Annotated in this window: 49 protein-coding genes and 1 riboswitch (1 of these 50 running past the window's edge); of the genes, 36 read left to right on the top strand and 13 right to left on the bottom strand. The window is 52.0% G+C overall.

Going from position 1 to position 57,671, the window contains the following annotated elements; translation table 11 throughout:
- From GON22_RS12830 to GON22_RS12780, 11 genes are all read left to right on the top strand, one after another.
- A protein-coding gene (locus tag GON22_RS12830) for a phosphopantetheine-binding protein (RefSeq protein ID WP_160396497.1) crosses the window boundary here: on the top strand, positions 1 to 157 show its 3' portion. It extends 92 nt beyond the left edge of the window; the window shows 157 of its 249 coding nt (coding positions 93–249); its start codon lies beyond the left edge, outside the window; its stop codon occupies positions 155 to 157.
- A gap of 29 nt (positions 158 to 186) precedes the next feature.
- Complete coding sequence (locus GON22_RS12825; protein ID WP_160396496.1) at positions 187 to 1,188, top strand: hypothetical protein; 1,002 nt, start codon at positions 187 to 189, stop codon at positions 1,186 to 1,188.
- A gap of 14 nt (positions 1,189 to 1,202) precedes the next feature.
- Positions 1,203 to 2,846, top strand: a complete 1,644-nt coding sequence (locus GON22_RS12820; protein ID WP_160396495.1) for an NAD(P)/FAD-dependent oxidoreductase — start codon at positions 1,203 to 1,205, stop codon at positions 2,844 to 2,846.
- 100 nt (positions 2,847 to 2,946) lie between these two features.
- On the top strand, positions 2,947 to 3,210 hold the full coding sequence (locus GON22_RS12815; protein ID WP_160396494.1) for a phosphopantetheine-binding protein: 264 nt from the start codon (positions 2,947 to 2,949) through the stop codon (positions 3,208 to 3,210).
- Positions 3,211 to 3,222: 12 nt separating this feature from the next.
- Entirely contained in the window at positions 3,223 to 3,951 is a 729-nt protein-coding gene (locus GON22_RS12810; RefSeq protein ID WP_160396493.1) for a class II aldolase/adducin family protein, read from the top strand.
- Positions 3,948 to 6,869 carry an AMP-binding protein gene (locus tag GON22_RS12805; RefSeq protein WP_336604303.1) on the top strand — a complete coding sequence of 974 codons (2,922 nt, stop codon included), beginning with the start codon at positions 3,948 to 3,950 and terminating at the stop codon, positions 6,867 to 6,869. Before GON22_RS12810 ends, GON22_RS12805 begins: the two co-directional genes overlap by 4 nt.
- 8 nt (positions 6,870 to 6,877) lie before the next feature.
- Positions 6,878 to 8,128 carry an LL-diaminopimelate aminotransferase gene (locus tag GON22_RS12800; protein ID WP_160396492.1) on the top strand — a complete coding sequence of 417 codons (1,251 nt, stop codon included), beginning with the start codon at positions 6,878 to 6,880 and terminating at the stop codon, positions 8,126 to 8,128.
- A gap of 12 nt (positions 8,129 to 8,140) precedes the next feature.
- A complete protein-coding gene (locus GON22_RS12795; RefSeq protein ID WP_160396491.1) occupies positions 8,141 to 9,133 on the top strand; it encodes a hypothetical protein in 993 nt (330 codons plus the stop codon).
- A 23-nt stretch (positions 9,134 to 9,156) separates the two neighbouring features.
- The gene (locus tag GON22_RS12790) at positions 9,157 to 10,950 is read left to right on the top strand and encodes a hypothetical protein (protein ID WP_160396490.1); all 1,794 of its coding nucleotides are present in this window, start codon (positions 9,157 to 9,159) and stop codon (positions 10,948 to 10,950) included.
- Positions 10,940 to 11,887, top strand: a complete 948-nt coding sequence (locus GON22_RS12785; RefSeq protein ID WP_160396489.1) for an MBL fold metallo-hydrolase — start codon at positions 10,940 to 10,942, stop codon at positions 11,885 to 11,887. The genes GON22_RS12790 and GON22_RS12785 overlap by 11 nt, the downstream gene beginning before the upstream one ends.
- 31 nt (positions 11,888 to 11,918) lie before the next feature.
- On the top strand, positions 11,919 to 12,926 hold the full coding sequence (locus GON22_RS12780; RefSeq protein ID WP_160396488.1) for a hypothetical protein: 1,008 nt from the start codon (positions 11,919 to 11,921) through the stop codon (positions 12,924 to 12,926).
- An 87-nt stretch (positions 12,927 to 13,013) separates the two neighbouring features.
- Here GON22_RS12780 and gap read toward each other — a convergent pair whose 3' ends face one another.
- Positions 13,014 to 14,024: a type I glyceraldehyde-3-phosphate dehydrogenase gene (gene gap, locus GON22_RS12775; protein ID WP_160396487.1), complete on the bottom strand. Its 1,011-nt coding sequence runs from the start codon at positions 14,022 to 14,024 to the stop codon at positions 13,014 to 13,016.
- 537 nt (positions 14,025 to 14,561) lie between these two features.
- Here gap and GON22_RS12770 point away from each other — a divergent pair.
- From GON22_RS12770 to GON22_RS12735, 8 genes are all read left to right on the top strand, one after another.
- A complete protein-coding gene (locus GON22_RS12770; protein WP_160396486.1) occupies positions 14,562 to 20,024 on the top strand; it encodes a type I polyketide synthase in 5,463 nt (1,820 codons plus the stop codon).
- 14 nt (positions 20,025 to 20,038) lie between these two features.
- Positions 20,039 to 20,803: a thioesterase II family protein gene (locus GON22_RS12765; RefSeq protein WP_160396485.1), complete on the top strand. Its 765-nt coding sequence runs from the start codon at positions 20,039 to 20,041 to the stop codon at positions 20,801 to 20,803.
- Positions 20,803 to 22,263 carry a CoA-acylating methylmalonate-semialdehyde dehydrogenase gene (locus tag GON22_RS12760; protein WP_160396484.1) on the top strand — a complete coding sequence of 487 codons (1,461 nt, stop codon included), beginning with the start codon at positions 20,803 to 20,805 and terminating at the stop codon, positions 22,261 to 22,263. Before GON22_RS12765 ends, GON22_RS12760 begins: the two co-directional genes overlap by 1 nt.
- 140 nt (positions 22,264 to 22,403) lie before the next feature.
- Positions 22,404 to 23,225 carry a helix-turn-helix transcriptional regulator gene (locus GON22_RS12755; RefSeq protein ID WP_160396483.1) on the top strand — a complete coding sequence of 274 codons (822 nt, stop codon included), beginning with the start codon at positions 22,404 to 22,406 and terminating at the stop codon, positions 23,223 to 23,225.
- Between the two features lie 74 nt (positions 23,226 to 23,299).
- Complete coding sequence (locus GON22_RS12750; RefSeq protein ID WP_160396482.1) at positions 23,300 to 24,556, top strand: cation:proton antiporter; 1,257 nt, start codon at positions 23,300 to 23,302, stop codon at positions 24,554 to 24,556.
- 595 nt (positions 24,557 to 25,151) lie between these two features.
- Positions 25,152 to 25,580 (top strand): NUDIX hydrolase, encoded by a 429-nt coding sequence (locus GON22_RS12745; protein WP_202113219.1) that lies wholly within the window; start codon positions 25,152 to 25,154, stop codon positions 25,578 to 25,580.
- A 46-nt stretch (positions 25,581 to 25,626) separates the two neighbouring features.
- Entirely contained in the window at positions 25,627 to 26,004 is a 378-nt protein-coding gene (locus GON22_RS12740; protein WP_160396480.1) for a DUF4362 domain-containing protein, read from the top strand.
- A 264-nt stretch (positions 26,005 to 26,268) separates the two neighbouring features.
- A complete protein-coding gene (locus tag GON22_RS12735) occupies positions 26,269 to 26,484 on the top strand; it encodes an excalibur calcium-binding domain-containing protein (protein ID WP_237179143.1) in 216 nt (71 codons plus the stop codon).
- 72 nt (positions 26,485 to 26,556) lie between these two features.
- On the opposite strand, the gene GON22_RS12730 is transcribed toward GON22_RS12735, so the two are convergent.
- A complete protein-coding gene (locus GON22_RS12730; RefSeq protein WP_160396478.1) occupies positions 26,557 to 28,059 on the bottom strand; it encodes a stalk domain-containing protein in 1,503 nt (500 codons plus the stop codon).
- A gap of 177 nt (positions 28,060 to 28,236) precedes the next feature.
- Here GON22_RS12730 and GON22_RS12725 point away from each other — a divergent pair, with 177 nt between their 5' ends.
- Positions 28,237 to 29,703, top strand: coding sequence for a phosphodiester glycosidase family protein (locus GON22_RS12725; RefSeq protein WP_160396477.1), 1,467 nt, complete (start codon positions 28,237 to 28,239; stop codon positions 29,701 to 29,703).
- A 464-nt stretch (positions 29,704 to 30,167) separates the two neighbouring features.
- On the top strand, positions 30,168 to 30,959 hold the full coding sequence (locus GON22_RS12720; protein ID WP_160396476.1) for a VOC family protein: 792 nt from the start codon (positions 30,168 to 30,170) through the stop codon (positions 30,957 to 30,959).
- An 83-nt stretch (positions 30,960 to 31,042) separates the two neighbouring features.
- Here the strand turns inward: GON22_RS12720 and GON22_RS12715 are convergent, their stop codons facing one another.
- Both GON22_RS12715 and GON22_RS12710 read right to left on the bottom strand, forming a co-directional pair.
- Positions 31,043 to 31,321 carry a hypothetical protein gene (locus GON22_RS12715; protein ID WP_160396475.1) on the bottom strand — a complete coding sequence of 93 codons (279 nt, stop codon included), beginning with the start codon at positions 31,319 to 31,321 and terminating at the stop codon, positions 31,043 to 31,045.
- A gap of 77 nt (positions 31,322 to 31,398) precedes the next feature.
- Positions 31,399 to 31,695: a DUF3055 domain-containing protein gene (locus GON22_RS12710; RefSeq protein ID WP_160396474.1), complete on the bottom strand. Its 297-nt coding sequence runs from the start codon at positions 31,693 to 31,695 to the stop codon at positions 31,399 to 31,401.
- A 244-nt stretch (positions 31,696 to 31,939) separates the two neighbouring features.
- Here GON22_RS12710 and GON22_RS12705 point away from each other — a divergent pair, with 244 nt between their 5' ends.
- Positions 31,940 to 32,944, top strand: coding sequence for an HRDC domain-containing protein (locus GON22_RS12705; protein ID WP_160396473.1), 1,005 nt, complete (start codon positions 31,940 to 31,942; stop codon positions 32,942 to 32,944).
- A 25-nt stretch (positions 32,945 to 32,969) separates the two neighbouring features.
- Here GON22_RS12705 and GON22_RS12700 read toward each other — a convergent pair whose 3' ends face one another.
- The gene (locus GON22_RS12700) at positions 32,970 to 34,019 is read right to left on the bottom strand and encodes a zinc dependent phospholipase C family protein (protein ID WP_160396472.1); all 1,050 of its coding nucleotides are present in this window, start codon (positions 34,017 to 34,019) and stop codon (positions 32,970 to 32,972) included.
- Between the two features lie 132 nt (positions 34,020 to 34,151).
- Between GON22_RS12700 and GON22_RS12695 the strand changes: the two genes are divergently transcribed.
- The 6 genes from GON22_RS12695 to GON22_RS12670 all read left to right on the top strand — a co-directional run bounded on the left by GON22_RS12695 (position 34,152) and on the right by GON22_RS12670 (position 40,781).
- Positions 34,152 to 34,610, top strand: coding sequence for a chemotaxis protein CheX (locus tag GON22_RS12695; protein WP_160396471.1), 459 nt, complete (start codon positions 34,152 to 34,154; stop codon positions 34,608 to 34,610).
- A 154-nt stretch (positions 34,611 to 34,764) separates the two neighbouring features.
- Positions 34,765 to 35,547, top strand: coding sequence for an SDR family NAD(P)-dependent oxidoreductase (locus tag GON22_RS12690; protein ID WP_160396470.1), 783 nt, complete (start codon positions 34,765 to 34,767; stop codon positions 35,545 to 35,547).
- Between the two features lie 48 nt (positions 35,548 to 35,595).
- Positions 35,596 to 37,227 carry a DEAD/DEAH box helicase gene (locus GON22_RS12685; protein ID WP_160396469.1) on the top strand — a complete coding sequence of 544 codons (1,632 nt, stop codon included), beginning with the start codon at positions 35,596 to 35,598 and terminating at the stop codon, positions 37,225 to 37,227.
- A 108-nt stretch (positions 37,228 to 37,335) separates the two neighbouring features.
- The gene (locus GON22_RS12680) at positions 37,336 to 38,559 is read left to right on the top strand and encodes an S-layer homology domain-containing protein (protein ID WP_160396468.1); all 1,224 of its coding nucleotides are present in this window, start codon (positions 37,336 to 37,338) and stop codon (positions 38,557 to 38,559) included.
- A 145-nt stretch (positions 38,560 to 38,704) separates the two neighbouring features.
- Positions 38,705 to 39,472: an ABC transporter ATP-binding protein gene (locus GON22_RS12675; protein WP_272898788.1), complete on the top strand. Its 768-nt coding sequence runs from the start codon at positions 38,705 to 38,707 to the stop codon at positions 39,470 to 39,472.
- Positions 39,411 to 40,781, top strand: a complete 1,371-nt coding sequence (locus tag GON22_RS12670; RefSeq protein ID WP_160396467.1) for an ABC transporter permease — start codon at positions 39,411 to 39,413, stop codon at positions 40,779 to 40,781. Before GON22_RS12675 ends, GON22_RS12670 begins: the two co-directional genes overlap by 62 nt.
- 13 nt (positions 40,782 to 40,794) lie before the next feature.
- Here the strand turns inward: GON22_RS12670 and GON22_RS12665 are convergent, their stop codons facing one another.
- The 5 genes from GON22_RS12665 to GON22_RS12645 form a co-directional block, all read right to left on the bottom strand.
- A complete protein-coding gene (locus GON22_RS12665) occupies positions 40,795 to 42,477 on the bottom strand; it encodes an ABC1 kinase family protein (RefSeq protein ID WP_160396466.1) in 1,683 nt (560 codons plus the stop codon).
- A complete protein-coding gene (locus GON22_RS12660) occupies positions 42,474 to 42,869 on the bottom strand; it encodes a phasin family protein (RefSeq protein WP_237179136.1) in 396 nt (131 codons plus the stop codon). Before GON22_RS12660 ends, GON22_RS12665 begins: the two co-directional genes overlap by 4 nt.
- Positions 42,870 to 42,920: 51 nt before the next feature.
- A complete protein-coding gene (locus tag GON22_RS12655; protein ID WP_160396465.1) occupies positions 42,921 to 43,703 on the bottom strand; it encodes a DUF817 domain-containing protein in 783 nt (260 codons plus the stop codon).
- Positions 43,704 to 43,720: 17 nt separating this feature from the next.
- Positions 43,721 to 44,554 carry an HAD hydrolase family protein gene (locus GON22_RS12650; protein WP_160396464.1) on the bottom strand — a complete coding sequence of 278 codons (834 nt, stop codon included), beginning with the start codon at positions 44,552 to 44,554 and terminating at the stop codon, positions 43,721 to 43,723.
- 80 nt (positions 44,555 to 44,634) lie between these two features.
- Entirely contained in the window at positions 44,635 to 45,945 is a 1,311-nt protein-coding gene (locus GON22_RS12645) for an aminotransferase class I/II-fold pyridoxal phosphate-dependent enzyme (protein ID WP_160396463.1), read from the bottom strand.
- Positions 45,946 to 46,119: 174 nt separating this feature from the next.
- On the opposite strand from GON22_RS12645, the gene GON22_RS12640 reads away from it, so the two are divergent.
- Positions 46,120 to 46,905: a helix-turn-helix domain-containing protein gene (locus tag GON22_RS12640; RefSeq protein ID WP_160396462.1), complete on the top strand. Its 786-nt coding sequence runs from the start codon at positions 46,120 to 46,122 to the stop codon at positions 46,903 to 46,905.
- A gap of 569 nt (positions 46,906 to 47,474) precedes the next feature.
- On the opposite strand, the gene asd is transcribed toward GON22_RS12640, so the two are convergent.
- Positions 47,475 to 48,263, bottom strand: coding sequence for an archaetidylserine decarboxylase (gene asd, locus GON22_RS12635; RefSeq protein WP_160396461.1), 789 nt, complete (start codon positions 48,261 to 48,263; stop codon positions 47,475 to 47,477).
- A gap of 92 nt (positions 48,264 to 48,355) precedes the next feature.
- The gene (locus tag GON22_RS12630; RefSeq protein WP_160396460.1) at positions 48,356 to 49,120 is read right to left on the bottom strand and encodes a tryptophan-rich sensory protein; all 765 of its coding nucleotides are present in this window, start codon (positions 49,118 to 49,120) and stop codon (positions 48,356 to 48,358) included.
- A gap of 172 nt (positions 49,121 to 49,292) precedes the next feature.
- Here GON22_RS12630 and GON22_RS12625 point away from each other — a divergent pair, with 172 nt between their 5' ends.
- The 7 genes from GON22_RS12625 (at position 49,293) to thiO (ending at position 57,046) form a co-directional block, all read left to right on the top strand.
- Positions 49,293 to 49,601: a hypothetical protein gene (locus tag GON22_RS12625; protein WP_160396459.1), complete on the top strand. Its 309-nt coding sequence runs from the start codon at positions 49,293 to 49,295 to the stop codon at positions 49,599 to 49,601.
- An 87-nt stretch (positions 49,602 to 49,688) separates the two neighbouring features.
- A complete protein-coding gene (locus tag GON22_RS12620) occupies positions 49,689 to 50,867 on the top strand; it encodes a glycosyltransferase family 4 protein (RefSeq protein ID WP_160396458.1) in 1,179 nt (392 codons plus the stop codon).
- A gap of 60 nt (positions 50,868 to 50,927) precedes the next feature.
- Positions 50,928 to 51,033: riboswitch (TPP riboswitch) on the top strand.
- 320 nt (positions 51,034 to 51,353) lie between these two features.
- The gene (gene thiC, locus GON22_RS12615; RefSeq protein WP_160396457.1) at positions 51,354 to 53,114 is read left to right on the top strand and encodes a phosphomethylpyrimidine synthase ThiC; all 1,761 of its coding nucleotides are present in this window, start codon (positions 51,354 to 51,356) and stop codon (positions 53,112 to 53,114) included.
- Positions 53,107 to 54,213 (top strand): ThiF family adenylyltransferase, encoded by a 1,107-nt coding sequence (locus GON22_RS12610; protein ID WP_160396456.1) that lies wholly within the window; start codon positions 53,107 to 53,109, stop codon positions 54,211 to 54,213. The genes thiC and GON22_RS12610 overlap by 8 nt, the downstream gene beginning before the upstream one ends.
- Positions 54,210 to 55,097, top strand: a complete 888-nt coding sequence (gene thiE, locus GON22_RS12605) for a thiamine phosphate synthase (protein WP_160396455.1) — start codon at positions 54,210 to 54,212, stop codon at positions 55,095 to 55,097. The genes GON22_RS12610 and thiE overlap by 4 nt, the downstream gene beginning before the upstream one ends.
- Positions 55,098 to 55,100: 3 nt before the next feature.
- Positions 55,101 to 55,931 carry a thiazole synthase gene (locus tag GON22_RS12600; protein ID WP_160396454.1) on the top strand — a complete coding sequence of 277 codons (831 nt, stop codon included), beginning with the start codon at positions 55,101 to 55,103 and terminating at the stop codon, positions 55,929 to 55,931.
- Positions 55,913 to 57,046 (top strand): glycine oxidase ThiO, encoded by a 1,134-nt coding sequence (gene thiO / locus GON22_RS12595; protein ID WP_160396453.1) that lies wholly within the window; start codon positions 55,913 to 55,915, stop codon positions 57,044 to 57,046. The genes GON22_RS12600 and thiO overlap by 19 nt, the downstream gene beginning before the upstream one ends.
- Positions 57,047 to 57,193: 147 nt before the next feature.
- On the opposite strand, the gene GON22_RS12590 is transcribed toward thiO, so the two are convergent.
- On the bottom strand, positions 57,194 to 57,415 hold the full coding sequence (locus tag GON22_RS12590) for a hypothetical protein (RefSeq protein ID WP_237179135.1): 222 nt from the start codon (positions 57,413 to 57,415) through the stop codon (positions 57,194 to 57,196).
- Positions 57,416 to 57,671 lie beyond the last annotated feature (256 nt).

Raw genomic sequence — 57,671 nt, 5'->3', positions numbered from 1 at the left:
TACCGAAATCAGCTTGGATTCGATCGCTATCGTAAAAACGATCGTGCTGTTGGAAGAAGAGTTTGGCTGTAGTTTCGATGAAGATGTTGTCCGCATTGAGCACTTCTCTAGCATCCGCAAAATCAGCCAGCTGATCAGTGAGCTGGAAGAAGAATAGGGCCCTAAAGCTCCTAAAGGAGTGTCGTTGTGATTACGATAACCAAGTATGACTTGAATGACCAGTATCTGAATTGCAGAAGAAACCAGTCACTAAGCTACTTGCACTCGAAGGGCATTCCGATTGACCTGTTATTCTACGGTGCGTACGAGCAGCCGAAGGAAATATTCCATTCCATCTATGATCAGGGGATGAACCGAAACCTTTATCTGGATAAGGTAGCCAATGAGAAGGAATTGGATTTGCTCGACATTAAGACGCACCGCATCCACACAGTCCAGTTCGATTCGATCCGCCATGAAATCGCTGAGGTTTTGGAAAGAAATGATGTAGCTTTATTGTTCGGGGATGGCTACAGGCTTCCCTACAAGCAAAATACGTATAACGTTCGCCATGAGCTGCATTCCATCGTCATTAACGGGATTAACCCGGCAACCGGCCTCTATTGCGTAAGGGATGATATTTACGATGCCGACGTCTATCGCAGCGGCAGAGACTACATCACCTATGAATGTGATGCAGAGACCATATCCTCCTTTTACGATAATGATTTCGACTTCGGTTCGCATGAGACGTTGGAGTCCAAATGGGATGCTATTTATTACGAGAGCCATTTCAACAGCGAGAAACCCTATTTGCAAGATGTTTTCTATCCCCGTTTTGAACAGATGCTAAGCCATTTAAGTATGGATTTTGAGTTGTATGCCGAAATTCCGGATCTTATTGCAAATGCGAGCATTGACCAGCCTCTACAGCAAGATGACCGTTTGCTTCAGTTTATTACCATTCTTATTGGCTCCAGAAAACATTTCATGCAGTTTCTGCAACGGATTGAGTCCGTTAATGTCGATACTATTGCCTTGTTTGATCAAATTACCGGATATTTGGAATCCATTCGTTATTCTTTCATTAAGAAAAACATGACGGGAAAGTTGGATATGGCAAAGTTAAAAAACAAATGCGATCTGCTAAAAAACGATGAAGAGTCAGCACTCTATTCCTTGCAAAGGTCTATTGCTGTCAATCGATGAGAGGGGATTATTTGATGGAAAAGCAAGTTTTTGATGTTGCAATAATTGGCTCCGGCGTTGCCGGAGCCACGCTCGCAGCGGTATTGGCAAGGCATAATGTCAAGACGCTGGTACTCGATGGCGGGATGCACCCGAAGTTCGCCATCGGTGAATCGATGATCCCAACAACCTCTTTCTATATGCGTTCGATTGCTGAACGTTATGACGTGCCCGAGATTATGAACTGCAGCACACTGCCGCTCCTTCGCGACAACATCTCGTCCATGTGCGGGATTAAGCGGAACTTTTCATTCGTTTATCACCGCCCGGGCGAAGCCCAAAATCCGAAAGAAATGACGCAGCTGCCAGTTCCGAATATTCCATACGGCGCAGAGGCTCACTTGTACCGCCAGGATACGGATGCTTACCTGCATGCGGTTTCGGTTCGCTACGGCGCTATCGTCAAGCAGAGAACGATGGTTAGCAATCTCACGTTCGAAGAGGATCAGGTCGTTATCGAAACGTCGCAAGGCACGTTCTATGCGAAGTTTTTGGTCGATGGCAGCGGCATGCAGTCCGTTCTGGCGAAGCAGAAGGGCCTTCGTGAAGAGCCGACACGGATGAAGGCGAACACGGGATCGATTTTCACCCATATGATCGACGTAGCGCCTATGGATGAGTTTTACAAAAAAGGTGAACTTGATGTGCCGAGCCCATTACATAAAGGGACGCTTCATCATATTTTTGATGGCGGCTGGCTGTGGGTCATTCCGTTCAACAACCATAAAGATGCGAAAAACCCGCTGGTGAGCGTAGGGCTCCAATTCGACCACAAACGGCTGGACAAACTGCCATTCGACATTAACCTGCCACCAGAAGAAATGTTCGCAGCGTTCTTGGACAAATTCCCGGATGTAAAAAAACAATTCGCGAATGCGAAGCCGGTTCGCGACTGGGTGAAGGTTAACCGGCTGCAATATTCGGCGCATTCGGTTATCGGGCATCGTTACTGCTTAATGGCGCATGCCGCTTGCTTCATCGATCCGCTGTTCTCGCGTGGCCTCGCGATCACGTCTGAGACGATCTTCTCGCTGGCGCAGCAATTGATTGACGCGACGAAAGAAAACGACTTTAACGTTGAGCGGTTCAGCCGCGTTGGCGACATCATTTCGAAATCGTTTGACACGAACGATCGCTTAGTTAACTGTTCCTACATTGCGTTCCGCGACTTCGAGCTGTGGAATGCATGGTACAGAGTGTGGACGCTGGGACAAGCTTACACGTCTTTGCGCTTCACGCAAGTATTGTCCAAATATTACAAAGGTGACAAGGAAGGCTTGCTGCAGCTGGAGCAGCATCCATTCGTCGGCTCTCTCTGCGGCGATCTTCCAGAGTTCCAAGAAACCTTCGATAAAGTGGCGACGATCTTGGAAGCCGTTGGCGACGATGAGCTGGATGTACAATCGGCTATTACGCGAATCTACCAAATCTATTCGGAAATTGATTATGTGCCAGAGCAATATGAGCTGACGAACCCGGACCGCCACTATATTTCCAAAATGGATGGCAAAGCGCTGCTCGATATCGTTGAGTGGGGCACAAAAATCGGGCCAGAACGCAATCGCAAGCTGTACTTTGACATGGATAATAGCACGAGCGGCAGCTTAACACTCGTTTAACTTAACGATACTTTAATGAAGCAACACTTCGTGGGCCCTTCCTTGGGGGGAGGGCCCGCGAAGAAGGCCGATAACGTTTAGAACAGATTGGAGGGATATTATGGATACCCGCAGCCTTCTAAAGGAGCTGATTATTGAAGCTTCAGATCACAACGTGACGATGGAAGACTTGGAACGAGTAGGCGATTCCATCAAGCAGCTGGGCCTTGATTCGCTGGTGAAAATTCGTCTCGTCGTATTAATAGAAGAGAATTTTGATTTGAACATCGATGTGGAAGAGGTTAGCTCGGAAGTGTTCGATCAATTATCTGCGCTGCAGCAATATGTTGAGAGCGGAAACGAAAATATGACTTTGTCGATATAGAGGTGGCCTGTGATGAACGAGGTGAAAGATAAAAGTGAGGTAGCCTTCATCGATGCAATGGTCTATGCGTCCAAAATTTTATATTTGGAAGGGCATAACGACATTAATAACGGGCAAATTTCGTTTCGGGACGGCCAATCGATTTGGATTAGGCGGGCGTTTATGGGCTGGGAAGAAACGGGCCATGACGATTTTATCAACATTGATCTAGATGGCAACCGGATTGCGGGCGAAGGCATCATTCCAGCAGAATGGCCGCTGCATACCGAAACCTATCGGGCAAGGGAGGATGTAAATTGCATCATTCATTCCCATCCCCCGTATGCCATGATTTTCAGTGCGACGGAGCTTGAATTAAAGGCGGTCACGCATGATGCTACGCCGGTCATTGATACAACCCGGTTTACGTTAACGACGAATACGGTGACGAACAAGGGGATCGCACAAGAGGTCGCCAAGGCGTTGCACAAAAGCAATACGATGCTGCTCAAAAACCACGGCATTGTAGCGGCTGGAAAATCGATCCCGGAGACGGTCTGCTGGGCGATCGCATTAGAAAATGCTTGCAAGCTGCAATTGTTAGCGGAGTCTACTGGCGTTCCTTACGGTTCGTCCGAACCCCATGAAGTGAAGATGAAGAAGAAGATTATTTTTGGAACGACAGCGCTTCGTGAGTACTGGGCGTATTGGTGCAGGAAAGTTGATTATCATTTTAATCAATCAAGGGGGACGAGCCTGTGATCAAATCTCCAATGATCGTAGATGATCTGCTCGCCATCTTCCAGAATTACAAAGGGTACGAGTACATTGGCAGCAGAGCAAGCAAAAGCCCGAAGCCAGAACGGTTCAAAAGCTATCAAACTCCGTATTTTCGCTTAAAAACAACCCTCTACAACGATGATCTGGAAAACATCAGTTTTACGAACGGGGCAAACCTGCTGGAAAAAATATTGCTGCCCTCGTTCGGGATGAGCTCGGTTAAGTTTTACGGGCACCAATCAGAGATCTTGTTATCCTATCCGTCGGCCGGCGGGTGTTATCCTATGGAGATTTACCTCGTTTCATCTCGATTAGATGGGGTAGACAAAGGCGTCTACTACTATTCCATTCCGAATCATTCATTCTATAAAGTGAATAATCAAGATTCGGTTTACTTATTGAACGAATCGTTGCTGGAAGAGCATCAGGATGCCGATTTTTACTTCATTATTACAGCCTACCACTGGCGCAGCTGCTGGAAATATTCCAATCGCGGCTACCGGTTTGGCATAATTGAGACCGGCCATGTACTGTCGAATTTCCAATATGTATTAAAGAGCCTAGGGTTAGATTTCTCCTCCTACACCGTATGCAAGGCGAATTACTTGCGGACGCTGCTGTCGATCGATAACTTCGAGGAACCGTTCGCTGTCATTGCAGTCAACATCCCGAATAAAGAAGAGCAAGGACAAGGCCGTAAACGGACGATGGATTTGAATACGAAGCTGGCTGCAACGGCTTCTGGAACAATCGATCAAGGGGCAATTGCGTTCGACTGGACTGCGATTCTGAATTATCAGGACAAAGTAAACCAGTCGATCAAGCGGCCCTCCGAGCAATGGCTGCAGCAGTATCAAGTGCCCGAGCAGTGGGGGTATAAAGATACGATCAAGCTCCTTTACCAAAGAAGGTCTAGTGCGCGCTATAGCAACACCGAGTTATCCTATGCTGATTTTATGAGCCTAACCCAATACGTTCAGACAGATCAGTTACAAATCAAAACGTATGCGATCGTTCATGCTGTACAAAATATGCAGCCGGGCGTTTACCACATAGATGGGGTTCCGAGCCTGATCAAAGCAGGCGAATTCAGGGACATCTCGACTAAGCTTTGTATCGATCAACAATTCGTATACGACTCTTCCGTCCTATTCTTCTTTGCCATTGACCGTTCCGCGATTGCGGATTCCGACTATTATCTGTACCAGAAGCAGCTGATCGAGTCGGGCATTTTGAGCCAAAACCTTTACTTAAAATCGCTCGAATATAAGATGAGCTATTCCGCGATTGGCGGCTATTATGATGACGATGCAAGGGTGTTTATGGAGCTGCCTGCGCATATGGAAGTGATCTATGCAGGAACTTTAGGCATGGAAAGCGACCAAATCAATTCGTTGAAGCGGGACCGTTATTATTTGAACCAATCAACGCCTGTGCAAGATGTGGTTGAATCGCATGCGAATGAAAACAGCATTTCGCAAAGCATGATTATTTCGAAGCTATATGGCGCTGTTCTCGAAAATGGCGATCGAATCGCGATCCGATACGATCAACAAGCTTACACCTACAAGGAAATGTGGAGCCGTATCGCCGCCCGGGGCGCATGGCTGAAAGAGCAACTGCCGCTGAAGGGGCTTGTCGGGCTAAGCATGAAAAACTGCGCGGACTATTTGTTCACCTATTATGGCCTGCTGCTTGAAGGGTATCTCCCGATGCTCATCGACCACACCTTCACTCGGGATGAAATGAACTCGCTATGCGACTATTATCACATACCGGCCGTCGTTAGCTTAACCGCTACTAACGAGCTTTGCGTCGAGCAAGTGCTGCCGGAAGAGCTGTTCCTCACATCGCCATTGCTAGAGCAGCTAACGGATGTGGCAACCTGCCGGTTTTCCTCCGGAACGACAGGCCGTCCCAAATGCCTGATGTTTACGGAAGAAGCAATCGTGAATGCCGGATTGAACTGGGCGAAAGCGACGAGCATCACACAGCAGGACAACGTATTATGCACGGCTTTATTCCATAATGGATTGGCTTTCAATACGTCTTTCCTTGCGGTATTCCTGTCGGGCGCTACCCTTCATATCCAGAAGCAAATTACACCGAAATCGATTTGGGAAATCGTCAGCAACCAAAATATTTCGATATTGGTCGCTTTCCCGGTCGTCTATGACCTGCTGAACCAATCGAAGTTTTGTAACAGCAATCATGGATTGAGGCTCTGCTTATCTTCGTCGGCGCCTTTGCATCACGCGATTAAAGAAGCATTCACCGCCAAGGTGGGGCTCGATATTTGCGACTATTACGGCATTGTCGAATGCGGCCCTTGTACGTTCAACGATGGCAGCAAACCTTTATCGCAGGGCATTCCGGTACCTGGCGTTTCGTTCCGAATCGTCGATGAGCAGGGCAAGGAGCTTGAAGAGGGGGCGACGGGCTTCGTTCACATTAAGTCCCAATCGATGTCTAAAGGCTACCTTAAAGGCGATGTCGAGTTCCAAGTGACGCCGGACGGTTATTACCAAACATCAGATCAAGGTTATCTAGATGGCGGCTACCTCTATATTAATGGGCGCACTTCGGACCTGATCAATGTCGCGGGCAAGAAAGTAGATCCCGTTGAGATCGAGAACGTGCTGCTCAAGCTGGAATTTATCCGTGACGCAGCCGTCGTCGGCGTAATGAATGAGCGGCAAACGACCGAGTTCCCCGTCGCTTACATCGTGACTGAAGCCAGCTTTGATCTGGATCTCATTATCGCGTACTGCCAACAATACCTCGCTCCATTCAAGCTGCCGCAAAAAATTATCGCGATTTCCGAGATTCCTCGCAGTGGCGTTGGCAAAATCAAACGGAAGCAGCTCGTTGAAGACTTCCTTAATTCGAATAGAAAATAGGTGCTAATATGTCGGTAATTACGCAGAACGCCATTCAGAACGCATTTGCCAATCGCATTGGCGGCAACACATTCGGGCTGGATACGAAGGTCTACAAATTCGAGAAGATTAAGCGGGCGAAAAATGAGGCAAAGGCGATGTATCCGGACCGCGAGCTGATCGATATGGGATTAGGCGAACCGGATTGGATGGCTGATCCGGCCGTCGTTCAAGTGCTGGCGCATGAGGCAGCGCAACGGGATAATCGATTTTATTCCGACAATGGGATGGCTGAATTCAAGCATGCGGCGGCGCATTATTTGAATGACGTATTCGGCATCGCTGGCATCAATGCGGACAGCGAGATTAACCATTGCATCGGCTCCAAATCGGCATTGTCCCAAATCCCGCTTATGTTCATCAACCCCGGAGACATTCTGTTAATGACGACACCCGGTTATCCCGTTATGGCTACCCATGCGCAATGGCTGGGCGGGGAGGTCGTCCATCTCCCATTAACGAAGGCGAATAGCTATTTGCCGGATCTGTCGGTGCTTTCGGCGGATGTGAGGAAGCGGGCAAAGCTGCTCTATATTAATTATCCGAACAATCCTACCGGCGCTACGGCGACACGGGAATTTTATGAGAGCGTGGTTGCCTTCTGCAAAGAGAACCAAATTATTGCCGTATCGGATGAAGCGTACGCGGCACTAACGTTTGATGGCGAGCCGCCCTTATCCTTCCTATCCATTCCAGGAGCGAAGGAGGTCGGGGTTTCGATTCATTCCTTGTCCAAATCGTTTAATATGACAGGCTGGCGGATCGGGTTTGTTGCAGGCAATGAGCTGATCGTCAAAGCATTCGCCCATGTGAAGGATAATTGCGATTCCGGCCAATTCATCCCGATTCAGAAAGCTGGCGTATACTGCTTGAACCATCCGGAACTGACCGTTCTAACAGGCGAGAAATATTCGCGGCGGCACGGCAAACTGGCCCAAGCGCTTAACCGGGCTGGCTTTAACGCCCAGAAGCCTAAGGCGGCGTTCTTCTTATATGTAGAGATTCCGAAGGGAATCGCAGGCGGCCCTGAATTTGACTCGGCTGAACAGTTCTCGGAGTATCTCATTCGGGAGCAGCTGATCTCGACGGTGCCATGGGATGAGGCAGGCGCGAATGTTCGGTTCTCCGTAACGTTTGTGGCCGATACCGAGGAGGAAGAAGACCGAATTATTCAAGAAATTGAAGGGCGATTAAGCAGCATTCCATTTATCTGGGAATAGAGGGGGGCTTTCGTGACAGCGAATATATTGCCTATATATGAACCTATTATTCATGGAAGAATGTATTACGCTTTTCCACTATGCCTCATCGATGCGAGTGACCGACATGCCCAGTCCTGGATCATGAGCCGGTTCGTCCAGCTTCAATCGCATACGCTGGCGCAAGTTGAGCAGACGGGAATCGCCGAGCTGAGGTTTGCGAACGCGGATCATCCGGCATGTTATACGGACGCTTTTGAAGTGGAACAGGTGTCCATGGACGGCATGACACAGAGTGATATTACGAGCTATATCCGTAAAGCGATCACGCTGCATCAATACGCCTATATCTATGTAGACAAATTTTATGTGGCAGACAATCCATTTTCCGCAAAGAAGCATGTCGTGCAGGAGTCGCTCATTTATGGAGATGAGGATGGCAAGTTTCATATTTTGGGCTTTAACCGAAACCGGAGGTTCGATAAGTCTGTCGTCTCCCATTCCGATATTGCCCATGGTTTTCTGAACTCGGCTACTTCGTCTATTTATTTCTTACGGCCGAAGGCGTTTCATCAATCTGCCTTTGATCTTATGGATAGCAGAGAGCAACTGAACCAATACCTGCTTTCCCAGAATGCCAACGTTGACTATGTGGGCGAGCCTCGCCATGAACGGGCATTCGGCCTGCAAGTGTACGCGAGCCTCCAGCAATCGATTCGCAATCTAGCAGATCGCAAGGAGCTGGCAGTACCGAATATCGCTTACCTCCACATCCTTGCCGAGCACAAGAAATTGATGCACAAGCGGCTGCAAGGCTTTCATGGGCACGGCGTTGCGCTGGCGTCGGAATCGATGCTGCAATATCAGGCGTACGAGAAGCAATTAATGAAATTGCGCAATGATCTAATTAAGTACGAAGCAAACCATAAGGTTGCCATTTTGCAACAGATCGATGATTCCCTCCGCATTATTGCACAATCCGAGAAGCAATGCTTAATGGGCTTCTTGGATTGCATACCATGCTGATCAAGAGTCGGGAGAACTAGCCTATGATTCATGTGGATGTGAAAAATGAAGTAGACATTCATGCCCATCACGGCAATTTGCGGCCTGTCGTTGGAACCAAGCACTATGAGGTTATCCATGCCGACCGCACAGCATTCGATATCGAGGGCGGGCCTGGCTGGACATTCCATAATGCGCCTACGATGGCTTTCTGGAACGGCAAATTTTATTTGCAATATATCGCCAACCCGGTAGGGGAGAACATCCCGCCGAGCCGGGCGATGCTTACTGAATCGGATAATGGCTGGAAGTGGAGCGCTCCGCGAATCGCGTTTCCGGCGTACCGCATTCATGGCCAAGAGCCGGAGCCAGGCAGCTCAGCAGGGGAAACGTATTCGGTTATGCATCACCGGATGGGGTTCTATCTCGCCCCTAACGGCAAATTCCTTACCCTCGGCTTCTATGGCATAAGCCCCGATCCTTCGGTTATGCCCAACAACGGGCAAGGGATCGGGCGGGTTGTGCGCGAGATTAGCCGGGAAGGCTCCTTAGGCCCGATCTATTTCATTCGCTACAACCGGCATGCGGGCTGGGATGAAACGAACACTCATTTTCCGCCATACACGCAATCGCCTGACCCGGCATTCGTTGAAGCATGTGGCAGCTGCTTGTCCGACCGTTTGGTAACGATGCAGTGGTGGGAGGAGGAGCAGCGCCCCGATGGCGATTATCCGGTTACGGGCTACAAAGCGATGTCCGCTTATCGTATCGATGACCAGTCGATTGTCGGTTTGTGGAAATGGGGGAAAAGCGCGATTAGCAAGGATAACGGCCAATCATGGAGCGCCGTGCAGGATATTCCTTCATTAAATACGGCGGGCAGCAAAATATGGGGCCAAAAGCTGTCGGACCAGACGTATGCGATGGTCTATAACCCTAACCCCATGAATGAGCATCGCTGGCCGCTCGCTATTCTTACGGGCAGCGACGGGCTGCATTATTCCAATATCGGGCTTATTCAAGGGGAAGTGCCCGTGCGCCGATATGCAGGCTACTATAAATTTTTTGGAATGAACTATGTGAAAGGGCTTGAGGTTGGAAGTGAGCTTCTAAGAAGCTTATGGCTCTCTTACAGCATGAATAAGGAGGATATATGGGTTTCCCGAATCCCGGTGCCCATCAGGTACGCCAATCCGGTTCCCGTACAGGATCGATTCGATGGGTATACCCATCAGTACAACCTATTGGATGATTGGAATCTCTATATCCCACACGGCACAGAAATCGCGATTGGCAAGGATCCGTCTGGCGAAGCTTATGCTTTGCACATTCACGATACTAATCAGTCTGATTGCGCCAAGGCGGAACGGTTTTTCCCGCCGAGCAGCCGTGCTGATATCCGCTTTTCCATCATGCCGGAATCGGCTGGCGGCCGCCCGTTATTTATACAAGTGGTGGACGGCAGGTCGAGCAGCTTGTTCAGCATTTGTTTAGCGGAAGATGGGGTTATCCAGCTGCGCCAAGGCGAAACCGCCGTTTCAATAGGCTGCTATGAGGCATTACAGTGGCATGATTTCAACGTACATATCGATCTAGCCTCTGCGAACGTATCCTTGTCCATTAATGGCGGTGAATGGCAGCAGCATGCCCTGGCCAACAAGCTTTCATCGATCGAGCGAATTGGGTTTCAAGCCGGGCAGCGGCTGGCGGCGCCTACGTTGTCTACTAGGCTGGACCTGCCAGACCTCGCGAGGCCAGCTATGGAAGCCCCAGCGTCCACTTACTATATTCGATATGTCATAACCGCGAACCATCTGCCGGTTAAGCATGATCTATAAACAACTAGCGTCGGATGCGTGGCGTATCCGATTGGATATCGAAGGCCCGCTCAAATGGGTGAATGCTTATTTGTTCAAGGGGAGAGACGGGTATTCGGTTATCGATCCCGGCTTGAACAGCCCTGTGAATAAGAAGCGTTGGGATGAAATGGTGAAGCTGTTGAAGATCAGTTACGCGGACATTGCGCATATTTACGTGACGCATCATCATTCCGACCATTACGGGTTGGCGGGATGGCTGCAGGAGCGGTCCCACGCCAAGGTATCGATGTCGAAAACCTGCCATATTGAAGCGGAATGGACCTATCAGAATGGGCGCAAGTACATCAACAACTGGTGTAAGAGGCTGGGAGGTGATGCGGATAGCCTATCTTTGCAAAATCAGGTTTGCGAGAAACACCCACGCGATGTCCACTATGTTCAGCATGAGGATATAGTCCAAGTAGGGGACCGGCGCATGCGCGCAATATTTACGCCTGGCCATACCCGTGGACATGTCAGTTTCTACGATGAACAAGGAGGATTGATCATCTGTGGGGACCAGGTCTTGCCCATTATGATGCCGAACATGACGTTCATCAATGGCATTGACCACAACCCAGTGTTGGAGCTGTTTCAGAGCATCGAGTTTCAAAAGCAATTGCCGATCAGGGCGGCATGGCCTGGCCACATGCATACGCTGCTTCATTTCACAGAGCGGTGCGATGAGGTATTGAACTATCATTTGGATAAGTTGGAAGCGGTAAGGCGGTTGTTGGGAAGCGGAACGCAATCTTCCTATTCGTTATGCACAAGGCTGTTCCCGTCGTATGCGGGCAAACCGAATCTATTCAAGCTGAAACTAGTCGAGACGTATGCCTATCTCCAGTACTTAGTAACCGAACGCGAAGCCTGCTGGCAATACGGGGACAATGTGATTCAATTCAGTGCTTCGTAAAATCAAATTAGAGCAATGGATGGTGTTAATAATGGATATCGTAAAAATTGACAAGTTTGACCAGTACTTAAACTGCCGGAAAAATCAGATTTTTAGTTACCTCGCTACGAAAAACCTGCCTGTCGACTTGCTGCTCTACAATGCTTATGAGAACTCGGACGACGTTTATCAAAATGTGTTCGAGAAACGGATTCACCGTTATCTGTATTTGGAAAAAACGTTGCCTGAAGCTGACCTGAACCTTCTGGGCGTGAGCACGTTCATGTACCCGACATCAAGTTTTGATATCGTAGACGAGCTGCTGCCGCGCCTCATCGACTCCCACCAAGTGGTCTTCCTGTATGGCGCAGCTTGGTATCTGGACTACAAACAGAATACGTACCATAAGATTGAAATCGTACACTCCATCCCGGCATTCGCCTATCAGGAGAAGCCTGAGGGCAGAACGTACACGATTTTTGACGATGTATTCGACGGCGTACAGCGCGGGCAAGAGTTTATGCACTATGACATCAGCCATAAAGTGATGAAGGAGTATATCGAGAATCAGGGAACAGAGGGCGGCGTAAACGTGCTGGCGAAGGACCGGATGACGATCTTCGATTTCAGCACGCTGAAGGAGAAGGAAGCGAAGGAAGCGTTCCAAGCCAAATATGCGAATTGGCTGGACAACTTTAACGACGATTTTGCCGTGTATTCGAAAATTCCCCAGTTGCTGCAAGATGAGAGCATCATCCAAAGCTTCGCGGATGCAGAAGCATTCCATGAGATCGTCTTCCACTTGTTGTCGACTTTAGTCGGTTCACGGAACCATTTCTTGCGGTTTATCCAATATACGAATCCGTCAAGTGAATTAATACCTGTTTTGCAAGAAACAGTAGCAGCAATCGAGGCGGTTCGTTTCGTGGCGAATAAGTTCCGGTTCAGCGGCAAGCTTGACGTGAAACGCATTACGGACAAAGCGAATGCAGCTAAGGCGAAAGAAACGGAATTTTTGGAGCTGCTTAACAAACATAAGTATGCTTCGGTGTTTGCTTAAACACGATCAATGCTCTTTTTATAACTAAAATGATTAAAAAAAACCCAGCCTGATCAGCAGCTTATGCTGTCAGGCTGGGGTTAAGCTTTACAATCCTTTCGCTGCCATGAAGGCAGTCAGGTCGACAACGCGGTTCGAGTAGCCCCATTCATTGTCGAACCAGGAAACGACTTTTACCATCGTGCCATCGATGACCATCGTCGATAGGGCGTCGATGACCGAGGACAATTCATTGCCGAGGTAGTCCTTCGAAACGAGCGGCAATTCGCTATAACCCAGAATGCCTTTCAGTGGGCCCTCTGCAGCTTCCTTCAATGCAGAGTTGATGTCGTCTACCGTTACTTCACGCGATACTTCGAAGCTGAAGTCAACCGCAGATACAACTGGTGTAGGAACCCGCATCGAGTAACCATGGATTTTGCCATTAAGCTCAGGCATTACAAGGCCCATTGCTTTAGCGGCGCCTGTAGTCGTAGGAATAATCGACAATGCGGCAGAGCGAGCGCGGCGCAAGTCGGAGTGAGGCGTATCGAGAGCCGGTTGATCGTTTGTATAGGAATGAATGGTAGTCATAAGGCCGTGTTTGATACCGAATTTCTCGTGAATAACCTTTACAAGTGGAGCCAAGCAGTTGGTCGTGCAGGAAGCGTTGGAAACGACATCATGTGCAGCTGGATTGTACTTGTCTTCATTAACGCCAAGCACAAGCGTGATGTCTTCGTTCTTAGAAGGGGCAGAGATGATGACCTTCTTCGCACCGCCGCTTGTGATATGGGCTTCAGCCGTTTTCTTATCATTGAAACGTCCAGTCGATTCAATAACTAATTCAACCCCGTACTTCGACCAAGGAAGGTTAGCGGGCTCGCGCTCAGCGAACACCTTGACTTCCTTCCCGTTTACATAGAGGTTGCCGTCTCTTGCTTCAACGTCGGCATCAAATTCACCTTGGATGGAGTCATATTTGAGCAAATGGGCTAGCGTTTCAGCGTTCGTCAAATCGTTTACACCTACGATCTCAACATCGTCACGGTTAAAAGCAGCACGGAACACGTTACGGCCAATACGTCCAAATCCATTGATTCCAACTTTTGTAGTCATTTTAATTACCTCCAATTTTGGTTTGAATGACAGACATCAGCGACTTTAGCGACATCAGCAGTTAAAGCGAAGTGAGCTCATCTCTCCATACGGGACGATAAAAGTCCCACAGGGTCAATTATCGTCCAATCGATTACGTAATCATGATAGCATCTAATTTAAGCTTGCGCAACCAGATATTAGACTATTTTTAGAAAAATATTTAACAACGTTATTCGACATTTTTTTCTATATAAAATAAACAATTGAAAATCGAATTTTGTGTGGTATCATGGGGTTACGTTTTGTATCAAAATGCCGATAAAAGGAGAAAATGCGTATGAATCGTAGATAAAGTGAATATTTTGAAGGAAAAAAATGGTGTTACTAGAGGAATAGGCTCGAATTTATAGATTGTGATGAACATATTTCTATTTCTTGAGTATACGATAAAAAATACAAAAAACAATAAATTTACAATTATTTTATTGGAAATAGTGATTAAAGTAATTTTATTGAAATTCGAATAAATTACGGGTGAACCTGAGGAGGAAGTTGATGAATAAGCAAACGCAAGCACGTGAACCGATCGCAATCATTGGCATGGGATGCCGTTTTCCTGGTGGAGCAAACGATCCACAGCAATATTGGGAGATGCTCAGGGCAGGTGTTGATGCCATAACGGAAGTGCCGAGCGGTCGATGGAGCATTTCGTCCTTCTATGACCCTGCCCGTTCCAAGCCAGGGAAAACAGCTGCGAAGTGGGGAGGGTTTATTGACAAGGTTGATGAGTTTGATGCGCGGTTTTTCGGAATCTCGCCCCGTGAAGCTTCGATGATGGATCCGCAGCAACGGCTGCTTCTCGAAACATGCTGGGAGGCGCTGGAAGCTGGCGGGCAGATCGTGAGCCAGATGGCGGGCTCGAAGACGGGCGTGTTCATGGGCGGGTTTACGCTGGACTATCAATTGCTGCAGTTTTCCGAGAGCAACCGCCATCTGGTCGATTCCCATTCGGCTACTGGCACGATGATGACGCTGCTTGCCAATCGAATCTCTTATGCATTCGACTTCCGTGGCCCGAGCATGGCGCTTGATACGGCTTGCTCTTCCTCCCTGGTGGCGGTGCATATGGCGTGCCAGAGCATTTGGTCTGGGGAAAGTACGGTTGCATTAGCTGGCGGAGTGAACGTCATGCTAAAGCCGGATTACTTTGTCGCCTTATCGAAGCCGGGCATGCTCTCTCCTGATGGCCGATCCAAGACGTTTGATTCGAGTGCAAACGGCTATGTCCGGGGAGAAGGGGCGGGCGTTGTCGTGCTAAAGCCGTTATCACAAGCATTAGCAGACGGCGATCCGATTCATGCGTTAATTCGTGGAACGGCAGTTAACCAAGACGGCAGCAGTGCAGGCATTACGGTGCCGCGAGGCGAAGCGCAGGAGGCATTAATGCGTGAAGCTTACGAACGTGCTGGCGTGGACCCAAGCGAAGTGCAATATGTCGAAGCACATGGCACGGGGACTGCTGTTGGCGATCCGATCGAAGCGGCTGCGATTGGCCATGTGATCTCATCGGGCTCTCGCCCGGATGGCCAGCCCTGCTATATCGGCTCCGTGAAGACGAACATCGGCCATTTGGAAGCCGCAGCAGGCATTGCTGGGTTAATCAAGACAGTTATGAGCTTGAAGCATAAAGAAATTCCTCCGCATCTCCATCTGAAACAGCTGAACCCCCAAATTAAGTTGCAAGAGCTTAAGCTTCGAATTCCGGAAGAGGTAACGAAATGGCCCCAAACCAATGGACAAGCCATTGCCAGCGTCAATTCCTTCGGATTTGGCGGAACGAACGCACACGTTGTATTGGAGGAAGCGCCCGAACGTGCGACGGAAGGGGTGAAGCAGGAGGATGGGGAACAACCAGCCTATCTAATCCCGCTATCGGCCCGCAGCGAACAAGCGCTGGCTGGCTACGCAAATCAGCTAAGATCGGCCATTGCCTCCCAGCCGGAGCAGCGATCTTCATATTTGCACAATATGGCGTACACCGCGAGTCGCCGCCGCGACCAGCATAGCCATCGTCTCGCCGTTGTCGTACGAACGAAGCAAGAGCTAGTGGAGGCACTGGACGCTTTTGCTGCGAATGAATCGCGCCCGGGCATGGCCCATGGCCATACGGTTAACAGCGCCAAGCAAAGTGGCGAGCATTCTGAATCCAGGCTGGCGTTTGTATTCACAGGAATGGGACCGCAATGGTGGGCGATGGGCCAGCAATTATACGGGGAAGAGCCTGTGTTCCAGAAGGCGTTGGACGAAATTAATGCATTATTAACGCCATATACGGGATGGTCGCTGCTAGAGGAAATGATGGGGAGTGAATCCTCATCGCGAATGGGCGATACGGAGGTAGCCCAGACTGCGAACTTTGCTTTGCAAGTCGGGCTAGCTGAGTTATGGCGTTCATGGGGCATAACGCCCGATGCAATCGTTGGCCACAGCGCAGGTGAAGTAGCTGCTGCCTATATCGCGGGAGCGATGAGCCTGAAGGAAGCGGTGCGCGTTATTTACCATCGCAGCCACTTGCAGCAGAAGACGACGGGGCAAGGCAAATTAGTGGCGGTGGGGCTTCCATTGGAAGAGGCCAAACAACTGCTCGAAGGTTATGAAGACCGCGTCTCAATTGCAGCGATTAACAGCCCTAATGCGGTTACTTTGGTTGGGGACCCGGAGGCGCTGGAGACAATCGTTCAGCCGCTGCAAGCCAATGACGTGTTCTATAAATATTTGCGCGTGAATGTTCCTTATCACAGCCACTACATGGAGCCGATAAAGTCAGAATTGTTTGACAAACTCGCAGGCCTGGAGCTTCAGCGAACGGTGCTTCCGCTCTATTCGACCGTAACAGGAGCATTAATAGAAGGAAACCAACTGAATGAAGCCTATTGGTGGAAAAATGTTCGCGAACCCGTCTATTTTGCAGCCGCTGCACAAGAGCTGCTGAAGGAAGGCTATAACGTTTTCGTCGAAATCGGCCCCCATGCTGTGCTTTCGAGCTCGATAACCGAGTGTGCAGCCCAACACGGCAAGGAAGCGACAGCCGTTACTTCCCTGCGGCGCGGGGAGCCAGAACGCGGAACGATTCTTGCAGCGCTAGGAAGTTTATATGTGCTTGGCTATCGAATCGATTGGGCAAATGTGTACCCGAGCGGCACACACGCCAAACTGCCGGCTTACGCATGGCAGCGTGAGCGGTACTGGCTGGAATCGGAGCATTCGGAGATGGACCGAGTCGGCATCGAGAAGCATCCTTTACTGGGGAAACAGCTTCCTGCCCCTTATCCGACATGGGAGAAAACTATCGATGCCGATGTTCTATCCGCGCTGAGCAAAGCCTACTTGCAGTGCCAGAATACGCTTCCTGCTGCTGGCTATATTGAATTGGCAGTGGCTGCGGTACGTTCGCTCGCCAATGACCCCTCCTTGGTTGTACAAATCGAGCATGTCCAATTCCACCAACCGCTCTTCCTAGTTGATGTAGACGCGGTGAAGCTCAGACTGATGATTGATCCTACTGATGCGACGTTCAGCGTCTATAGCGCATCGACTCCGTCGTATGCGGAATGGATGCTTCTCACAACCGGCAATATTCGCACTTCGATTCAATCGAACGAGAAAATTGTCAACATGCCTGCTTTATTGAACCAATCAATCTTGTTTAACCTGCAGCATGCACGCTCGACTTCCCTCATTAAGGAGATGAGAAGAAGCTGCAACGAAGCGCTAGCCTTCTTCGAAATCCCTCCGGCCGTCATGGAGGAGATCGATGCGCTGGAAGTGCATCCAGCTGTGCTGGATTCCAGTTTCCATGTGCTCAGTGAAGCGTTGACCTGCACGAAGTTGGCCAACGGGGAGCATAAGCAATCCCGGTACTTGCCGCGCGATATCGAGCGGCTCACCATTTATCAGCCGATGGAAGAAAACATGTGGGTGCACGCCAAGGTGGAGGAGCAGAACGCGAAGTCGATCAAAGGCGATATCCAGCTCCTAGGGGAGCATGGGCAGCTTATTTTGGAAATTCAGGGCTGCCACGCCGTGTTATTGGAACAAGAAGAGGGGGAATCGATCGGGGAACAACAATTTTATGCCACCCAGTGGATGCAGCAGGACCGCCAGCTGGCACGGGAAGCGGCAATGGCGAATCAAGCCGAAGGCGATGGGAATTGGATCATCTTCATGGATGGCCAAGGTGTAGGGGAATCGTTAATTGGCCAATTGCATGAGCGCGGTGAACGATGCTTTGCGGTATCCGTGAGCCAATCGGCTTCCGTGGAGAAGGACGGTGATGCGTATGCGATTGACCCGAACCAGCCGGCGCATTTTGAACAGCTGTTTAACGAGCTATTCGGGCCGGGCAAAGCGTCCTGCCGCGGCATTGTCCATCTGTGGAATCTCGATGCGGACCAGGCCGTCACGCCCCAGTCCCTAATCGCAGCAGAAGCGTTGACGGTGAATACGGCATTGCATATTGTACAAGCAGTTCAAAAATGGGCTTGGCACCAAAAACCGCAGCTCTGGCTCGTAACAAGGCAAGCGCAGCCGGTGGATGCCCTCACATCGCTGAACGTTTCCCAGTCCACCATATGGGGGTTTGCACGATCGCTCGGCCATCAAGAGCACGGCGACATTTGGGGTGGGATAATCGACCTTGATGGACAGCCGTCCAAGGCAGATGCTTCGCTCTTATTAGATGAGATTTGGCATGCGGATGAAGATGACCAAATCGCCATTCGCAAGGGAGTACGATATGTCGCACGGCTCCTTCCGGTAGAGAAGCGCCCGAATCCGATTCCGCTTGTCTTCCGTTCGAATGCGAGCTATGTCATTACCGGTGGAATGGGCGATCTGGGCCAGCTCGTCGCAAGGTGGATGATTCAGCAAGGCGCAAGGCGGCTGATTCTGATCGGGCGTACCGCCCTGCCGCCAAGAAGCGCCTGGCATGAGGTTGATAAGGCCAGTGCACAAGGGCGACGAATTGAGGCGGTGCAGCAGCTGGAACGCCTTGGTGCCAGCGTGCATGTGGCAAGCCTGGATATCGCGGAACAATCCGAGCTGCATCACTTCCTCGAGCAATTCGAGCGTGAAGGCTGGCCTGCGATTCGCGGCGTCATTCATGCGGCGGGCGTATTGCAATCCAAGTTGGTAACCCAAATGAGCGCTGATGATTTTCATACGGTGCTTCGCCCTAAAGTGCTTGGCGCTTGGAATCTGCATCAATACTTTATGGGCAAGGAGCTGGATTTCTTCACGATGTTCTCTTCGATTGCCTCGGTCGTTGTGTCTGCAGGCCAAGGCAGTTATGCGGCCGCTAATTCCTTCTTGGATGCGCTAGCGCATCATCGCCGTGCTGAGCGTTTGCCTGCTTATAGCATTAACTGGGGCCCTTGGGAGGAGCTCGGGATGGGGACGGTCGAGATGGCCGAGTATATGAAGAAACGCGGATTCGTTCCGATTCAACCGGATCAAGGGCTGGATATGCTAGAGCGGGTTTTGGGCCAAGATATCGCTCAAGTGATGGTCGTTGCCGCCGACTGGCCTACCGTGCAAGAAAGAAACTATCCAATGGGCATTTCGCCAGTGTTGATCAAGGGCTTGTTAACAGAGAAAACGGATGGTTCGCCAGCGCTTGATGCGCCTTCGGACTTTAATGGCCCGATTTCAAGCCTGCTTATGAATGAACCAGAGCCTGCCAAACGCCTAAGCTTGCTTCTGGGCTATGTGCAAAACATGTCCGCTAAGGTGCTGCGCCTAAGCAGCCAGCAGCTGCAACATGATCAATCGTTGATTGATTATGGGCTGGATTCCATGATGGCGATCGAGCTGAAAAGCCAAATGGAAAAAGATTTGAGCGTCAATATTTCGGTTGCCGATTTGCTTCGAGGTTCGACGGTGTTCAAGCTGGCTGAAAAAATCGTTCAGCAATTGGATCCAAGCGCCGTAGAGCAATCGCAAACGTTAATTACACGATGAAAGGACCGTGGGATATGAACAAAGTGTTGATTAACCGTTCATGGTTACTATGCCAGAAACCTAACCCGGCGGCCCGCATGCGGCTGGTGTGCTTTCCGTATGCTGGAGGGAATGCGCGAATCTACGACGCGTGGGCTGCTAATTTGCCAGAGGAGCTCGAACTGCATGTCGTTCAGCTTCCTGGCAGGGGCAATCGTTTCGCTGATCCGCTATGCTCGCATATTTCTGGCATTGTCCCAGTTGTGGCTAAGGAAATTATGGCGATTTCCGACAAGCCTCTCGTATTCTTCGGCCACAGCATGGGCGCATTGCTTGGTTTCGAGACCGCGCGCCAGCTGCTTCGCGAATATGCCAAGCCAATTGGGCATTTGTTCGTATCTGCCTTTAAAGCCCCGCATTTGCCGCGGATGAAAACCGAGCGGTACCGGCTAAGCGATGAGGATTTAATAGAAGAGCTTCGCCATTTTAATGGGACGCCGGAGATTTTGTTGAAGGATAAGGAATTGATGGATATGTTCCTGCCGGTTATGCGGGCGGATCTGGAAGTTTGCGAGACTTATGAATATAGGGACGACAATCCATTGCCGTTTCCGATTACGGCCTTCGGCGGCCTATATGACCAAGGCATTACGCCGAGTGAGCTCAGCGATTGGTATGAACAGACCAGCGAAGCGTTTCAGCTGGAGCTGTTCCAAGGGGACCACTTTATCGTTCATAGCCACCGCAATGAAATGCTGGATTATATGAAAAAATTCGTTAAGCCGATGGGGGTATTTTAATGCCGATTCTGACCGAGTCAGGAACGTTAGCTAACTTGATTGGAGGAAAATGGGTTCATTCCTCTTCACAGGTGAAGGAGCCGGTGTATAACCCAGCGACCGAGGAGATATTGGCGCATGTTCCGCACTCATCGCTCGATGACGTCGATCAGGCTGTTCAAGCAGCGAAGGCGGCATTCGTGACGTGGAGTAAAGTGCCGGTTCCTCGCCGGGCGAGAATTCTTTTTAAATATCAGCAATTGTTGGTGGAAAACTGGGACGAGCTTGCCCGCATGGTAACGCAAGAGAATGGCAAGAGCTACACAGAAGCGCATGGTGAGGTGCTGCGGGGCATTGAATGTGTAGAGTTTGCTTGTGGCGCACCTTCGCTGATGATGGGAAAGCAGCTCCCGGACATTGCAACAAATATGGAATCTGGAATGTACCATTATCCCGTTGGTGTTGTGGGGGGCATTACCCCTTTCAATTTCCCGGTGATGGTGCCTTGCTGGATGTTTCCGCTGGCCATTGCTTGTGGCAATACATTCGTGCTCAAGCCGTCGGAACGCACGCCGATTCTTGCTAACCGATTAGCTGAGCTGTTCATGGAGGCCGGATTGCCAGATGGCGTCCTCAATATCGTGCACGGCACGCGAGATGTCGTGAACGGCCTGCTGGTGCACCCGGACATCCGAGCGATTTCGTTCGTCGGCTCCCAGCCGGTTGCGGAGTTCGTGTATAAGACAGGGGCTGCATATGGCAAAAGGGTGCAAGCGCTAGCTGGCGCCAAGAACCATTCGATCGTGATGCCAGATGCAGACTTGGATATGGCGGTGAACCAAATCGTCACGGCTGCCTTCGGGTCAGCAGGCGAGCGATGCATGGCGATATCCGTCGTCGTTGCTGTCGGGGACATTGCCGACCAATTGGTGGAGAAGCTGGTCGAAGCCGCCGACCGCATTCAAATTGGGAATGGGCTGGACGAAGGCGCATTCCTCGGGCCTGTCATTAGAGAAAGCAATAAAGCGCGTACCGTGAGCTACATTGAAACGGGCGAGAATGAAGGCGCCGACTTGAAGCGGGATGGCAGGCAAGATGCCGAGTCGAAGGGAGATGGCTATTTTATCGGCCCTACGATCTTTGACAACGTGACTTCGGAGATGAAAATCTGGAAGGATGAAATCTTTGCCCCCCTATTGTCGGTCGCGCGCGTGAACACGCTAGAGGAAGCTATCGAGCTGGCGAATCGATCCGATTATGCGAACGGTGCTTGCCTGTTCACGACAAACGGGAGTGAGGTGCGGAAGTTCCGGGAAACGATTGATGCTGGCATGCTCGGTGTGAATGTCGGCGTTCCCGCGCCCATGGCATTTTTCCCATTCTCCGGTTGGAAAAAATCGTTTTACGGCGATTTGCATGTGAACGGGCCAGATGGCGTTGCATTTTATACACGCAAAAAAATGATGACGGCAAGATGGTAGATGGACTCGGGGCCGCAAGGCCCCAACCAATGGTTCGAGAGGAGTGGCGGGCGAGAGCGAAAGCGATGCGAAAATCTATATTATCAAAGGGGATCGATTTATAAACGAGAGACGTTCTAACATTAAAGGAGAATCTTCTAATGAAAAGCCTATTTAATGATTTGAACAACAGCAGCAAACGTTTTTGGGTTGAAGTGGATGACCTGGACTGGAGTGTTTTATCCCAACTCAATCAATGTTACAAGACAGCAAGCACTGGTGCTGGCACAGAAAAGAGTTCGACAGAACCAAGTTCGATCATAATAGAGCAATTTCAGGCGATTTCCTCTGTATTCAGACAAACGATGGAGCCGTTAAGCAAATCGTTGCTAATGCCGCACTTGTTTTTGCTGTTAACGCCTGACGCGCAAGTGATTGATTACGAGGGCACTTCGAATGTGATCGAAAACTTGCATGTGCTCGGCATTCATAAGGGATGCTCGCTTGATGTGAGTGCAGCCGGCATTAATGCTGCTTCACTTTGCCAGAAGATGAACAGGCTCTCCGTCGTGAAAGGAAATGAGCATACGCTGCACAAGTTTTGCAACAACTATGGCTTGTGCGCCCCGATTTACAATCAAGAGACGATCGTAGGCATGCTAGGCTTAACATTCGATCTAGCCTATCAAACGATTTTTGCAATACCTGTGCTTGTACAGGCGATTCAAGGAATTGAGCAGCAATTGAAGCCGAATTCTATCTTAGAGCAGCAGAAAGTTTTTTCAGATTTTGACCAATATAAGCTCACTCCCCGCGAGAAACAAATCGGGTACGAATGGCTGGAAAATAAGACGGTCCAGTACATTTCGGCGAAGCATAAAATCAGTGAGCTAACCGTGAGGACGTTCATTAAACGAATCTATAACAAAGTGAATGTTTGCAGCAAAGGCGATTTCATTCGCAGGTTTTATTTCAATGCTTAATAGAATTGCATGGACAAAGCCTAAACTATTGGAGTGATTGAAATGCTGAATATCCGTATTAGTGGTGATCACGAATGAACTTGCAGCCTAGCTTTTTGTTTCTAGTATTAGCTTCCATTGTGGTTATTCTAGTTTGCTGTAGAGTAGTAGGCCGGTTGTTTGGCATGGTTGGGCAGCCCCAAGTCATTGGCGAGATGGTAGCGGGCATTATACTGGGACCTTTGTTGTTCGGCTCCTTGTTTCCCGGATTTATGTCGCATCTGTACACGCCCGAGGTCAAAAGCGTGCTTTATGCGATCAGCAACATCGGCCTTACGATCTACATGTTCTTAATTGGGCTAGAGCTGGATACCAAAAGTCTAAATCGCGGCCAACTGGTGCGTTCTGGCGTCCTTGCTGCATCTGGCCTGGTGCTGCCGTTCATCTTGGGGATCGTGACGGCACTGTGCCTTTATCAGACCGTGCTTACGACCGATTCGAGCTTGTTGACGGTTAGCTTGTTTTTCGGCGTCGCATTTTCCGTCACGGCATTCCCGGTATTATCGAGGATTTTGGAGGAGAAAGGCCTTCTTCGCACCAAAATGGGCTCGCTCGTCCTGATGGCCGCAAGCTTCGATGACGCGCTGGCATGGTGTTTGCTCGCTATCGTTACATCGCTTGCGACAGCCCAAAGCGCATATGGCGGGCTGGGTTCGCTTGGTTTATGCTTATGCCTTGTGCTTGTCCTGTTCTTCGTCGTACGCCCGATTCTCAAACGGTTGGACCGAAGTCCCGATAATAAGCTGACAGCGGGCCTATTCGCAACGGTCATCATGCTCTTGCTAGCTACGGGGGCTGCTGCTGATTACATCGGCGTTCATTCCGTGTTCGGCGCTTTCCTCCTTGGCCTGTCGATTCCGCGATCAGCTACTTATATGAAGCTGGAAGAAAAGCTGAAGGATATGGTAAACATCCTGTTCGTCCCGATCTTCTTCGCGTATGCTGGCATGAGCATGAATATCAAAAATATTAGTACGGGGCTTCTGATCGCCTTCTCCCTCATTTTCTTCATGGCGGTGTTGGGCAAATACGGCGGCTGTTCATTCACCATGCGGAGAATGGGCTTCTCTTGGCGCGAAGCATCCGCCGCGGGGGGATTAATGAATGCCAAAGGGACGATGGGGCTGATCATCGCCAACATCGGGTTCACCTACGGCATCATTGACCAATCCATGTACTCCCTGTTTGTCTTGCTCGCCGTCATCACATCGGTGATGGCCGTCATCATCTACAACCTGTCGATTGCCGAGAAGGGCGACTCCTACTACTTGTTCTCCAAGCGAGTCGGCTAGCATTATAGGGCGAGGTCTGCTAGAGGCGGGAAGCCGGGGGACGCGCGAATAGGGCAGAAAAATCTGCCCTAACAGGCGAGAAGCCGGGGTAACGCGCGAATAGGGTGGAAAAACCTGCCCTAACAGGCGAGAAGCTGGCTCAACGCGCTAATCGGAGATGCCCCATTAGCAGCTTCGCTCACTTGGCGGGCGAATCGCCACGGATAAGATTAGAAGAAGGGTGTCCCCAGAACGTTGGGGACGCCCTTTTTCCATTTATAAAATAGCTGGATATGCTAACGGACCGAGCGGCCCTTATTCGGTCGCAATCAGCCATATTTGTGCGCTAACGGACCGAGCAGCCGCTATTTGGCCAATATTATCCTCACGAGGCAGCAAAACAGCAAAATAATGGCTGCTGGGTCCGTTACAGTTGCAAAGAGCACTTTTGGAGGGTTATAGCGGCTTCTGGTGTCCGTTAGAAAAGCGGAGTCCATTTTTCTGTATGAAGAAGGGAATATAGCCATTCATTAAGAAGTCATTTAGGGGAAAGTGCGGCGCACGAACACTGATTAATGTAAGCATGAGGCATTCATTTTATAAGGAGGCATTACTTTTGAGTAACCATCCCAATTACAGAATTGCCGTCGAAATCATCATCGTGCACGACGGTAAAATATTGTTAACGAAAAGGGCAGAGGATGCACAAGTTGGGCCAGGGGCATGGTGCGTGCCGTCCGGCAAAGTCAAATATGAAGAAAGGCCAATTGAAGCGTTGTATAGGGAAGCACTGGAAGAAACGAACCTTGAAGTCGAGTTTATAGCAGAACTGGACCAACGCACGTTTAAGGGGAAAAGCACGATCGAAGATATTTACCGGTTAGTCTTCACGTATCTCGTTAAGCCAAAGTTTGATCGGATTGATCGTTTTGCCATTAACGAAGAGCATTCGGAATATGCTTGGGTGACCAAAAAAGAGTTGAGCGACCCTAAATTCGGGACACTCCATCCGACTCTTATGAGGCTGTTGGAGGAAGCGTTTTAAAAGTTGGCGAGCACGGTGCATATTTTCAATAATAATTTTTGCTATTGTGGTAAGCGCGTGTTCGAATGCCCGTCTTAGCCCGGAGAAGGCGAAGGCTAGAGGGGATGTAGTCGTTGATTATGGGGTAATCGGAAACATGGATAAGCTTGACCAGTTTATTGCCAATGTTACGGCCAATACGGCATCCAAGATTCGTGTAACTCGCTATACCATGGAAGGGGATCCGATCTTCATTGATCTGCATTATGATGGCAAGCAACTGCTGGTAAACATCGATTCGTCGTTAGATACGTATGGTGGGGGAATCAACAAGTCAACGTGTACAGGCATCGTGAGGGCAGTGGGAGTAGATGGGGACCACTATAATCTGGTAGGTTGCCAGCCTGCTAACATAGGTGAACTGCTGGTTGTACCAAAGGGGTAACCGATATTATTTCGGAATGCTAATCACGTTAGCGATAGTTGGCGTGTTTTCTATGATACTGCTGTTTTCAAGAAAAATAAGCACGAGCATCATTTCTTACAAAAGTTTACTTCTTATCCATGCCATGTTTTTGTTATTATTTAAATAAACGTCAAGGTTGCCGTATGTTCTCATTATAGCAGCAATCGGCAGAATAGCCCGGTCAAAGAAGGAGAGAGCAACTTGAACAAAATCGCACTAACTACGCTGGCAGCCGCCTTATTTATGGGGACGCTTCTAACCAGCACAGCGGACGCAAAAGCAACGACGTACAAAAATTGCACCGAGCTGAACAAAGTTTATCCAGGCGGTGTAGCACGGGCAGCTAATGTGAAAAATAAAGGCGGCAAAACGAAACTTAAACCGTATGTCTCTAAGGAGCTCTATGACGCCAATAAAAAGAGTGATCGGGACAACGATCTTATCGCTTGCGAAAAATAACAAAGCAAAACCGTAAGGGACGCGCCCTTACGGTTTTTTTCTTTGTCCAGCCTTACGCCGAACGCTTCATTATTATCTCATCGTAATCGCAATCCGCTCTTCCTTCGGCAGCCATTCTACCGTTGCGCCAAGCTGCTCGCTAATGAAGCGAAGCGGCAAATACATCGTCCCATTCACGATAAAAGGCTTATTCGGAAGAGTGACAGGCTTGTTATTAAGCGTCATCTCTCCGGTTGCGCCGTTTACCGAGATCGTCACGGTTGGTTTCCCCTCTGCTGTACGGGTTACGGTTGCGGTTTTGGTCGCACCATCGAAGGTAATCTTTGCGCCTAATTGTTCAAATACGGAGCGAAGCGGGACGAAATTTTGGTTGTTACGCGTCATGACGCCGTTCAACATTGGAACGTTGTCGCCGTTCAAGGAAATTGTGATCGGCTTCTGCACGGGCACCGGCGTCGTATGTTCGAACTCAAAGTCGCCATAGCCTAGCTCGCCATTTTTGTTGACTCCCCAGCCCCAGAGCGAGCCGTCTGATTTTTGCATGATCATATGCCGTCCGCCGTTTCTAATGTCAACAACATCAGTAGCCAGCATCTCGAACTTGGAGTCAGCAGGCATCTCGATTTGATTAATTGAAGCTGTATACACTTTGTTGTCGTCCGTATACGCGATCAAGGACCGCTCGACGACAAACGCTTGTTTTACATGGCTAATGCCCGTCAATGCGATTGGATCGGGGTGGTCGGTAAGGATCGTGCCGTCAGAAAATCCGCTAATGGTCGAACCCCAGAACCATAACTGGCCCTTGTTATCGACTGCGGCAGACGAGTGATAACCATGCGACAGATACGCAATTTGGCTTAGTGACGGGATGGGCGCAGCTGTCGGGATAGGAGGAAGCGGGCCTGTACCCTTAAAGGAAACGGGCCATGTCCAAACAGTGCCGTCTTTTTTGAGCACCGTATTTTGATAAATTTCAAGGACATCGGTCAAGTTGGGAATCGGAGAGAACGATTGTAGATCCTTCGTGGTTTGGATCCAAACGGTGCCGTCCTTTTTCAGGAAAATAAACTTCTTCTCGCTTTGCTGCTCATTGGACACGTAATACTCGCTAACATCGGCAACCTGATCAATGCCTGTAACGGGTTCAAAATTGGTGAGGTCTGGCTGGTACTCGTCTTTGTTCAGTGATTGGAATACGTTGCCGTCAGCGTCTACCGCCAAAGCCGGCATGTAGCCAGCGAGATGTACGATGTTACGAATGCCTTTCACAGGCACCACATTCATAGATGAATTATAAGCATAGGGGTCAATCTGCACGAGCCACACGCTGTGGTCTTTCTTCTGAACGAGATTAAGGCCGAGTGTAGCTGCAACGTCGTTAAGCTCTGGCACTTGCGTCGGGACATGATGGTGGGAGCCCCAGATCCAATAAGAGCCGTCATTCTTGATGAGCGAGGTGCTGTCAAACGAAACGATGGTTGAATCGTCGGGTTTGTTAGCAGAAGCTGCGAAAGCATTGGAGGTTAAGCATAGGCTGAGCGCGAGCGTTAGCAAGAACATCCTGCATTTCATAATGAGAGGTACACTCCTTCACCTAATCGTACTTAGATTTTATAAAGCTGAGAATTAGACGGCATGTCCTGGTAAAATGTTGCATTAGTTACAGTTAATTAACCGTCGCCTTCATAATTGTTTCAAAACATCCGATGACTACCAATAGCAGAACATTCGCATTGGAGGTCGATTAGCATGAAAGGAATATCCCAAGTTAGCGGGCGAATCGCCCGTACTGCCCGAGTGGCGGCGGCTACGGTATTGTTAGCGGCGTTGAGCGCTGGAGCTGTCGGCGATTTGAATTTGGATTCAGGAGCGCTTGGTGGAAAAGGTGGCCAGCTCGCCAGAGGCAACGGCCTAGCAGTTGCGGCGGCAGCAGCTCCCGGCAATGGAGCGGCCACCAAAACGAATGTGAAGATTGAATATGTGGCGAAGCAAGAGACGGTGAAAGCTGGCGCACGGCTTTTTCTTAAGGAGAAATTGACGCTTTCGGACAATGTAGCGGTGAGCTTTACATCGGGGAATCCGGCTGTCGCACGCGTAGAAGCAAATGGGCTGTTAACTGGCGTTGCTGCAGGGAAGACGAACGTGGCCATTACGGTTACAGCGAGCGGATATACCGGCAGGCTGACACTGCCCGTTGTCGTTGCTGCGGCAGCGCCAGTGGCGGCGCCGAAGCGAGCGGCGGTCCGAGTCAGCGTATCAGGCAAAGCCTATACCGTACAAACGGTCACGGTTCCGAAGGGGACGCCGGTTACTGCGGGCATCGCAGGAAGAGCGGTGGGGCAAGTGCAGTCGCTCAAGTCGATGGCGAACAGCTATATGGCGGATGTCGCGGTGAACGGAACCTTTTTCGAAGCATACAAAGGGCCGGCTGATCCTTATGGCACCATCATTGCAGACGGGGACGTCGCGCATGTCGGCAATTATGGCACAACCATTGGCTTCTCAACAGATGGCACGGTGAAGATGGAGGCACTGCGCGTACGCGTGCTGGGCGGAACGGATGGGGAAAATAATTGGTCAGGCAATTGGTACGCCTATTTCATTAATCGGACACCGGTCCAAGGCAGCACTTCTGCGGTGTTATTCACGCCCAAGCGTGGCGCACGCATTGGCTTCGCTTACGGGACTGCGGTTACAGTGAGCGGCGGCATCGTTACGAAGATTGAGAAGAACGTGAATGCAGCTATTCCGAAGAACGGCTTTGTCGTCGTCTTCATGGGCAGTGAAGAGCATCTTGCGGAGCGTTTCACGATTGGCCACGAGGCGCATTATGAGACGGTGCTGCAAGATGCGGATGGGAATAAGGTGGAATGGAGCCGCGTTCACACCGCAATTGGCGCGGGACCGCGACTCGTGCGCAACGGAGCAGTGTCGCTTGACGCAGCAGCTGAGGGCTTTCGCGATGACAAAATTTTGACGTCGGCGGGGGCGCGAAGCGGAATCGGAATCAAGCAGGACGGCTCGATTATTATCGCGACCGTACCGGGCGCAACGATGAAGCAATGGGCGGCGATCATGCAGAAGCTAGGCGCTTACCAAGCGATGAACTTGGATGGCGGCGCCTCCTCAGGTTTATACATGAAAGGCCAGACGATTACAGCAGAGGGCAGGCTGCTAAGCAATGCGCTGCTGTTTGGCAGCAAGTTGCGTTATTAATTGGTTCATTTAAGAATACAAGGCATCCCAGCATCTGGCTTGGGGTGCCTTTTGTTCTCTTGTGGTCCAACAGCGGAGCCTGCCCCTCCTACTTTAGTAGGAGCGAAGTTCAAACTTTAGTTGAATGTTTCCATGCACATTATTCAATCGAAGTGCTGACGACTTTTTGGGCGTGAATTTGTAAAATGAATCCAACATGACTGTGCAGCATCAGAATCGGTTGGCGATGGCATGCGTCGTGGCTGGGGAGATGCTCTAACGGACCCAGGAGACGCTATATGCGGATATTTGGCACTTTTCTAAAGCTAACGGACCCATTGGTCGTTATTTATCAAGTTTGTCATCAATCGGGTGCTCTTTCTGCAGAATAAGGGCCGTGGTGTCCGTTACATTTCCAGCAAGCGCTTTTTTGCCCAAATAGCGTCATCTGGGTCCGTTACAAGTACAAAAGGATGGGGAACAGGATGATTACTCATTTTAACGAACTAAAATTACAAACCGTATCGATCGAGGCTGTTAAACAGTTTTATCATGGCCGATTAGGCTTCACTATAGAATATGAATCCCGGAATGAAATACGGTTTAAGCTAACCGATCACGCTACGATTTCATTCGAAGAGGCATATGAGCCAATATCGCCTGCACATTTTGCTTTTGAGGTGCCGATATCCCAATTTGGAGCCGCCATAAGTTGCCTGCAGGACAAGGGCATTTCGTTTCTTGCGTGGCCAGATGGCAGAGTGATTGATGAGTTCGAGACGGGCAAAAATGTATATTTTAAAGATTGCGACGGCAATTTGGCCGAGCTAATCGCCCACTATTACGTGAATGAGGATGTTATAGCCCCGAGCGGCATCATTCCGATTCTCTATCTCAGGGAGATCGGATTTGCGGTAACGAAGGTGAACACGTTCAGGGAGAAACTAGTACACATACTTGGGCTTCGCTTAGATAAAGTTTTCGATGATTTTACGTTCGCCATTGGCGGAACCGCCCATGCGGTCATCACCTCTACGCAGCGAAGATGGGTGCCAATTAACATGCTGGCCCTGCCGCCCAAAATGATTGTGCATTTAGGCGCATCTACATCCCAATTTATATGTACGGTGCAGGCAAAGCTGGATGGGATGGGCCAACCCTATCATAAACAAAGCGATGATTGCATTGCCTTTAGCATTGACGGGTATCGGTTTCAACTTAGCCGGAAATCGGCTTATTCTGAAGAGACGCTAAGCTTATTAAATTTGCCTTCCTAATGCAACGCATGGGTCCAAAATAAGAAAAAACGGCATCCTAGCGCAAGGCTTCGGTTGCCGTTTGTTTGTGTGCGATCATAGGCCTATGGTTCGTCTTGTACTTCAGGAATGGCGTGTCCGCGGACATCTTCACCGGGGTAATCTCGGTCCATACCGGCATGAAGAGCATGGTTCTCATAATCGAATCGATTCGCGTTCTGCTGATCAATCCGCCAGGGCTGGCTCTTGCTGGCCGTTGCGGGATGCAGGTCAGCCCCATACGGCCCTTCCGGAAATTCTTCAAGATTCAAGTCATTGCGCTGGGACTCTACTGCCGCGAAGTCCGTGTATCGGTTGCGCTTCTCGTCGGTGAACCGGTTCATGACACACCCCTTATATAGACGTAGGCTGGATGAGAGAAATGTTCTGCTCTTCCGCTCTACACATAAGGTTGCCCGAATCAGTCGGTAAAATTCACCGTTCCGACGACAAGTTGGAGAAATTGGTTTAGCTCTTCCGCTTCCTCTTCTGTCAGCTTGAATACATGCTCCAGATAGCCTTCTTCTTCCAAATCATCCGCGCCGATAATAGCTGTTTTTCCAGCCTGCAAATCCGTAACGAGCTTCTTGCCGTAGAAGCGGTTTGTAGTCGTTATGGCAAGGTCAAACCGTTTCATGCTCGGCACGATGAACGTCACAAAACGCGTCGATGTATCCTCTGTGGAGTCGGACATAAAATCATAATCAGGGAGAAGCATGGGATGAAGCCTCCATTTCGGTTATTCATAATGCCCCCATCATATCATTGGCCTAGGCAGGCGGGCAAACAAACGCGATATTTTATAGTTGTGCCTTGTGGAAAATGATGCTATATTTAGGGCAACTGAATGTTTGGGCATGAGGAGGCACCTCTACCGCTTGTTGCGGAGAGGTGCCTCTTTTTTTGCGTTGAGCCGGAAGCCTAATATTCAGTCCATTATGGAGATAAGAGAGGGATGCAGCATGCAAGTTGTATTTATGAATACGTTAGACCGTGTGGACGAGGAGCGCAACGTGAGGGGAGCGCAGGTTTCCATCTGTGAGCATGAGGGATCTTGGATGGTGTTATGGACGGAATCGATAGGTGAGGCTGATCAAGGTGGGGAGGATGTCTTTACCTGGTATGAAGGCACCTCGTGGGAAGAGATGCTTGCCTCATTCCGGCATGGCATAGCTACGAAGCTGGGAGAGGGGTATACGCCGGTCATTGACGGCATGCTTGAAGACAAAAAGGGGCAGCAAGGCGGAATCGTCACCATGATGCAATGTTATGGCGAGCTTCATGCGGATGAAGCTTTATATGAGGAGCTGCGGGAATGGCGGCGCAAGATGGCTGCCCAGCATCGCAAATCGGCTTATATGATCGCGACCAACCGGATGCTCTGGATGATCAGCGCATTCAAGCCGCATGAAGAGAAAGAGCTGGCACAAATCCCGGGATGGGGCGAAGCGAAGCAGAAAGCTTACGCTGAGGAACTGCTCTCGGTCACAGCAAAGTTCGAGCGAGAGACGGCGTTCCCGCTTGATTGGGTAACGCAGGCGCTTGATCCGAAAGTGTTTATGCAATGGCTATACAAGCAGAAGGAGCTGAAGTACAAGGGGCAGATAGCTCGCCATCAGGAGAAACGCCAGATTTTGCAGGCGTTAGCGGAAGGGCGTACCTTGGCCGAGCTGCAAGCTGAGCTAGAGATGTCCCGGCGGCATCTGATTGAACGGTTGGAGCAGCTAGAAACGGAAGGCTACGATATGGCCCCTATCATGCAGAGCGAATTGTCAGAGATGGCTGAAGAGGAGCAGCAATCGGTGCTGCAAGCGTTCGAGGCGGTAGGCGATAAATATCTCAAGCCTGTCTTGCAGCATGTTTACGGCGAAGATGGCATGACTGGCAAACCGCTCGACCAAGCCTATGATCGGATAAGGTTTCTTCGAATGGCTTATCGGCGCAGCAAAAAGCACGAAGCGGTCTAAGCCGCTCTGTGCTTGGGAAGCTGAACTAACCGGCCGCCTCGCCTGATGCATCGGCGGTATCCGCTAAGCGGATGCCGCCATCGGGCCAGATCGGGTCGGCGAATTGAATGCTTGCTCCGCTGTCGCATGCCAATCCCGTCTCATAAGAACGGCTTCCGAGCAACTGCGAGACAGCTTCGCGCAGCTCGAAGGAACGGTTTAATTCTAGCTCCGCCGTTGCTGCTCTAGCTGAATTCGAGATGCTCGTTCCCCGGATCATTTCGAGTGCGGCTGATGTGACTGCACAGCCATCCTCAATCGCCTGGTCCCATAATGTCCATGCACTTGTTGTGTGTAACGTAACACCATCAGAAGGATCCAGCCAAGGATGCTCATTCTCGTTCATCCAATCGTATTTTGGGATATCCCTGCGGAAGGCGAACGGCTCGATTTTGCCGAATGTAAGCAGGCGGCGAATGCCAGTAGGGTCATAGAACACCCGATGTGCGCTGATCATATCTCGTATCGCTTCATTCCAATCTTCCCGCCTAATATCGGATGCTAGTTCCGGGTAGCGCACAGCTACGATGCTCTCGAATGCTTCGAGTAACGTGTCAGGCAATGGGCCTTTCACCGCAATTTCTTTCCACACAGGCGTTTTCCACGTTTCAATCCCACGAAGCTTATGGGCAACGATCGTATCCATTGCGACCTCGAACCGTTGATGGTCCCACTTGCGGAAGCCGGATCGGCTAAATACATAAGGATGAAGATTACGGTCTAATACATGGTGGAGCACAAATCCCAGCGCGTAAGCGGTGGCATGCTGCTCCTCGGCTTGTGAATTGCGGCCGCTCACGGCATCTAGCAGATCCATAAGCACGGGACCGCATTCGCGTTGATGCATAGCCGTCCCCAGCTCGTTCATTATGGTGCTTTTGTGCCATGGAAGAAACCGATGATAGAATAGAAAATCTGGACCTTGGCAGCCCATGTTAAACCACTTGCATGTCATTTCGTCTCTAAGTAAATCTTGTTCCCCGAGACGTTCCAGGATCGTATGTCCGAATAGGAAATGTGCCCAAACGTTCGGCATGATGTTCCTCCCTTAGGTGGGTATAAAGAACCATTCGTCGACAAAATAGTATACTTGTCCTAATGATTTAAGTATAATGGAGACAAATAACGGAAGCACGCGAACGCTGTCGAAAAGGGGCGCTACCTCTACATGAAAGCAGAGTACATCAATCCGTTTTTGGAATCAGCCATTATAGTAATTGAGCAAGTCGCTCAAGTTAAGCCGGCGCCAGGAAAGCCCGGGTTAAAGCAATTCACGCTAGTAGAAAATTACATATTTATTCAAATTGGCATTCATGGTCAAGTATCAGGCAATATCATATTCGGCATTAGCGAGCAGGTTGCGATGAAGATCGTTTCCGCGATGATGGGCGGTTTCACGATTGCATCCATCGACGAGATTGGCCGAAGCGCGATCTCGGAACTAGGCAATATGATAAGCGGCAATGCGAGCACGTTGCTGTACAATCAAGGCGTGCATGTCGACATTACGCCGCCGATTGTCGTGAATTCGCCGGATGTGTCGTTGGTAATGGCGAAAACGTTAACGATTCCGCTCATTATGGAAGGGCTCGGCGAGTTAGACATCCAATTCTTAATCGCATCGTAACACGAAAAGGGCTCCCGCGGGAGCCTTTTTCTATGAAAGATGAGAAAGGATTAATGTTTGATTCACAGTTCTCATCGAATGGACGGCAGGGAAAGCCGTCTTTTTTTTGCGTGTCATAGAGGGATGAAGTACACTAGTAGCAGGTGATGCGACAATGATAAACGGGAAAAAAATCGTCATAACGGGTGCCTCTAGCGGACTCGGGCTGCTGGCCGCAGTGAAGCTCATTGAACAGGGTGCGACAGTTGCGCTAACAGGGCGCAATTTGTCGAAGCTTCAGCAAGCGGCATCACAGCTGCCTGGAGGGCAGAAACGTTATAAGCTGTACGCACTTGATGTGACGGATTCGAATCAAACGGCTAGTGTGTTGGCTCAGGTCTGGGAGGATCTGGGGGGCGTTGATGTGCTCGTGAACAATGCAGGCTTTGGCTTGTTCGAGCGTCTTGTTGACGCGCCGCTTGAGCATTTTGAACAGATGATGGATACGAACTATATGGGGGCCGTCCGTTGTACGAAAGCCGTGCTGCCGCTTATGCTTCAGCGAGGAAACGGACAAATTGTTAATATCGCCTCCATTGCAGGCAAGATCGGAACGCCTAAGTCGACAGGCTATACGGCGTCTAAGCATGCGATGCTCGGTTTTACGAACGCGCTTCGGCAGGAGCTGCAGGGCACGGGCATCGTTGTATCGGCTGTTAACCCTGGACCGTTCGATACGCCATTCTTTCAGATTGCGGATCCAGATGGCTCATATGTGAGCAATGTGAAGGGATTCATGATGAAGCCTGAACGTGTAGCGGATGCTGTCGTACGCGTAATTGGCCGCCAGAAGGCGGAAATTGATTTGCCAGGCTGGGCGTCGATGGGCGCGAAGCTGTATCAGTTATTTCCCAGATTGTCTGACAAAGTGGCAGGCCGCTGGTTGAATAAGAAGTAGTATAGGAACGGACAAGAAGGACTACGGATAATGGAAAGAGGAAACGAAATGGTATCCAAATGGACAGAACTTGGAATCGGACAGCCGCTATCGGATGCGCTTGAGGCAGCTGGCATCAAGGAGCCGACAGCGGTGCAGAGCGAAGCGATTGCAGCGCTGCTGGCAGGTGCGGATGTTACGGCACGCTCGCAGACAGGAAGCGGCAAGACGCTTGCTTTCTTGCTGCCAATGCTGGAGCAATTGGACAATGCAAGCTCGTCGGTGCAAGCGATCGTGCTAGCGCCGACGCAGGAGCTGGCGATGCAAATTACGCGAGTAGCGCAAGCATACGGCGAAGCGGTAGGCATTCGCGTCGTCTCGTTGATCGGCGGCGCAGCGGTATCTCGGCAGGTAGATAACTTGAAGAAGCACAAGCCGCAGTTGGTGGTCGGCACGCCAGGTCGCATTCATGAGCTGGCTGCAGGGCGTAAGCTGAAGCTTAGCTCCGTAACGAAGGTTGTAATCGATGAGGCGGACCAAGTGTTTAACTTGGGCTCCGTGCGAGAGGTAGATGTCATCCTCAAAGGAACGTCCCGCGAGCGGCAAGTGGCGTTCTTCTCGGCAACAAGGCCAGAAGAGATGGCGGGAATGGAACGGAAATGGATGCGCGAGCCGAAGCTTGTCGATGTATCGGGCAGCCAAAGGGTAGCGGAAACGATCAAGCACCACTTCATCGTCGTAGATAAGCGGGATAAAGTGGATGTCGCACGCAAATTAGTTCGTCTCATTAATCCTTCGTCGGCATTGTTATTCCTTAACGATACAGAAAATATTGCGCAATGGGAATCGAAGCTGCGTTACGAAGGATTTTCGGTTGAAATGCTATATGGCGATGCGAATAAGCAGCGGCGTTCGGTTACGCTCGACCGTTTCCGCAGCGGCAGCTGCAAGCTGTTGTTAGCGACAGATGTCGCGGCAAGGGGACTCGATATTGAAGGATTGCCGCTCGTTATCAATTTGGATCCGCCGATTGATGCTGACCATTATGTGCATCGGGCTGGCCGTACGGGCCGCATGGGCAAGCCGGGCGTCGTCATCTCGATTATTACGTATCAAGAACGTTTCATTATGGACAAGTTCACGAAACGTCTTGGCATTGAGCTGACGGAGCGTGTAATGATGCGCGGCAAGCTTTGCACGCCAGAAGAAGCGCGCCAATTCGGCGCAACAGGCGGCGGAAGCCGGGGCGCGAACGCTTCGCAGGACCGCGAACCGCGGGCACGGATAAGCAGCGAGCACCCAGTTCGCAGCGCGGATCAGGCGGCAGGATCGCGGCGCCGCGATGAATCGGCTGAGCGCCGCTACCAGGCGAAGCCAGCAAGCGGCGCGGGCAATGGCAGCGAGCGTCCAGCCTTTGCGGGCAAGCCAGCACAGCGGGCAGCCATTGCTGGCGGTACGGGGACGCCTGCTGTCGGCCCATCAGGAACCAAGGCGGCTGGCGCGGGCGCATCATTCGATGCGAAGCCAACCGAACGGCCGGCAGCAGCACGTAAAGGCAAGGCTGAGGCTGCTGCGAAGCCAGCCAAGAGTAAGCCTGCGCTATCGAAGAAGCAACAAGCGAAGGAAAAGAAAGATAAAGGCGCGCCAAAATGGTTGAAGGCGAAACGCAGCGAAAATAATAACGAAAATAAATCCGAATAATTTTTTTGAGCCACCCCCTAAAAGTGAAACCGACTGCCCGAATGATATGGGCGAGAGGGAAAATACGGCATGAAACCGTAATCACACACAGGAGAGGTGGCTTTTTTTATGAACCCAACTAATTGGAAGAAATTTGCGATTTCCTCGCTAGCTGTAATGACATTGATGAGCGGTGCTTCTACTGCTTTCGCGAAAGACCATGGGGACAGGCACGGCAATGACAGCGGGCAGCATGACGATAAGGACAAAGGCGGCAAGAACGACGATAAAAATAAAAACGAAGTTACGATTAACATCAACTTCTCAGATGAAGAGGATATGAAATGGGCGACGGAATATATTGTCCGCCTCGCATCGAAGGGCGTCTTCACAGGTTATGAGGACGGTTCGTTCAAACCAGCCCAAAAAATTTCGCGCATTGAGACGATTGTCGCAGCTGTTCGCCTGATGGGCTTGCGCGAGCAAGCAGAATCGGCGGCAGAGATGAGCACGGACCTGAACTTCAAGGATGCAGACCAACTGAAGAAGAAATATCCTTGGGCAGTCGGTTACGTAGCTGTCGCGCTGGAAAACGACCTTTTCAGCGAAACGGAAGATTCGATCCAGCCAGAGAAGCCAGCGACTCGCCTATGGTCAGCGACGATTCTCGTTAAAGCGCTCAAGCTTGACGCAGAAGCAAAAGCGAAGGTTAATACGAAGCTGAGCTTTAAAGACGCGAAGCAAATTCCAGCGGGATCCGTTGGTTATGTAGCTGTTGCGTTGGACAAGGGCATCGTGACAGGCTATAACGATAATACGTTCCGCCCGAACCAGCAAGTAACGCGTGCTGAGCTTGCCGCACTGCTTGACCGCACGGACTCGCAGTTGCCAGACCATGATGCACAAGCGATTACGGGCAGCTTGAAAGCAGCCGCAGCTAATGGCGCAATCACGGTTGTGAAAGCAGACAAAACGGAAGTGGCGCTTACGCTCGACCCGAACGTCTTTATTTTCCGCGATAATAAGAAAGCAACTGTTGCGGACCTGAAAGCTGGCGATGAGGTGCTCGTTCGCACATACCAGAACAAAGTCATCTTCATCGAAGTAACGAAGCTGGCGGCGCAGCCGACGGTGACGGTCGAATCCGGCACTCTTAATTCCTACTCCTTGAATGCCCAAGGCAAAATCGCGACGATTTCCATCATGAAGGTGGTAAACGGCGCTACGCAAGCAACGATCTTTAACGTGGATGCGAACGTAGCAATCACAGGTGACTTCGCGAAGCTCGTAGCAGGCAACCCTGTTGACCTGACGGTTGAGAATAACGTTGTTAAGCTGATCGTGATCAAATAGATGTTCGGCAAAAGGCTGCTTCAAGCGGGAAAGCCCGCATGAAGCAGCCTTTTTTGCGCCTAACTGCTTCGCCATGTTTCGCGGCCATTTCCTTCTGTCCTATCACATCGGGTATAATAGGGCAATAGAGACGAGGTGATGAGGCTTGTTGCCAGTATTGCAATTGGAGTCATTAATTGGGGGCTATAGCCCAAGAAGGCCGGTGCTGCATGGCTTGACGTTCGACGTCAAACCGGGCGAAATCGTCGGGTTGATCGGGTTGAACGGAGCGGGCAAGAGCACGGCGATTAAACATATTCTCGGGCTAATGGCGCCTCATTCGGGTTCGGTTCGCGTCAGCGGAGCAACCTTAGAGGAAAAGCCTGAGCTTTATCGCGGATCAGTCGCCTATGTGCCGGAATCGCCGGTATTGTTCGATGAACTGACCGTGGATGAGCATCTTCGATTGACAGGGATGGCCTATGGCGTGGAAGGGGATGATTTCGTTGATCGGCGGGAGAAGCTGCTTGACGAATTTCATATGCGTGCAAAACGTGGCGCTTTTGCCGAGCATCTGTCCAAAGGGATGAAGCAGAAGGTCATGATTATGAATGCGCTGCTTGCGAACCCGCCTTTATATATTATCGATGAGCCTTTCCTTGGGCTGGACCCGCTTGGCATTCGTTCACTCCTTGACCGTCTAGTTGAGGTTAAGAGGGCAGGTGCGGCGGTGCTGATGAGCTCACATATTTTGTCGACGGTAGAGGCGTATTGTGACCGTTATATTGTGCTCCATCACGGGCGAATTGCAGCGATGGGAACGTTGGATGATGTGCTGCAGGCTGCTGAGATGCAAGGCGGGACGCTGGACGATGCCTTCTTTAAGCTGGTATCGAGCACCGCTGGAGGCGGGGGAGCAAGCGATGGACGATAGGGCGGAACGATTGAAGGGGACGCCCGCTGTTGGAACAGCGAAGCGAAGTTCAATTTTGCCGCCGGAGCCATTCGAGCCTGACAAGCTATGGTCGATTCGGGCTGGGGCGTTTCGCAAGGAGATAAAGCCTTACTTAGGCTACATGGCGATGAGTGGATTCCCAGGCTTTATGATGCTGGGCATCATCGTGGCGGCGATCGGCTATGCACAGCTGCTGCGCCATCTGCCGGAAGCTTTCCCGATCACGGCAGTGGGCGTCGTTTTGCTGATGGTTACAGTATGCTGGAATCCACTGCGCACGTGGCTGCTGCCAGCAGACAGCGTGTTTCTTTTGCCGCGTGAAGCGGCAATGAGGAGCTATATACAGCGCTCTTTCCGTTACAATGGCGTGCCGGGCATGCTGGGAGCCGGGGCGGCACTGCTTGTCTACTGGCCCTTATATTCCCATGGAAGCGGAGAAGCCGGAGCGTTGATGCTCCTTGTGGCATTAATGGCGCTTAAGGCCGGCAATATCGCCGGCGCTTGGCAGGAGAGAAGGGCAGCCGAGCCTTCTTCCCGCCTCGCTCTGCGGCTGCTGCGCTGGGCACTGACGGCGTTAACGCTAGCTGCTTTATTGCGGCTTGCCCCGTGGAAGGCGATTGCGCTTGGGCTGCTCGCTGGCTTGCTGCTTGCTGCCCTGTATCGGCTGCCTCGCCGGCACCGCTTGCCTTGGGATACGCTTATTCGCGAAGAAGCGAGGACGCGCCGGCGGTATTACCGTTTCTTCTCGTTCTTCATCGACGTTCCAACCCACGCGCCTCGCATTGCAAGGCGAGCGTACTTAAGCTGGCTTGGGCAGCGAGTGCGTTTCTCCCAGAGCAACACGTATACGTATATGTATGTGATGACGCTGATTCGGACGGAGCTTGGCGGCATGTTGGTCCGAATTTTACTGCTTGGCATGCTCGTTTTATATTGGCTTGGCGATGCCGTATGGCTCGCTGGCTGGGGCGCATTCGCCGTTTACGCCATATTTGCCGCTGTTATCGGGCTTCAGCTCGGAACGCTTCGCCAATCGCATAAATTTGCGGTATGGCGCCATATTTATCCGTTGCCGGACCATAGGCGTGTCGAGTCATTAATTCGGGTAGACCGAATCGCTTATATCATTTGTTTATTGCTTATATGGGTGCCGGCATGTGTTGTGCTTGTGCTGCATGCCCAATGGCTTGCGGCATTTGCGCCGCCAATTGTTGCCGCGGCGTATGGCTTCCTGCGGCGGCCAAGCGTTTTGCGGCGCAAAATTGCGAAGGATGCGGAGCTGGACTGATCGAGCCGGCTTGTTAGAACCGGCCCGATCGGAAGATGGCATATAAGAGGAAAACGAACATTAACGAGGCAATGCCGAAGCCGATCTCGATGACGGGGAACTGCCAGATGAACGTCGACTGGCGCCCGAGCGAGGAGCCGACAATAAGGCCAACCATAATAATGCTGAATGACAGCAATACAATGCTGAAAGAGAGCCGATTGCCGACGCGATCCATCTTTTTCAGAAAGGTGTCAAGCTCCGGTACGGATATATCGTGCCGGAGCTTTCCTTTGCGCAGCATATTCGCTATATCGCGCAGCTTATCCGGCAAGTCTGCGATCAGATCGGCATACTCGCCAACATGGCGAAGCGCCTGATCCGCGAACGAGCGCGGGTGAAGCCGGTCCAAAAACAGCCTGCGCCCAAACGGCTCCGCGACGTCGACGATGCTAAAGGAGGCGTCCAACGCGGATACGACGCCTTCGAGCGTTAGCAGCGTTTTGCCCAGCAATGTAAAGTCAGACGGAATGCGAATGCGGTGTGCATATGCGACGGCGAACAGGTCGGTGACGGATTCGCCAAGGCTTACTTGGCTTAGCGGCACATCGTAATATTTATCGCGCAGCAAATCGATGTCGTCCCTCAGCTTGCGCATATCCGTATCTTCGGGAATGGCCCCCATCGCTTCGATCGCCCGAATGATGCCGCTTGTGCTGTTCCGCCTCAGCGAGATAATAAGCGATCCGAAGTGCTGCTTCATCGCAGGCGTTAATCGTCCGACCATGCCGAAGTCAAGCAGGCCAATAACGCCGTTGCTCATAATGACGAGGTTGCCCGGATGCGGGTCTGCATGAAAGAGGCCTTCGTCGAAAATTTGGCGAAACAGCATCGTCGTTACCCGTTCTGCGATTTGTTTCGGCGCGAATCCTAACTGTGCGAGCCCGTCCAGATCAGTCACCTTGCAACCCGACAGGTACTCCATGGTCAGCACGCGGCGGCTCGAATAATCCCAGTGAATAGCCGGAATGTGCACATGCTTATCTCGCTCAACCGGCTTGGCCATTCGTTCGGCATTGCGGCCTTCAATCGTATAATCCAGCTCTGCGCGCAGTGACATGGCCAGTTCGCTGACCATGTCGCGCAGCTGATATCGCGCAGCCCATTCGAGCCGATGTTCCGCCATTCGGGACAATTGATCGAGAATTTCCAAATCTGTTTCAATGCGCTCCCGGATATTCGGCCGCTGGATCTTCACAGCGACCGGCCTGCCATCTGGCAGCTTGGCGAGATGGACTTGGCCAATTGAAGCAGCAGCAATCGGCTGCTCCTCGAATTCAGAGAATAGCTCGCTGATCGGTCCGCCAAGCTCTGATTCGAGCACATCAGCCGCTTCTTGAAAGGGGATAGGCGGCACATGGTCCTGCAGTTTTACAAGTTCATCGATGATGTCAGCTGGAAGCAGGTCGGGGCGTGTGCTGGCGATTTGGCCGATTTTGATAAAAGTAGGGCCAAGCTCCTCAAGAAACAAGCGTACGCGTTCACCGGTCGTCTTGGACCCGGTGTCACGGCGTACGCTGGAACGGAGCCCGGGCAGCGGAATTCGTTCCGCTAGCTCAAGCTCCTTGACGAGATAACCGAATCCATTGCGGACGAACGCCTTGGCGATGTCCCGATACCGCTGCAGATGCCGAATTCGGCGGCTTAGCCCGATCATTGCTCTCCCGTCGAAGCAGCCGCCGCATCAGGAGCGCCGCTCGCCGCTTTGTCCAAAGATGGCGAGGGCTGGAACTGGGCAAGGGCAGCTTCAAGCTCGGCTACGCGAGACGCCAGAGTGGCGACCTGCTGCTGAAGCTTGACATATTCGTCACGCGTTGTGAGATGGGCCTCATTAAGCGCACTTCGCACATACTCCTTGAAGCGGGCATCGATGGACACCTGCGTCTCTTGGCCTTTGCGGACGAGCTCCTCGACCAATTGCTTCGATTCAGATTTGCTGACTTCTCCCTTGCTTACAAGTTCCTCGACCAGCTTCTCCGCCTGCTCCTTGGATGCAACTGCTGCGCCTAAACCGAGCGATACCGCCTTCTGAATCAGTTCCTTCATCATCGCGCCAACCTCCTTGGTTTTGGTTCTTTTAGGTTGATTCTACCACACTGGTTAAGTAACGCAAATTCGCTCCTTATCCTTGAAACGCTTGAGCTCTGTAATGATAATGATGGATATAATGACGAGCAAAAACCATGACCCGAGCTTGCCTATATGCACAAGGCGCCAGACGTTTGTCTGGTCCGGGTACGTCCATGCCCCCATGAATGTCGAAATATTTTCGGCGATCCAGATGAAAAATGCGATTAAGAGGTAACTAAGAATAACGTGCATCTTATACCGTTGCCCATTGATCTTGTACGTAAAGGCCGAGCGGCCAAACACGGGCAGCAGCGCCAGCATAAGCAGATAACGAACATCGTAAAAATAGTGATGCGTAAAAAAGTTCGCATAAATGGCGACCGACAAGCCTATCCCCATCCAGACGGGCGGCCAGCCGCTAACTTGAATATCGAACCGGCGCCAAGCTTGGCAAATATAGCTCGCGATGCTCGAATACATAAATCCGCTATACAGCGGTACGCCACCGATTTTGCTCCACCCCTCGTCGGGATATGCCCATGAGCCCATCTGTACTTTGTACAGCTCCAGCGCAAGCCCGATGAGATGGAATACGATGATGACCTTGCATTCATCGAGCGTCTCTTGCTTCGTCCAGATGAGGAGAGCCTGCATCATGATACAGATGAGCAGAATGGCATCATAACGCGGGATGAACGGAATCGGCATATACTTGGTGACCGCCATCGCACCGAAAATGACGACAGCAAACATGCAGGAAATGGCTTGAATCCAGCCAAATCGGATGAATTGTGCTAGGCGGTGCGTAATCATCCACGCCTCCCTTTCATTCAAAAATAGTACGTTTCGATTTCTTTGGCGACGCCATCCTCATCATTGCTGCCAATGACACGTGACGCCATCAGCTTAAGCTCGCGATGCGCACCGGATACCGCAAGCCGAGTGCCTGCCCGTTTGAACAGCCCAATATCATTCAGGTTGTCTCCGAATACAGTCACATCCTCCGGCAGGCAGCCTACATGCTCACACCATAGCCGCATGCCATGCTCCTTATTGGCCAGCGGGTGGGAGATTTCAAGAAAGTAATGATTGCCGATGTACGTATCCCGCATAAAATGCACATGCACCTCCGCACCATATCGCTCCGTTATGGCGTGGAACAATGGTTCAAGCTCCTCGCGCAGCCCAATGTAGGTCACGATTAGCGTCCGATAGGAGGGTGGGCATTGAAGCAGGCTTACCTCGGTGAAGCGCGGGTCGCCGGGGCGGCTTGCGAAAAAACGCTGGTCGCCTTCCCGCGTTAACCTTTCATGCAGAACACGCTCACGATCGGCATCATCTAAGGCAAATAAAAGCGGGACAAGTGCCATTTCGCGGCCGATGGAAATGATTTCATTCGTTTTGCCATTTTCGAGCCAATGCCCGCCAAGCACTTTATGATGAACGGGGTCGAAGAGCATGCTCCCATTATAGAGAACGAGTGGATAGCGCCAAAGGATTCGGGACGTGGCCGCCATCGAGCTTTGGTAGCTGCGGGCCGTTGCAAAACTGATAACAGCGCCTGCCTCAAGCGCATCGTTGAAGATGCGAACGGTGTAATCGGAAAGCTGGGCACCTGACGTAAGCAGGGTGCCATCAAGATCGGTTAGTATGTAGCGGGACATAGGGGCATACACTTCCTCTCCAAAATATAAAAAAGCCGGAGGCATGACAATCATGGCTTCGGCTTTATTGATGTGGCAATCTATGCGTTTACTTTAACGTTCAACACTTCGTTGACCGCTTTGAAAATCGTATCGTACAGCTCTTCCAGATCGCCTTCTTCGATGCAAGAGAATGCGACGCGAAGGTCCGTTTCGCCAAGGGCAATCGTGCCGATGCCGTATTCGCTGAGCAGGTGCTGGCGAACGTCTTCTGCTGAAACCTTCGTCAGTTTCAGGCACATAAAGTAGCCCGAGTTGAACGGGTAGTATTCCCAAACATCGCCATAACGCCCGCTATCGAGAAGCTCTTTGACACGGTTGGCGCGGCGCTTCATAATATCGTATTTTTCTGCTTTTTGCGCTTCGAATTCTGGCGCTTGCAGCGCGCGCAGCACGAATGTTTGCGACGGGTGAGGGCCGCTGGAAATCGTAGAACGGATGATGCCGAGCGTTTTTTGCTCCAATGCGGAGAGCAGCGCTTCGGAAGCCGATGCAAACGTAATAAAGCCTACGCGGAAGCCCCAAACATATTCTTCCTTCGTAGCGCCGTCGACCTTAATCGTCAGAACGCGTTCGTGAATGCCAGCGAGCTTGCCAAACAGCGATTCGTGAACGGAATCCTCGAAGAACAGGCCGAAGTAGGCATCGTCGGTTACTGCTACAACGTTAATGCCAGCTTCAGCAGCCTCGCGAATTACCGCAACGATCTCGTCGCTTTCTTGCGCGTTAGGCGTGTAACCTGTAGGGTTGTTCGGGAAGTTCAGAATTACGATCGCTTTGCCTTTGTCTTTCTGTGCGAGCAACGCCTCGCGCAGGCCTGCGCTATTGAAACGGTTCTCGCTATTGTAGAGCTCATATTCAACGATCTCTGCGCCCCGGCGAACGCCGAAGGTGAGCTCGTAATTTTCCCAGTTTTTATTCGGAATGACGACAGCATCGCCTGCATCTGCGAACAGGTCGGACACGATACTAAGCCCGTGCGTCAGTGCATTCGTTACGATAGGCGTGCCGAAACCTTTGCCTTCGATCGAAGGGTTTTCTTTAATCATCTTCGCACGCCAAGCGCTGCGAAGTTCGGGTTTGCCGGCAGGCGGCGCATATTCATAAATGTCCTTCGGCTCATACGCGGACAAGGTTTCTTGAATAACATTAAGGTGCATCGGTTGGCCGTTCTCAATCGCGATGCCGATCGTGGCATTGAATTTTTTTGCTTTTGCTTTTGCCTCAGCTGACTGGCTCAAGATGCCTACCTTCGGGAAATAGATTCCTCGGCCGAGATTCGACAGCATGGCGTACACGTGGGCATTCTCGCGCTCCAACGTTTCGTTCAATTGCTGAGCAAGTTGATTCATGGATTCTTTCCATCCTTCCGAATAATTCGTCTATGCACACAATGTGAGCGCTGATGTAAGCTTTCGGGTGCTATTATAACATTTTTTGAAGATCAAGAGTCATTCTCATTGTAAAAAAAATTTGTCTGCGGTAAGATGACTGCAAATGGGCAGAGACGGAAGCGGAGGGGCGATATGCTGGATGTTGCGCCGTCATCGTTCGTATTGCTGTCCGCGTTTGCCAAGATCGTCTGCGAGCCAGGCTGGAAGTGGCAAAAGCGGGAGAAACCGATGGCGAATTATGATCTATTTTATGTGTGGAGCGGCGAAGGCGAGCTGGAGCTCAACGGCGCTTTTTATGAAGTAGGGGCGGGCAGCTGTTTTTTGTTCCGTCCAGGGGATTTCACGAGTGCGACCCATAATCCGCAAAAACCGCTAGTGCTAACTTACATTCATTTTGACGTGAATGGGTCGACTGCATTCGTGCCGAACCGGTATCGGGTGCTGGATGAGACGGTTGATTTTGAGTACATGCTGTCCCGATATGTGCGATTGTTCTTAGTGAAGACGTTCGCGGCCGAGGAAGAGGCGAGGCTGCTGCTCAACCAGATGATGATACATCTGCTGCGCGCTGACCGTGAGCCCGCATTGGAGAAGAAAGCAAGCAACCAACTGACAGAGGCGATTCATGAAATCGCCAACTATATTCGGCAGCATCCCGGCGTTCCGCACCGGGTGGAGGATTTGGCGATGCGCGCGCAGCTGTCGCCACGGTATTTTTCAATTAAGTTCAAAGAGTTTATTGGGCAATCGGTTCAAACGTATATGATTCGGACCCGAATTGAGCGTGCACAGCATCTGCTCGCGCATGCGGGAATGAACGTAACCGAGGTAGCTGATGCGCTGGGCTATCGGGACATCTTTTTCTTCAGTCGGCAGTTCAAGCAGTACACCGGCCGCAACCCGTCAGAAATTCGCTGACGGGTTGTTTTTTTGGGGAGCAGGTGGGGAGGGGCGGCGAGCCTGGACCTATGAGAGCGCGTGCGAGCGGCCTGTCGCGAAAAAGTAGCGCCCCTGAGTGAAATGCCTATATCGATGAAACGCCATATACGGTTCATTCCATTGCAAAACGTACAATGGCTGCATAGTGAGCGAGGCAGCAAGCATCTCCCATTGCAAATTGTGCAATTAGAAATGTCTTGGAAGTGCCAAACTGGTTTTAAAAGCGGCTGATGAGCGTGTGCGATTGTACGTAATGCAATGGGAGCAGTTGTGCGGGAGCAAACGGCTGGTTTTCACTGCATGAATTGCAATGGAGCGACGCGAAAGGAGCGGCCGCTTGGTTGGGACGTTGTACAAGTGGGGTGGAGGGTAACCGCTTGGCTGGAACGTTGTACTAACTGAGGTTGAGAGTAACAACGAGCAAAGTTTAGTTTACGCCAGGAAGCCAAAAAACCGATGGCGCTCCAGTTATACGGAGCCCATCGGGGTTTTTGGCTATTGCTCGTGCCATGCTGGCCATGTCATAGCAGTGTGGCACGCACTTAGCTCTAGTTAGAGCGCAGTTGGCCGAGCTTCTCGCCCATTTTGACGCGCAGGCCAACCTTCAAGTCCGCTCGCGGGATGAAGGTGCCATCCTCGGTGAGCAGGACGACCGTGGAGCCGAATTCAAAGTAAGCGAGATCTGCGCCTTTGGCCACTTCTCGCGTCTGGGGTTCGGCGAAACGGATGCTGCTGACGTTCATGGCGCCAACCTTGACGACGGCGACCTCGCCTGCATTGTGGCGTATGTAGGTGACTAAGCGCTCGTTGCGGCTTAGCACGCGGCGCATGTGGCGCAGCCCGAACTCATTGACCGGGTACACTTTGCCGGGAATATGCTCCCGTTCCTCTGCGATCCCGTCAACTGGAACGTGGATGCGATGGTAGTCGGTCGGGCTCAGGTAAAGGACAGCATAGTAGCCGTTCTTGTAGTTTTCCGTGCGCGGGGAACGGTTAAGCAACTCTTCAATCGTGTAGTCTTGCCCCTTCACGTTGAGGATCGTGCCTGCTTCAATCGGGCCGCAGCCGGTAATGAGCGCGTCTACTGGGCTGGCGAGCCCAGCTGGGTCTTGATCGATTGCCCGCATGCCTGGCTTCAGCCGGCGTGTGAAAAATTCATTTAACGTTGCATATTGGTGTAACGGCTTCTCGGCTTCTTCGACCTTAATGTTGTACATTTTGGCGAAGCGCGGAATAAGCTTGCGGCTTACAGCGGATTGTGCGAAGCCGCCGGTCAGCCGTGAAATAGATTTGCGGGATGTTAATTCCGTCATGGCGCGAAACAACCAAGTCCACATGCCGGTCCCTTCACGTCCTTTCTTCTGCAAAAGCTACAATTATCTCCGAATTAGTGTGCCACATCCGCGGCGACAAATCAATATGAATCCGCTTAAGCGCGTTTGCGAATGCGCCTTGCCAAAATCCCAAATGACAGCATCAAAACCACAATAGCCCCTGCAATTGCAACGATTGCGACCGTGAAGGTGGCGTGCTGTTTGACAGCGATGGCGATTAGCCCCCAAGCAATCACGGCTGGGTAAGCTGAATCACGGAACAGCCAGCCGATGAGGCAGCCAAGAATCGTTGCGATAAGGATGAACCCGATCGCCCAAGCAGCCGGGCTTAAGCTTAAGCTGTTCCAGCCGCTGCCGTGAACCATTAGCACGACGGAGAGGTTGGCGATTGCCGCGATGGTGATCCACCCGAAGTAGAGGCTAAATGGCAGCCAGACGAAGAGCCGTTCTCCGAACGTTGGCTCGGATGCAGCTAGTCTCGTACGCGTGTAAATGTAAACGAGCGACAGCAAGAGGGCGAGCATGGCATAGGCGCTGCTGGAGATTTTGTAATAATGCCAGAGGAGCAGCCACGCAACGTTTAATGCGCAAGTGACGGCGAACCACGGGCCAATGGCTTGAACAGTCGGCTTGCTCGCGCCAATTGGCGTCATTTGGTAAATGGCAAATCCGATCAGCAGTGCATAAATGAGCGTCCAAATGATAAAAGCATAGCTTGCAGGCGTCACTAGCGTCGGGAATTGCGCAGAAACCTCGCCTGTCGTAACGCCGCCAATCGGCAGCCGGTCTGCAAGTGCGTTTACGATGAGCACAACGATGAGCATCGCGATGTTTAGCAAGCGATAGCGTGGGTTTGGCATCGTCGGAAGCCTCCTTATAAATAAGTGCTATAGGCTATATATTCGCCAAATCGGCGATTCATAGGCTTTTTGTCCAAAAAAAATATCCCGATGGCGGTTAAGCAGTTATAAAGGGCTCTGCAAACGAAGATGCTATGCAAGAAATCACATGCGTGTAGGGAGCGTTTATGATATGGAATGGGCCATAGGAATGCTTGCTGTCGCGGGAGCGTCAGTCATTGGATGGATATGCGGGATGAGCCGCCTTGCAGCACGGCTTGCCGATGGCGCTGCAGCGCTCGCGTTAGTTGTTGCAGCTTCTGTCATCGGAGCAGCTACATTTCGGACCCTTCGGAATGATACGGTATTTATGACCGAAATTCACAGCATTTTGCTCAGCCCTGCATTGCTAGCAGCGGCAGCTTATTTGGCCGTTCATTCGATTGCGAGGTTGGGTGGCGCTGCACTCGTTCAACACAAAGCGAATAAGCCCGATTCCTAGGGCAGGACGTCGCGAACGGCTTGCCCGCCGCGTATGCTGGTGTAGCATAGCCGTGCTGGTATGTGCGGCAGGAGGAGGCTAAGGCTGATGTCCCGTCCGCTAAAAATCGCATTTGTAACACCTGGATCATACCCGTTGCCATCTGCGAAAAGCAGCTCCGTTGAGCGGGTTGTGGAGCAAATCGTCCCACGGCTGCCAGCAACGGCGGAAACGCGGATTTATGGGCGAACCGCTAAAGGGCTTCCGCGCAAGGGGCGATGGAACGGCGTCATGTGCGAGCGTTATCCGGCAGCAAGCAAAGTGACATACGCCCGCTGCGTAAGCCGCGCGTTGGCAGGCTTTCATCCCGATGTGATCGAGGTGGAGAACCGCCCGCGGATGCTGCTCTCGCTCAAGCGGAAGCACCCGCATGCCCGGTTGTGGCTCAATCTTCATTCTTCAACGTTTATTCAACCTTCCTATATCGGCATTCAACAATTAAGGCAAAGCTGCAGGTTGGCGGAAAAAATTATCGTAAACAGCTATTATTTGCGCGATACCGTAGCATCGAAAGTGCCGGAGGCCGCTTCCAAAATTGCCGTCGTCCATCTAGGCGTCGATACGGAGCGGTTTCGGTCCATGCATACGCCAGAAGGGGCTGCACGCAGAGAGAGGATTCGCCAAACGAAAGGGTGGACAGGGCGAAAAGTCGTGCTGTTCCTTGGCAGGCTTATCCCGCTCAAAGGCGTGCATCATCTCGTTAAACTGATGCCACAGCTGGTTGCGAGGCATCCGAATGCCATACTCGTCATCGTCGGAAGCCCCGGTTATGGATCGCACCGGATGACGGCTTATTCAAAGCGTTTGAAGCGGTTGTCTGCGCCGTTAGGCAATCGCATTCGTTTCGTGCCGTATGTGCCATACCATGAAGTGCCGGACTGGCTGATAGGGGCTGATGTCGTTGCCGTTCCTTCAATCAGGCGGGAGGCGTTCGGGCTGGTCAACGTTGAAGCGATGGCTTCTGGCATTCCGGTCGTCGCAGCTCGCATCGGGGGGATCGGCGAGGTTGTTCAAGACGGGGAAACGGGCTTTCTTGCCGAACCGTCGCGGCTTGCGCAAGAGCTGCTAGAGAAGCTAGACCAGCTCCTAACAGATGACCAACTGCGGCAGAGCATGGGCAGGCGGAGCCGGGAGAAAGCCGAAACGTATTTCACATGGCAAGCATCGGCTGAACGCTACGCGCGGATGGCTGGCCTTATGCTCAGGGAGCAGCCGAGCGAACCTTAGCCGCATTTTGGAAAAAAGAAGATTGACACACCTGAACGAAGGGCGTTATAGTTTGTTCAGGAAATCCACTAGGGGCGCCTGTAGAGGCTGAGATAAAGCGTAATGCTTTGGTCCCTTTGAACCTGATCTGGGTCATGCCAGCGTAGGAAAGTGGGATTGTGCGTACAGAACGTTACGCGGGACAGCTGCTGCATGCTGGCGCCGATGATACGGATGCTTCACGAAGCGCCGTATAGTCGACAGGCCATGAAGCCATGAGCAGACGGGGAGCAGATAGCTGCTGCTCGGCGCTTCCCGCGCTAGACGGCGCCTTTCACCGCTCCCTTCGCCGGGAGCGGTTTATTTGTTTAAGCCGAGCCGACGAAGGAAGACGGACTGAAAGAACGGCGGGTTTTCTAACCTGTTCTGTTTCCGCGATACAATTCGATGATTCTATAAGCTGCGCCCCCTAGGGAGTTCCTATATTCCTTGAGGGGGTTTTTTATTATGCCAGTATTATCAACGCCGCTGCCAGGCAGCCGCAAAGTATATGTAACCGGATCGCGGGAGGACCTGCGCGTGCCGATGAGGGAAATTGCATTGGAGCCAAGCGTTATCCGTGAGGTGGAGACGCCTAACGAGCCGGTTCGTGTGTACGATCCGAGCGGCCCTTATACCGATCCAGCTTACGAGGCGGACATTCGCCGCGGGCTGCCGTCTGTTCGCGGCGCATGGATCGCGGAGCGTGCGGATTCAGAGAGCTACGAAGGGCGTGAAGTAAAGCCGGAGGATAACGGATTCCTAAACGCAGAGCGTGCCACAGAGAAGGGCGCGGAGCTATTCCCAGGATTGTCGCGCAAGCCGCTGCGCGCGCAATCAGGCGGCAACGTTAGCCAGATGCATTATGCGAGGCAAGGCATCATTACGCCGGAGATGGAATATATCGCGATTCGCGAAGGCATGGAGCCTGCGTTCGTCTGCCAAGAGGTAGCGGAAGGCCGAGCGGTTATTCCAGCGAACATTAACCATCCGGAATGTGAGCCGATGATTATCGGGCGCCATTTTCACGTAAAAATTAATGCCAATATCGGCAACTCAGCGGTAGCCTCGTCCATTGAGGAAGAGGTTGAGAAGATGACGTGGGCGACCCGTTGGGGCGCGGACACGATCATGGACTTGTCGACGGGCAAAAACATTCATACGACGCGGGAGTGGATTATTCGCAACTCCCCTGTCCCTGTCGGCACAGTGCCGATCTATCAAGCACTGGAGAAGGTGAACGGCGTTGCCGAGGACCTAAGCTGGGAAGTATTCCGCGATACGCTGATCGAGCAGGCCGAGCAAGGCGTCGACTACTTTACGATCCATGCGGGCGTTCTGCTCCGTTATGTGCCGTTGACGGCGAAGCGGGTGACGGGCATCGTGTCTCGCGGCGGCTCCATTATGGCAGCTTGGTGCCTCGCGCATCACAAGGAAAACTTCCTGTATACGCACTTTGAAGAGATTTGCGAGATTATGAAAAAATACGATGTGACCTTCTCGCTCGGCGACGGCCTTCGTCCAGGCTCGATTGCCGATGCCAACGATGCTGCACAGTTCGCAGAGCTGGAGACGCTGGGCGAGCTGACCAAGATCGCTTGGAAGCATGACGTTCAGGTCATGATTGAGGGACCGGGCCATGTGCCGCTGCACATGATTAAGGAAAACGTCGATAAGCAAATGGAAATTTGCCATGAAGCGCCGTTCTATACGCTCGGGCCGTTAACGACCGATATCGCGCCTGGCTATGATCACATCACGTCGGCGATTGGCGCGGCGATGATCGGCTGGTTCGGCACGGCGATGCTGTGTTATGTGACGCCGAAGGAGCATCTAGGCTTGCCGAATAAGGATGACGTGCGTGAAGGCGTTATTGCTTACAAAATAGCGGCGCATGCGGCGGATCTTGCCAAGGGCCATCCACGCGCCCAAATCCGTGATAATGCGCTGTCCAAGGCGCGGTTTGAGTTCCGCTGGCGCGACCAGTTCCATCTGTCGCTTGACCCGGAACGGGCGATGTCGTATCACGATGAGACGCTTCCAGCTGAAGCGGCGAAGACAGCGCACTTCTGCTCCATGTGCGGGCCGAAGTTCTGCAGCATGCGCATTACGCAAGATATTCGCGATTATGCAGCGGAGCATGGCCTTGAGACAGAGGAAGCAATCGAGGCCGGCATGAAGGAGAAAGCGGAGTCGTTCAAAACGCAGGGCGGCACGATCTATGCCTAAGGAGGAGGCGCTCCCGCTGGATACGGCGGAGCGCTATTCCCGCCAAGTCCGGTTTGGCCCGATCGGATCAGCGGGGCAGGCGCAGCTCGGCTCTTCCAGCGTCTTGATCGTCGGCACAGGCGCATTGGGCGCTTCGCTTGCGCAGCATATGGTGCGCGCAGGCGTCGGCGTCGTGCGGATCGCCGACCGCGACTTCGTTGAGCCTAGCAATTTGCAGCGGCAAATGCTATTCGACGAGGACGATGCACGAAGTGCGATGCCCAAGGCGGTTGCGGCAGCAGCTAAGCTTCGGCGAATTAATAGCACGATTACGATTGAGGCGCATGTTGCTGACGTTGGTGCGCATAATGTTGGCGGGTTGCTGGCGGGCATCAGCCTTGTGCTTGATGGCACCGATAATGCGGCATCGCGACTGGTGCTGAGCGATGCCTGCTTCCAGCGGGGCATCCCGCTTATTTATGGCGGGGTGACCGCTTCGGAGGGCATGAGCGCATCGCTCGTGCCAGGCCGCACAGCGTGCCTGCGCTGCTTGATTGGCGGCGATTCGGAGGAGGGCGAAGCCGCCGCCGACACTTGCGACACCGTCGGCGTTATCTCGCCGGCGGTCGAGTTTGTTGCCGCGCTGCAAGCGGCAGAGGCGCTCAAGTGGTTGAGCGGCAATCGCGGCGCTATGCGCGGCACGTGGGTGAGCGCGGACGTATGGGCGTTCCGCGTCCGTGAAGCGAAGCTGCCGGCTGCACGGCCGGGCTGTCCGCACTGCGGACAGCAGCGCGTGGAGGCAAGCATGGCTGCGGACCGCAGCGAGAGCGTGCCTTTTGCGGCAGTGGCAATGTGCGGGCGGGATTCCGTCCAAGTGACGCTCGGGTACGCGGTCAACATGGACCGCATCAAGGAGGGCTTGGCGAATCGCGGCTGCCAGCTGACAATTAATCCGTACCTGGTGCGCGCGTTGCTGCCGGAAGGCCGGCGATTGGTGCTGTTCCGTGACGGCCGCGTTATCGTACAGGGCACACCGGATGTCGAAGAAGCCGTACGTTTATGCCAAGCTTATTTGGCTGAGGGATCATATGCAATTGCAGGAGGGGAGCAGCGAAGATGATGACAGGGCGGCAAACGCGTTTTCATGAGGGCATTCGGCTATACGTCATTACGGGCGCGAATTATCACCCGGGACGTACAATTGCTGATGTGATGGAGCAGGCGCTAATCGGCGGCGCGGATATCGTACAGCTGCGCGATAAGACCGCTAGCCAGAGGGAGCTGCTAGAGCAAGCGCGCGTGCTGCGGGAGTTGACGAAGCGATACGGTGTGCCGCTCATTATTAATGACTATATCGACATTGCGCTGGAGGTTGGGGCGGACGGCGTCCATCTGGGGCAGGATGACCAGTCGCTTGCAGAGGCGCGGGAGCGGCTTGGGCAGGATGCGATCATCGGCATCTCGACGCATCAGCTTGCGCATGCCTTGGCAGCACAAGCGGGTGGTGCCGATTACATTGGTGTTGGACCTGTGTATCCAACGGGGACGAAGCCAGGGAAAGCCGCAGTCACGACGAGCTATGTTACGGAAGTAGCTAATTCTCTGGCGATACCTTTCGTCGCGATTGGCGGCATTACGCTCGATAACGTCGACACCGTTCTGGCTGCAGGCGCGACCAGAGTATGTGCGGTTTCTGCGGTAGTTGGCGCACCTGATCCAGCGGCAGTATGCCGTTCGTTCAAAGAGTGGATAGCAGCGGCGGACACTGCGCGTATCGCACGGGCAGGCTTTGCTGCAGAGGCCGGCGTAAGCGTGAACGTGAATGGCAGGGAGACGCGTACGGCGGCACGTACGGTGTTTGAGCTTGTTGCGGAGCACGGGCTCGAAAAGCGCCGCATGGTCGTTGAGCTGGACGGCGAAATCGTGGAGCGGGCCGCGTGGGAGCGGACGCCGATTCGTGATGGGGCTGCGGTCGAGCTTGTTCATTTTGTAGGAGGGGGTTAATGCATGGCTGGCATTTATCAAGATCCGCTCGTAATCGGCGGCACGACGCTCGGCTCAAGGCTGCTGCTCGGAACGGGAAGGTTTCCTAGCCCCTTCGTGCTTCAGCAGGCATTGGAAGCTTCAGGCGCAGAGGTCGTAACTTTCGCCGTGCGGCGAATTAACTTGGATGAGGTGGAAGACGATTCGGTATTGCAGCATATGGCGGATCGGGAGCTCGTCTACTTGCCGAATACGTCAGGCGCTAATACGGCGGATGAAGCCGTCCGTATTGCACGGCTAGCGCGTGCGGCTGGACTAGGGAATTGGATAAAAGTCGAGATTAGCGCGAATCCAAGGACGCTGCTGCCTGACCCGATTGAGACGTTGAAGGCGACGGAGCTTCTTGTTCGGGAAGGCTTCAACGTGCTGCCTTATACATCGGATGACCCGATTCTGTGCAAGCGGCTAGAGGAAGCGGGCGCTGCGGCCGTCATGCCGGGCGGCGCACCAATCGGTACGGGGCTGGGCATTTTAAACCCGTATCTCCTTGGGCTGATCGTAGAGGAAGCGAAAGTGCCGATCATCGTCGACGCTGGCCTTGGCTCAGCAGCGGATGCGGCACAGGCGATGGAACTGGGCGCTTCCGCCGTGCTGATGAATACGCCGATCGCTAAGGCGAAGGATCCGGTCGCGATGGCGCGTGCGGTGCGGCTGGCGATTGAAGCGGGGCGCTTGTCTTACTTGGCGGGACGCATTCCGCGCAAGAAGTATGCTTCCGCCAGCAGCGATCTTGCAGGCAATATGTTTGAACGGCAAGTTGGAGAAGGAGTGCAAGCATGGCCGAGCATGTCTTAATTGCTGGCGGCGGCATTATCGGATTGTCATGCGCCTTCGAGGCAGCTCGGCGTGGCAAGCGCGTCACGGTTGTCGAGCCCGGCCGATTCGGCGGGCAGGCATCAGGCGCAGCGGCAGGCATGCTGGCTCCTTATTCGGAGAACACCGAGCAGCCGGATGCTTTCTTTCATCTTTGCGAATATAGCCTGCGGCAGTACCCGGAATGGGTCGAAGCGGTTGAGCAAGGTTCTGGCGATCATGTCGAGTGGCTGCGCACGGGCAGCTTGAATGTGGCATTCCATGACGCAGACGTGCTCCCAATGCAGACTCGGCTCATCTGGCAGAACCGGTACGGCGCGAATGCCGAGATCGTGGAGGGCGAGGCGTTGCACAGGCTGGAGCCGAATGTGACGGCGAAGGCGGCAGCAGGCTTGTACAGCCCGACGGAGAGCCATGTGTTCGCTCCGAAGCTGGTGGCGGCGCTGTTCGAAGCATGCAGAAGGCTCGGCGTTCGGCTCGTTGCGCACGCTGGAGCTATCGAGCAAGTGTTGCACGGTTCGGCATCAGGCGTTGCCCTTGTGACGGCGACAGGAGACCGATACGAGGGAGACCGTCTCGTCGTTTGCGCCGGCGCATGGTCGGGCGCTTATGAAGAGGCGCTAGGCATCAAGATGGACGTTCATCCGATTCGCGGCCAGATTTGCGCTTTCGAGGCCGCTGCCGGCGAAGTGCGCCATATGGTGTTTTCCAATCAGGCATATTGGGTTGGCAAATGCGACGGTACCGTCGTCTGCGGCGCATCGGAGGACGTAGCGGGCTTCGACACGACGGTAACGGAACGGGGCATTGACCGCCTGATCCGTGCGACGGACCGGACGTTGCCCATTCTGGAAGGGCGCGAGACGGTTCGCCGGTGGGCGGGCCTTCGGCCTGCGACGCGGGACGGTCAGCCGCTGCTTGGCGTTCTGGCGGGCAAGCCGGATATTATTCTGGCGGCTGGCCATTACCGCAACGGCATATTGCTCAGTCCGGGGACGGCTAAGTTGGTAGGCGATCTGCTGGATGGAACGAAAACTGGCGTTTCAATCGATGCTTTTCGGCCGGAGCGGTTCGGGGCTTCGACGGTGGCGCATTGAGCAGTTGTGTGATTAGGGGAGAAAAACCTACCCTATTCAGTCGGTGAGCGCACCAAAGTAAGAATAGGGGAGAAAAACCTCTCTTTTTATAAAATGTAAGGGGTTCACCATAAGTTGCTTGAATGGTTTCTTGCCATTCAAGTTTTTTTATATCTTCCCTTGTTTTATCCAAGAGCGGATTTGATAGGAGCCGAATAAGGCGATACACAGCAGCATGATCAACATGAAAACCCAGATGCCTAGCCGGTTAATGTCTCGTAACCCATTTGCATGGCTAAGCACAAATGAGCCGAAACCAAAGAAAAGAACATACATAAACACATTGGGAATGATCCATGCCACTCTAATCTTCATGTTTTTATTGCCCATACTGCCCACCTCCATTGAACGTTGTCTAGCTCTATTTTAAAAAACGGCAAAGAGTCTGTCTAGAAAAATATGGGATCTGTCCGCTAAAAACACCATATTTACAAAATTGTATGAGGTTTGATATAGTACCAGGACTTATGCAGTTCACGAGATTAACTGGCAAGTGTGAGAATCTATGCTTGAATAAACCGGCCACCAAGACATAGCAAGCTCAGGTGGCCAGAATTGTGAAATAAGGGTTGCAAAACGGCGAACC

Source organism: Paenibacillus sp. MMS18-CY102 (assembly GCF_009789195.1).
GTDB lineage: Bacteria > Bacillota > Bacilli > Paenibacillales > Paenibacillaceae > Paenibacillus_T.
The sequence above is the reverse complement of the archived record's forward strand: the minus strand, read 5'-3'. Positions and strand labels throughout refer to the sequence as shown.

What these genes read in the sequence shown, in the direction of transcription:
- GON22_RS12670 (WP_160396467.1), top strand. Translation starts at nt 39,411, where the DNA reads ATGCCTTCTTTAAGCTGGTATCGAGCACCGCTGGAGGCGGGGGAGCAA.
- GON22_RS12645 (WP_160396463.1), bottom strand. Translation starts at nt 45,945, where the DNA reads ATGAATCAACTTGCTCAGCAATTGAACGAAACGTTGGAGCGCGAGAAT.
- GON22_RS12590 (WP_237179135.1), bottom strand. Translation starts at nt 57,415, where the DNA reads ATGGGCAATAAAAACATGAAGATTAGAGTGGCATGGATCATTCCCAAT.
- GON22_RS12735 (WP_237179143.1), top strand. Translation starts at nt 26,269, where the DNA reads ATGGGGACGCTTCTAACCAGCACAGCGGACGCAAAAGCAACGACGTAC.
- GON22_RS12610 (WP_160396456.1), top strand. Translation starts at nt 53,107, where the DNA reads ATGCCTAAGGAGGAGGCGCTCCCGCTGGATACGGCGGAGCGCTATTCC.
- GON22_RS12690 (WP_160396470.1), top strand. Translation starts at nt 34,765, where the DNA reads ATGATAAACGGGAAAAAAATCGTCATAACGGGTGCCTCTAGCGGACTC.
- GON22_RS12665 (WP_160396466.1), bottom strand. Translation starts at nt 42,477, where the DNA reads ATGATCGGGCTAAGCCGCCGAATTCGGCATCTGCAGCGGTATCGGGAC.
- GON22_RS12755 (WP_160396483.1), top strand. Translation starts at nt 22,404, where the DNA reads ATGAAAAGCCTATTTAATGATTTGAACAACAGCAGCAAACGTTTTTGG.
- GON22_RS12785 (WP_160396489.1), top strand. Translation starts at nt 10,940, where the DNA reads ATGATCTATAAACAACTAGCGTCGGATGCGTGGCGTATCCGATTGGAT.
- GON22_RS12765 (WP_160396485.1), top strand. Translation starts at nt 20,039, where the DNA reads ATGAACAAAGTGTTGATTAACCGTTCATGGTTACTATGCCAGAAACCT.
- GON22_RS12650 (WP_160396464.1), bottom strand. Translation starts at nt 44,554, where the DNA reads ATGTCCCGCTACATACTAACCGATCTTGATGGCACCCTGCTTACGTCA.
- GON22_RS12725 (WP_160396477.1), top strand. Translation starts at nt 28,237, where the DNA reads ATGAAAGGAATATCCCAAGTTAGCGGGCGAATCGCCCGTACTGCCCGA.
- GON22_RS12715 (WP_160396475.1), bottom strand. Translation starts at nt 31,321, where the DNA reads ATGAACCGGTTCACCGACGAGAAGCGCAACCGATACACGGACTTCGCG.
- GON22_RS12695 (WP_160396471.1), top strand. Translation starts at nt 34,152, where the DNA reads ATGAAAGCAGAGTACATCAATCCGTTTTTGGAATCAGCCATTATAGTA.
- thiE (WP_160396455.1), top strand. Translation starts at nt 54,210, where the DNA reads ATGATGACAGGGCGGCAAACGCGTTTTCATGAGGGCATTCGGCTATAC.
- GON22_RS12655 (WP_160396465.1), bottom strand. Translation starts at nt 43,703, where the DNA reads ATGATTACGCACCGCCTAGCACAATTCATCCGATTTGGCTGGATTCAA.
- GON22_RS12660 (WP_237179136.1), bottom strand. Translation starts at nt 42,869, where the DNA reads ATGATGAAGGAACTGATTCAGAAGGCGGTATCGCTCGGTTTAGGCGCA.
- GON22_RS12810 (WP_160396493.1), top strand. Translation starts at nt 3,223, where the DNA reads ATGAACGAGGTGAAAGATAAAAGTGAGGTAGCCTTCATCGATGCAATG.
- GON22_RS12625 (WP_160396459.1), top strand. Translation starts at nt 49,293, where the DNA reads ATGGAATGGGCCATAGGAATGCTTGCTGTCGCGGGAGCGTCAGTCATT.
- asd (WP_160396461.1), bottom strand. Translation starts at nt 48,263, where the DNA reads ATGTGGACTTGGTTGTTTCGCGCCATGACGGAATTAACATCCCGCAAA.
- GON22_RS12620 (WP_160396458.1), top strand. Translation starts at nt 49,689, where the DNA reads ATGTCCCGTCCGCTAAAAATCGCATTTGTAACACCTGGATCATACCCG.
- thiO (WP_160396453.1), top strand. Translation starts at nt 55,913, where the DNA reads ATGGCCGAGCATGTCTTAATTGCTGGCGGCGGCATTATCGGATTGTCA.
- GON22_RS12705 (WP_160396473.1), top strand. Translation starts at nt 31,940, where the DNA reads ATGCAAGTTGTATTTATGAATACGTTAGACCGTGTGGACGAGGAGCGC.
- GON22_RS12750 (WP_160396482.1), top strand. Translation starts at nt 23,300, where the DNA reads ATGAACTTGCAGCCTAGCTTTTTGTTTCTAGTATTAGCTTCCATTGTG.
- thiC (WP_160396457.1), top strand. Translation starts at nt 51,354, where the DNA reads ATGCCAGTATTATCAACGCCGCTGCCAGGCAGCCGCAAAGTATATGTA.
- GON22_RS12680 (WP_160396468.1), top strand. Translation starts at nt 37,336, where the DNA reads ATGAACCCAACTAATTGGAAGAAATTTGCGATTTCCTCGCTAGCTGTA.
- GON22_RS12730 (WP_160396478.1), bottom strand. Translation starts at nt 28,059, where the DNA reads ATGAAATGCAGGATGTTCTTGCTAACGCTCGCGCTCAGCCTATGCTTA.
- GON22_RS12685 (WP_160396469.1), top strand. Translation starts at nt 35,596, where the DNA reads ATGGTATCCAAATGGACAGAACTTGGAATCGGACAGCCGCTATCGGAT.
- GON22_RS12700 (WP_160396472.1), bottom strand. Translation starts at nt 34,019, where the DNA reads ATGCCGAACGTTTGGGCACATTTCCTATTCGGACATACGATCCTGGAA.
- GON22_RS12770 (WP_160396486.1), top strand. Translation starts at nt 14,562, where the DNA reads ATGAATAAGCAAACGCAAGCACGTGAACCGATCGCAATCATTGGCATG.
- GON22_RS12630 (WP_160396460.1), bottom strand. Translation starts at nt 49,120, where the DNA reads ATGCCAAACCCACGCTATCGCTTGCTAAACATCGCGATGCTCATCGTT.
- GON22_RS12815 (WP_160396494.1), top strand. Translation starts at nt 2,947, where the DNA reads ATGGATACCCGCAGCCTTCTAAAGGAGCTGATTATTGAAGCTTCAGAT.
- GON22_RS12780 (WP_160396488.1), top strand. Translation starts at nt 11,919, where the DNA reads ATGGATATCGTAAAAATTGACAAGTTTGACCAGTACTTAAACTGCCGG.
- GON22_RS12790 (WP_160396490.1), top strand. Translation starts at nt 9,157, where the DNA reads ATGATTCATGTGGATGTGAAAAATGAAGTAGACATTCATGCCCATCAC.
- GON22_RS12640 (WP_160396462.1), top strand. Translation starts at nt 46,120, where the DNA reads ATGCTGGATGTTGCGCCGTCATCGTTCGTATTGCTGTCCGCGTTTGCC.
- GON22_RS12710 (WP_160396474.1), bottom strand. Translation starts at nt 31,695, where the DNA reads ATGCTTCTCCCTGATTATGATTTTATGTCCGACTCCACAGAGGATACA.
- GON22_RS12800 (WP_160396492.1), top strand. Translation starts at nt 6,878, where the DNA reads ATGTCGGTAATTACGCAGAACGCCATTCAGAACGCATTTGCCAATCGC.
- GON22_RS12820 (WP_160396495.1), top strand. Translation starts at nt 1,203, where the DNA reads ATGGAAAAGCAAGTTTTTGATGTTGCAATAATTGGCTCCGGCGTTGCC.
- GON22_RS12600 (WP_160396454.1), top strand. Translation starts at nt 55,101, where the DNA reads ATGGCTGGCATTTATCAAGATCCGCTCGTAATCGGCGGCACGACGCTC.
- GON22_RS12720 (WP_160396476.1), top strand. Translation starts at nt 30,168, where the DNA reads ATGATTACTCATTTTAACGAACTAAAATTACAAACCGTATCGATCGAG.
- gap (WP_160396487.1), bottom strand. Translation starts at nt 14,024, where the DNA reads ATGACTACAAAAGTTGGAATCAATGGATTTGGACGTATTGGCCGTAAC.
- GON22_RS12760 (WP_160396484.1), top strand. Translation starts at nt 20,803, where the DNA reads ATGCCGATTCTGACCGAGTCAGGAACGTTAGCTAACTTGATTGGAGGA.